We start from the raw sequence: 57671 nt of genomic DNA, 5'->3' as shown, positions 1-57671 counted from the left end.
ATAGAAGTTTCATTGTTTAAAACTCCATCAGGATAAATATATGAAAAAGAATTAAGTGTTAGGGTTTCTTTATTTGTGTACTGTCCATATATTCTTAAAAATGAACTAGATAGGTGCGTTCCATTGTTAGTTGCTGTTCCATTAATTGTTAATGTGGATCTATTGTTTAGGTAACCATTAATAGTTAGTTCTCCGTTAATGGTTAAGGTAGACGATGTTCCTAACTCACCATTAATAGTTAGTTTTCCGTTAATAGTTCCGTATAGAAGAGAGACCTCACTATCAGTAGATATTATAGCTTCATCAGTCTCACTTATTATTATTATTATTATTATTATGCCAGGGTAATTTGGTGACCAATTAGCTTCTTCTGTCTAGTTTCCTATGCCAGTATAGGTATAGATTGTCTGTGCAGAAAGAGATTTAGAAAAAATTAAAATTGTTAAAAATAAAAGTTGTTTCATGATTTTGATTTTTAAAATTTTGGGGTATTTGAAAAATAAGTTTATTTATTTTCTAACTTTTTATCAAACCTTGAGTAATTCTCTGAGAAGCAATTTTAGATGCGATAATACCTAAAGTAAAAATCGTAGCTAAAACAATAAGTACATTAAAGAAGTTAATACGAACAGGGTAAGGCAAGTCTGGAGTTAACATTACCAATTCAAAAGATAATTGTAATAAGACTACTACAAGGCCAATACTCACACCAATTAGTCCGCTAACAACAGTCATTAAACTTCCTTGTAGAAAGAAAATAGACTTAATCGTTTTGGTTTCTGTACCTAAATTAAATAAGGTGTTAAGTGATTTTTTCTTATCCAGAATCATCATAATAATAGCACCAATAACATTAAAAAGGGCAATGATAATTACTAAAGTAAATATGAGATAAACAGCAAGGTTTTCAGTATTCAACATTTTGAATAACGCATCATTTAATTGTGCTCTGTTTTTAATTACTATTTTATTTCCAAAGGTAGCTTTAAGCTGTGTTCTTATTTCTTCTTCTTTAGTGCCTGGTTTTAACTTAAGTTCAATAGCACTTAGTTGGTTGTCTTGATAGCTTAATAATTGCTTAGCAAGCGTAATATCTGAAAAAATGTAGTTATTATTAAGTTCTTCATTAATTTCAAATAAGCCAACATTATTTACATATACAGAATTATAATAGCCTTTAGCAGAACTCGCTTGGCCTTTCCCTGCTTTAGGAACATATAAGGATAAGGATTTTCGGAAATCTAAAATGCCAAAAGAGAGATTATTAGATATTCCCCAACCAGAAACGACCTCGTGACTACCGGGTTTAATCCAATACCCTTTTGTTACCATTGAATCAATATTAGTAACATTAAGGTAGTTTTTATCGACTCCTTTTAGAGTTGCAATAAGATTTTTGTTTTCAGATTTAATGATAATCCGTTCTTCAATAATCGTAGAATAGGCCGCGATACCTTCAATCTTTAAAAGAGATTTGATATCGTTTTCTGTCCATTGAAACGACTTACCTTCCGAAGGGAGTACTTTTAAATCAGGATCTACAAAAGAAGAAAAATTAAGGCTGTAGTCTTTTAAGCCTGCAAAGACAGACAATACAATAAAGAGTGCTGCTGCTGCTATAATAACACCACCAGAAGCAATTAACGTCATTATATTAATAGCATTATTACTGCTTTTAGAAAACAGATAACGTTTTGCTATATATAAAGGAAAATTCACTTATGATTTTTTACGCTTACCTAATAAATCTGGGTTTTCTAACGGATTGTCTTCACCTTTTAGAGAACGCTCAATACCATCAATATATTCTAAAGAATCATCAATAAAAAATTCTAATTGAGGCATACGTCTCAATTGGTGGCGTGTGCGTTGCGCTAATTCGTGTCTAATAAGTGGTTTATTGGATTTAATTCCTTCTAATAATGGCTCAGCTTCCTTATTTGGAAAAATACTAAGATACACCTTAGCCATAGAAAGATCTGTAGTAACATTTACTTTACTCACTGAGATAATAACACCTCGTAACCCCCCATCAGAAGCTGCTTTTTGTAAAACTTCTGCTAAATCTTGTTGGAGTATACCTCCTATTTTTTTCTGTCTCTGTGTAAATTCTTCCATAATAATCATTATAACTAATGATTTGCAAAAGTAGAGGTTATTTAAAGATAATCTTATTTTTGAATGTAAATTATTAATACGATTTCTGTTTTTAGCTGAAATTGTAATCCAATAAAGATGAAAAAAATAGAACATATAGGTATTGCAGTAAAAGACATTGAAAATTCTAATCATTTATTTAAAACCTTATTTGGTGAAGCTCATTATAAAATTGAAGATGTAGAAAGTGAAGGTGTAAAAACCTCATTTTTTAAGTGTGGACCTAATAAAATTGAATTATTGCAGGCAACAACAGAAGACAGTCCGATTGCTAAATTTATTGAGAAAAAAGGGGAGGGCATGCATCATATTGCTTTTGCTGTAGATGATATTGAAGCTGAAATAGAGCGCTTAACAAAAGAAGGCTTTACAATGATTCATAAACAACCAAAACGTGGAGCGGACAATAAATTAATCGCTTTTTTACACCCAAAATCAACCAATGGTGTACTAATTGAACTTTGCCAAGATATAAAGAGTTAAAAATTCTTTGTCAGTTTTAAAATATGTAGTAATATTGCAATCTCTTTTAAATAAGAGTAAAATTAACAGTAATGTTAATTGGTCCTATAGCTCAGTTGGTTAGAGCACCTGACTCATAATCAGGTGGTCCATGGTTCGAGTCCATGTGGGACCACAAAAGAAAAACCCTTGTAAGCACTAGTTGTTTTCAAGGGTTTATTTTTTAGCATAGTCAAAATCTAGTAACTCCGATACTAGATATAAAAAGATCCATTTTTATTTATTAGCAACCTTTACTTAGGTTTTCAAGATATTTACTTTTTTAAATTTGAAAGCATCTTCAACTTCTTTCGTCTATTTTAAGTATTAACCTGTAATCGAAGTACATATTATTTTTTTAATAACATAATATCGGGATACTTTCTTGATACTTTAAGATTAGATTGCCCACAAAATATATTGAAATGGTTCAAATTTTAGTTGTCGAAGACGACGTTCATATCGCCGAATTGGTCACTATAAACCTTGAAGACGATCAAACAAGTTTAAAAAGTTGTTATAATGGTAGCGAAGGTTTTATAGAAGCTTCTACAAATGCTTACGATCTAATTATTTTAGATGTAATGTTACCTGGTAAAAAAGGCTTAGACATTTGCAGAGAGTTAAGAGCCTCTAATATTAATACTCCAATACTCATGCTTACCAGTAAGAGTGATGAAATCGATAAGATTTTAGGCCTTGAAACAGGTGCAGACGATTATATGACAAAACCGTTTAGTGTTCGCGAATTGCAAGCTCGTGTAAAAGCTATAATTAGGCGCCAAACCTTAGATACTAAAACAGCTACATCAGAAGAAGAAAATTTGCCTCTATTAACGCATAAAGATCTTGTGGTCAATCAGGAAATGAGAAAAGTAGAATTACAAGGAGAACGCCTTAATCTTACACCTAAAGAATTTGAATTACTGTGTTTATTAGCCAATAATGTGGGTAAAACCTATAGTCGTGCACAATTGTTGCATCGTATTTGGGGGTATGAATTTGAAGGTTATGAACATACCGTAAATTCTCATATTAACCGTTTACGAGCAAAAATAGAACAAGATCCTGGCAACCCAGAATATATACTTACCACTTGGGGAGTTGGGTACCGATTTTCCGAATACTAAGACATTATGAAAACAAAAAACACTTTATTTTACAAAATTGCAGGTGTACTCACCCTATTATTTGTAGTACTTGCCTTTTTAATTACCAGAACATCCACCCAACTTTCAGAAGATTATCACGACGAAATTACACAAGGCTTAAATAGAAATGTAGCAGGATATATTGTTGAAGAAATTCAAGGACTTTACGATGGTGATTCGGTAGTCGGTTCTAAAATGAGCAGCTTAATGCACCATGTAATGGCTACAAATCCGGCAACTGAGGTCTATTTATTAGACTTAGATGGTAACATTCTAAAACATGTAGCCATGAATAAAGAGGTAAAAGCAAGGCGCATCGACTTAAAACCTATAACAGAATTTATTGCTCAAGATGGTGAAGTATTTATTAAAGGAGACGACCCAAAATTACCAGGAACAAAAAAAATATTTTCAGCAGCACCCTATCTTTATAATAACGAAAAAGTAGGCTACATCTATACTATAGTAGGTGGTAACGATTATGATTCGCTGATTAAAAAACATGAGGCTAGCTATATTCGTAAACTAAGCATGCGTAATGTCTTATATGCGCTATTTGCAGCATTATTGGTGGCGTTACTTTCCATTTATATTATCACAAGAAATTTTAATAAAATTATTGCGGCGTTTACGTCTTTTAAAAATGGTAATCACGATGCCCGTGTAGCAGGTGTACAGCATGGCGAAATGGGTTTATTGGCTAATACCTATAACGACATGGCTGATACCATTCAAAGTAATATTCAAGATTTACAAAGTGTCGACAATTTACGAAAAGAACTTATCGCAAATATTTCACACGACTTAAGAACACCTATTGCTTCTATTCAGGGTTTTATAGAAACTATTATGATTAAAGGTGATGCTTTAGATGAAAAGGAAAAGAATCGTTACATGGAAATAGTGCTTAAAAACTCGGAACGTCTTAAGAAATTGGTTAACGATTTGTTTGAATTAAGTGTTTTGGAAGCTAATCAAAAAGCCGTGCAGCCAGAAGCCTTACAAATGGCAGAAATTATTCAAGATATTGCCGATAAATACCGCATCATTGCTAAAGATAAAGGCGTTAGTATTAATACGGTATATTCTAAAGATTTACCTTTTGTATATGCAGATATCGCCTTAATCGATCGTGCTTTACAAAATATAATTGACAATGCAATTAAACATTGTGAGCAGGGAGATGTAGTAACCTTAGAGCTTTATAGAGTAAATGATCAGGTGATGGTAAAGGTTTCAGATACAGGAAGGGGTATAGAGTCTCAAGAGTTACCTTATATATTTGAACGCTACCGAAAAGGCAAGTTTTATTCTGATGCCACCAAAGGTAGTGGACTAGGGTTGGCCATTGTTAAAAAGATTATGGACCTCCATAATTCAACCATAAAAGTAAATAGTATTTTAAATCAGGGTACCGAGTTTTATTTTAACCTGCCAGTGCTTAAAAGAACGGCATCGTTATAAATTTTATATAATATTTTATACTATGGTTATATCGTTGTTATAATTTGGTGATACTCTCGGAGGATATTTGTGGATATATAATCATTAACATATTTACAAATGAAGAATTTTAAATTTATTACACTTTTATCCGTTATTACACTTTTTGCAAGTTGCGATAATGACGACGACAACACTACAGTAGATCCAAGCGAAACTACTAATTTTACAGTCAGTATTGAAAATATTGGTAGCGCCTATAGTTTTATAGATTCTGGAATATTTAATACTCCTGTTGGTGATGCTGCTCCTGGACCAGCAACTCCAGGAAAACGTTATGAGTTTACTGTTAATGCTGGGAGAAGTCAAAAATTATCTTTTGCAACTATGTTAGCTGCAACCAACGATTTATTTTTTGCTCCTGAAGGTAATGGAATTGCATTGTACGATGATAATGGAGATCCTATTTCTGGAGATGTTACAGATCAAGTTTATTTATGGGATGCCGGAACAGAAGTTAACGAAGAACCAGCAGTAGGTCCTAATACGGTAGGCATGCAATCTGGTCCAGATACTGGAGAGGTAGAAAATGGAAACGTATTAAAAATTGCAGATGTTACCAATGGCTTTATCTTTGATTATCCAGAAGTAAATGAAATAATTTCAGTAAGTATTACACATACTGAAGGTACTATGTTTACAGTGTCTATTGAAGATTTATCAACGGCAAGTTTAGATACAAGTGCAGGGATGTCTGTGGCACCTTTATCTCCTGGTGTTTATGTGATTCATGGTGATACAAATCCTTTATTTACAGAAGGTGAAGCTGATTATGGTCAAGGTGTAGAAGGTATTTCTGAAGATGGAAATGCTACACCTCTTGGTGAATACACTGCTGATAACACTGGTGTTACTTACCCGTCATCTCCAGGAATCTTTGTAGTTCACGAAGGAAATACGATGCCATTATTCACATCAGGAGTTACAGATTACGATTTAGGATTAGAGCATATTGCTGAAGATGGAAATACGGCTGTTTTAGCAGATAACCTAAGTGGATTAGAAGGCCAAATTTCAGGTGCTGTTTTTAATACTGTAGATGGAGGTAGTGGTCCTGGGCCTTTATTACCAGGAAACACTTACACGTTTAGCTTTACAGCTGAAGCTGGAAATAGCTTATCATTTGCAAGTATGTTAGCGGCTACAAACGATGTGTTGTTTGCAACTCAAGATACAGGAATTGAATTATTTAGTGCAGACGGAACGCCTTTAAGTGGAGATATCACAAATGAGGTTTATTTATGGGATGCTGGAACAGAGGTTAACGAACAGCCTGCCATTGGTCCAAATACTGTGACTAATCAATTAGCTGCAGATACTGGAATAGATGAAACAGAACAGGTTCAATTATTATCTAATATCAATGATGGCTTTGATTACCCAAGTGTGAATGCAGTTTTAAAAATTACAATTACTGCAAATTAAGATTATAAATTATTTTATATAATCCGCGTTTCACCTAATGGAGAAACGCGGATTTTTTTTGTGACTTAGGATTCTTATATATGGTTCAATGATGTAACGTCGTTTTTATGGGAAAAGTGGTTATAAAAATCTGAAAGCATTATAATTTAAACACCAAGGCTTCTTTCTAAAACATTAAATTGTTGTTTGTTTTAAATACATAAGGAATGCCAAATACATGATATTCTGGTATAAATTAGATAAGATTGCGGCGCTTACTTTTGTAATAACTCAAGTACTTCTCTTTCAGAAGCGAGTTGGCTATCAGGAAATGTTTTAATATCTAATTTTCAAAATCGAAATAGTTAACTGCATTATGATAGCAAATGTCTTGAATCATTTTTCCGAGAAATTCAATATCATTTGGTACAAGCCCGTTATTGACATCTTCTGCAATTAAGTTACATAGAATTCGTCTAAAATACTCATGTCTCGGGAAGGATAAAAAACTACGACTGTCTGTTACCATACCAATAAACCGACTTAATAAGCCCATGTATGAAAGTGTGTTTAACTGTTTTTCTATACCATCTTTTTGGTCTAAATACCACCAGCCAGAACCCCATTGCATTTTTCCAGGAATACCTGCTTCGCTATAATTTCCCATCATGGTTGCGAATACTTCGTTTTGAGATGGGTTCAAATTATAAGTAATGGTTTTTGATAATGAATTTTCAGCATCTAATTGATTAAACAATTTAGACATGGCTTGTGCCTGATTAAAATCATTAATAGAATCTCCGCCAGCATCTAAACCTATTTGGTCTAATAACTGGCTATTATTGTTTCTTAAGGCGCCTAAATGGAATTGTTGCACCCAGCCTTTTGCATGATACATTTTACACAATTCAAATAAGATACAAGAGGCAAATACATTGGCTTCGTCTTTTGAAATAGCGGTATTTGATAGACGTTTTTGAAAGATAGCATCGGCTTCGGTTTTTGTAAAATCAAAAGCATAAATTTGCTCTAATCCATAATCTGAAAGTAGGCAACCTAACGTGTTAAAAAAGTCAACTCTATGTTGAATAGCCTTTAATAATTCTGATAAGTTTGAAATTGAAAATTCAACTTCAGAAGCTAGTTTTTTAATATAATTGACATAATTACTTGCTTCAATTAAAATTAAGTTATCGGATCTAAATGTGGGTAGAACTTTAGTGAAGAATCCTTTTTTTGCAATTATTTTATGATGTTCCAAATTATCTGATGGGTCATCAGTAGTGCAAATGACTTCAACGTTCATTTGCTCTAATAATTGCGCAGGCGTTTTGCTTTCTAAAACAGTGTTTGCTTTATTATAAATTACTTCTGCTGTTGCCGGTTGCAAAAGATCATCAATATTAAAATAGCGTTTGAGTTCTAAATGCGTCCAATGAAACAGCGGGTTCCTTAATGTATAAGGAACCGTTTCTGCCCATTTTAAAAATTTTTCTTTTTGCGTTGTTTTATTTCCTGTAATAAAAGTTTCCTCAATGCCATTAGCACGCATACCACGCCATTTGTAATGATCACCATTTAACCAAGCTTCTGTAATATTTTTTATAGGTAGATCTTCTGCAATGATTTGTGGTGACAAATGATTGTGATAATCTATAATCGGTAAATCTTTAGCGTACTGATGATATAGTGTTTCTGCGACTTCAGATTGCAGTAAAAAATTAGCCTTTATAAAAGGTGATTTACTAGTCATTTTGAAAAAATTCTATGTTATAATGAACGTCTAATACCTAATTCTAAACCACGTAATTCTGCCAAGCCACGTAAGCGTCCAATACCAGAATAACCAGGGTTTGTTTTCTTTTTTAAATCATCTAACATTTTGTGTCCATGATCGGGTCTAAATGGCATTCTAAGATCTGTTCGTCCGGCTTCAATACGTTTTTGTTGCTCTTTAATTAAAGCTTTCATCACGGCATACATATCTACATCGCCATTTAAATGATCTGCTTCATGAAAATTACCTTCAGCATCTCTTTTTGTAGCCCGTAAATGAATAAAATGAATACGATCACCAAGACGTTCTACCATTCCTGCTAAATCATTATCAGCTCTTACACCGAAAGAACCTGTACAGAATGTTAGTCCGTTGTTGTGAGAAGGAACCGCTTTGTATAAATCAACAATATCTTGTTCTGTTGAAACCACTCTTGGTAAACCTAAAATTGGAAAAGGTGGATCATCTGGGTGAATACACATTAAGACTCCAGCTTGTTCTGCTGCGGGAATAATTTCGGATAAAAATGAAAATAAATTTGCTTTTAATTCCTCCGGACCAACATTTTTATAAGTGGCTAAAATGGCATTAAATTCTTCTAAAGTATAACCTTCTTCAGCACCAGGTAAACCCGCTATAATATTTCTAACTAAAGTCTTTTGTTCTTCAGCTGTTGAATTTTTTAAAAACGCTGCTGCTTTTTCTTTTTGAACATCAGAATAGTGGTGTTCTGCCCCTGGTCTTTTTAATAAATACAATTCAAAAGCTGCAAAAGCTGCTGCTTCAAAACGTAATGCGGTTGATCCATCAGAAACTTCATAATCTAAATTGGTACGTGTCCAATCTAAAACGGGCATAAAATTATAACATACGGTATCAATTCCACATTCCCCTAAATTCAATAAGGTTTGTCTGTAATTGTCAATATATAACTGATAATCCCCAAACTTTGTTTTAATGTTTTCGTGGATAGGTACCGATTCTACAACAGACCATGTAAGTCCAATATTTTCTATAACTTCTTTTCTTTTGTTGATTTCTTTAACCGTCCAAACTTCTCCATTTGGAATATGATGTAATGCCGAAACAATTCCTGTTGCTCCTGCTTGTTTTATGTCAGATAAAGAAACAGGGTCATTTGGTCCGTACCAACGCCATGTTTGTTCTAAATTTTGTATCATGTTTTTGTTTTTTAAACGCCACTATAGGCTGAAAATCCACCGTCAATTGGCACTACAACTCCTGTTACAAACTTTGCACCTTCACCACATAACCATAATGTTGTGCCTATTAAATCTTCAGGTTCTCCATAACGACCCATTGGTGTTTGGTTAATAATTTGTTGTCCTCTTTGTGTTAAACTTCCGTCTGTATTTGTTAGTAATGTTCTGTTTTGGTCGGTTAAGAAAAAGCCAGGGGCTAATGCATTAACACGGATTCCTACTTTAGAAAAGTGAACAGCTAGCCATTGTGTAAAGTTAGAGACTGCAGCTTTTGCACCACTATAAGCTGGTATTTTTGTTAAGGGTGTAAACGCATTCATAGAAGAAATATTCAATACAGAACAACCTTCTCTACCTACCATATCTGTTGCAAATACTTGTGTAGGAATTAAAGTTCCTAAGAAATTAAGGTTGAATGTAAACTCTATTCCTTTTGGATCTAAATCGAAGAAAGTTTTAAAACCTTCTGTTTTATTTGCTAAATCTTCTAATTCTAAAAAGGGATTAGAAGTTGTTCCTAAAGGGTGATTTCCACCTGCTCCATTTAATAAGATATCAACTTTTCCAAAAGCATCATTTACAGTTTTCTTGGCTGCTATTAAAGTGTCTTTCTCCAAAACATTTGCAGTAACTCCAATAGCTGTTCCGCCGTTAGAATTAATTTCATCTGCTACTTTGTCCGCAGCCTCTTTTCTTAAATCTAAAACAGCAATTTTATTTCCTTGTTTTGCAAGTGCTATAGCTAAAGTGCTACATAACACACCGCCTGCTCCTGTTAATACGATTACTTTATTCATTTAGGTTTCTTTTTGATTTGTATTTTCGTGTACGTACACAAATATAATGATACAATTTTGTGTACGCACACAAAATTGTATATTTTTGACAAAATTGTCTAGGATTGAGCAAGGTGTCGTTATACCTTTCTTAGTTTTTATTTAGCGACGATGAGGTTTATTAATTTTTAATATGATAACAATAAAGGATATAGCGAAAGAGGCGAATGTTTCGGAAGGAACTGTAGATCGCGTTATACATAGTAGAAGTGGAGTTTCTAAAAAGACAGAAGCTAAAGTTCGAAAAATTCTTGAACGTCATAGTTTTAAAGTCAACCCCGTTGCAAGTGCACTAGCAATGAAAAAAAAGCATCAAATTTCCGTATTAATTCCTGAGTATAATGATTCTGATTTATTTTGGAAATCACCATATTTAGGAGTGTTAAAAGCAGCTGAGGATGTTAAAAATTTCGGAGTTTACGTTAGTGTCTTTAGATTTAATCAATCTGATCCGGTTTCATATTTAAATGCTTTTGAAGATTTATTAGAAACAAAACCAACGGAAGTTATTATGGTTCCTAATTTTTCTGATGAAACCAAACAAATTATTAAAGAACTAGAGGCTTTAAATATTCCTTATTTATTTCTAAATATTGATATCAAAGGATTTAATAACATTGCTTATGTTGGGCAAGATTCTTATACTGCAGGTTATGTAGCAGGAAAATTGATGCATTTAAATAATCCAGAATCTTCTGAATTTTTAATTATTCAAACGCTTCAGAATATCACTAAAAACAATTCTATATCAGATAGGATTGAGGGTTTTAAAGATTATTTTTTTAAAAATGAAATTAAATCTAACCCTAGAGGCTTAAAACTTGAAAATTTAAATGATACTCTTGAAAATCAAGAAGTAATCAATTCTTTCTTAAAAAATCACCCTGAAATTAAAGGGGTTTTTGTGCCGTCTAGTAGAATTTATATGGTGGTTAATTGTTTGGAGGAACATCATTTAAAAAACTTACAACTCATAGGTTTTGATAATACACCACAAAATACAGAATGCTTAATTAACGATTCGGTTGCTTTCTTAATATCTCAAAAGCCATTTGATCAAGGCTATAAATCTGTCAGGCTTTTGGCAGATTTTTTAATACAGAATAAAACTCCTGAGCATAAAACTTACCTACCTATAGATATTCTTATGAAAGAAAATGTAAAATATAATGGAAGGGATGAATTTGTATCTGAAAATAATAATGCCGTTGAGGTCTTTTGATTTTAGTGTGTTTAGATTTTGTAACAATTATTCAGATTTATCGACAAATCTTATAAATAATAACTTTTGAGCCTCACAACAAACTCCATTACAACAGAAGATAAAGAAATCTTATTGCAAGCAAAGTCTAGCATGCAGAATTTAGGTTGGGCTATACGCAACGTTAATAAAATTGGTAATACGGTTGAAACTGGAATTAACTATGTGCCAGAAAAGGCATTAGTTAAGGTGCAGAAAATTACAGAAAAGGTATTACTGAAAGTTGTTAAGGCTAATTTATTAACGATAAAAAAGAATCAAACGTTTAAGAAGCCTTCAATAAATACGTACAAAAGTATTGTAACAAGTACAGGGGCACTAAGTGGCTTCTTTGGATCTTCTACAGGTTTAGGTACAGCTATTTTTGCATCGGAAGTGACGCTGACTACAAAATTTTTAATGCGAACTATTATGGATATAGCGCGTAGTGAGGGTGAAGATATTTACACGCTTGAAGGGCAAATGGCATGTTTGCAAGTTTTTGCTCTTGGAGGAGATGCTAAAGATGATGATGGAATGGAAACTAGTTATTATACCACACGTATGGCATTAAATTCGGCTTTAAAAAATGTATCGACAGCAAGTATAAAAATGAGCTTAGATAATTTGGTTAAAGGTGTTGGTGTTTTAGGTTCTAATGTGGTTGGTAATTTCTTATCTAAAATAGCCACTAGATTAAGTCTTTTAATTAGTGAGAAGTTTTTAGCACAAGCTGTTCCTGTTGTTGGTGCAATTGGAGGAGGTGGATTAAATTATGTTTTTGTAGATCATTTTCAGAGAATGGCAACGGCTCATTTTAGGGTGAGACGCTTAGAACGAAAATATGGTGAAGACGTTATAAAATCTATTTACCAAGATTTAAAAGTATAGGATAGTTTTATATTTTGGTGTAAATTAATAAAAAGGTTTCGTTCCGGAATTGGTGTATATACTTGGAATTTATCCAATATAAATAACTATTATAGAATTAATTTAGCTGGTAATGCGCAGAAGTTTTCTAGATATTCATTAGGAATTACAACAAATGCAGTTTTGCGTATTTATTTTTATAAAAGCATAGAAATTAGATGCGTTTTTTAGGTTTTGAGCGTTTTGTTATATTGTTTTAAATAGCTTCAATATTATATTTGCGTTAAATGATAGGTTGAAAATTAGGTGTTTTCTCTATTATAACCCATATTTTTACGTTTTAACGGTGAAATATGCTTTTTATAGATGTTTTTGATTAATTTGATTTTGTTAGTTCGATTTTTTTTATACTTTTACGCCATATTTAAATAGAATGCAAAAGAAAAATATATTTGCCTTAATCTTGGTTTTTTTAACGGGTTTTGTTGCTTTAGCTCAAGTGGATAATTTGCCTCAGCCTCAGACGTTAGAAGCACCTGGGCCTCCGGGTATGCCTATAGATGGTGGTATCATAGTTCTATTTGTACTAGCGTTAACTTATGGTATTTATAAATCTTATAAATTATCTAAGCGAACAGTTTAATTACGTAAGTCGTTTAATCGTGCTACATATTTTCCAATAACATCAAATTCTAAATTTATAGTATCTCCGTCTTTTATGTGTTTAAATGTAGTGTGGTTATAAGTATAAGGTATAATAGCTACAGAGAAACTATTAAGTTTAGAATTAACAACAGTTAAGCTTACCCCATTTACAGTAATAGAACCTTTTTCTATAGTTATGTTATTTAGGTTTTTATCATAATCAAAAGTAAAAAACCAACTTCCTTCTTTTTCTAATATACTAATACATTTAGCCGTTTGATCTACGTGGCCTTGTACAATATGTCCGTCAAGTCGGTCGCCTAGTTTCATAGCGCGTTCTATATTTACAGTATCATTTTCCTTTAGTAGCCCTAAGTTAGTTTTATCTAAAGTTTCTTGGATAGCAGTTACAGTGTAAGTATCTCCGGCTATATTTACAACAGTTAAGCATACGCCGTTATGAGCAACGCTTTGGTCAATTTTTAATTCATTTGTTATAGAACTATGAACCGTAATATGAAGATTACCACCTTCTTTTTTTAATTTCTCAATTTTTCCTAGATCTTCTATAATACCTGTGAACATAATTTGTGCTTTATTTAGTTAAATTTGCAATTACAAAGTTAAATACAAAAAATGAAAAAAGACGAAAAGATAATTGTAGGGATTTCAATTGGTGATCTCAATGGTATTGGTGCAGAAATAGTCATTAAGACATACGAAGATCCAAGGTCTTTAGAATTAAATACTCCTGTTATTTTCGCTTCAGCTAAAACTATGCAGTTTTTTAAAAATCATTTTAATAGTAAAATTAATTTTTATGGTATAGAATCGCCAGAAAAAGCCGTTCACGGTAAAGTGAATGTGGTCAATGTTTGGAAGGAGCCTGTGAAAATTGAATTTGGAACAGAAGATAAAAAAATAGGTGAATATGCTATAAAATCTCTAGAGGCAGCAACCAATGCTTTAAAGGAAGGAACAATAGATGTATTGGTAACGGCACCGATTAATAAACATAATATTCAATCAGAAACCTTTAATTTTCCTGGTCATACAGACTATTTAGCAAAAGCTTTAAATGGAAAAAGTTTAATGTTTATGGTTTCAGATGAATTAAGAGTCGGACTTTTAACCGATCATGTTCCCCTAAAAGACGCGAGTGAAACCATAACAGAAGATCTTATAAAGGAAAAAATTGCAACCGTAACAAAATCCTTAAAACAAGATTTTGGAATTAGAAAACCAAAGATTGCTGTGTTAGCCATTAATCCTCATGCGGGAGATAATGGGGTTATTGGTAATGAAGATGATGTTGTTTTAAAACCAGCTTTAGAAAAAATTAAGAAAGATGGCAGTCTTGTTTACGGTCCTTATTCTGCCGATAGTTTTTTTGGGTCCAATACTTACCGTAATTTTGATGCGATTATAGCATCCTATCACGATCAGGGTTTAATACCTTTTAAAACGATAGCTTTTGGTAAAGGTGTTAACTATACAGCAGGTTTAGATAAAGTTAGAACGTCACCTGATCACGGTACGGCTTATGAAATAGCAGGAAAAGGTATTGCTGATGAAAGCTCTATGAAACAAGCTATTGTAACTGCAATAGAGATCTTTAGAAAAAGAGAAGAGTACAATATTTATAGTAAAAACCCGTTAAAAAGGTTGTCTAGATAGTTATAAACAAAATTTGTTGATATCTAGGCTTGAAGTAAATAAAAATTTATATATTTGCACGCTCAAAATGAATGTGATAATGAAGGCATTAAAATCTTATACTATCCCTTTTGTAGGATTAAAAATAGGAGAGCATCATTTTGATTATCAAATTGGTAACGCGTTCTTTGAACATTTTGAATACGATGAATTTAACGCAGTTGACGTGAAAATTGACCTGAAATTCGATAAAAAATCAACCTTTTTTGAGTTGTTTTTTTCAGCGAAAGGGTCTGTAAATGTTAATTGTGATATAACGAATGAGCCATATGACCAAGCTATTGACGACAATTTTAAATTGGTAGTAAAGTTTGGTGATGAGTACAATGACGAGAATGAAGATATCTTAATTGTAGCGCATGGCGAGTATGAAATTAATATAGCTCAATATATATATGAGTTAATTATTTTAGCAGTTCCTATAAAAAGAGTTCATCCAGGTATAGAAGACGGTACATTACAGTCCGATATACTTTCAAAACTAGAAGAATTGAGTCCAAGTGAGGATCAAAAAACAAAATCACCAGAGGATAATGATCCTCGTTGGGATAATTTAAAAAAACTATTAACGGATAAATAACATTTAAAATGGCACATCCAAAGCGTAAAATTTCGAAAACAAGAAGAGATAAAAGAAGAACACATTATAAAGCTTCTGTACCTCAAATAGCAACTTGCCCTACAACTGGTGAGCCACATTTATACCATAGAGCTCATTGGCATGATGGTAAATTATACTACAGAGGTCAAGTCTTAATTGACAACTCTGTTGAAGAAGAAAATGTAGCATAAGTACTATGCATGCATACAAGAAAACGCTCCTTTGTGAGCGTTTTTTTTGTTATTATTTTTTCAATACCGCAAAAACCACTTACTTTGCGTTTCTATTTTTTGCTAAAATCAAGGAGAATTGAATATAGTATATCAATTTTTCATATTTTTAATTAATCTAAAAGCTAATAATGAGTAAAATCACAGCGGCAATTACAGCTGTCGGAGGCTATGTACCTGATTTTGTTTTAACTAACAAGATTCTTGAAACAATGGTTGAGACAAATGATGAATGGATCACTTCTAGAACAGGTATTAAGGAGCGACGAATTCTTAAAGAAGAAGGTAAAGGTACATCGTACCTCGCTATAAAAGCAGCTGAAAATCTTATTCAGAAAAAAGGCTTAGACCCAAAAGAAATTGATTTGGTGATTGTTTGTACTGCATCACCAGATATGAAAGCAGCTTCAACAGCTGCGTATACAGCGACAGAAATTGGAGCTGTAAATGCATTCTCTTTCGATTTAGAAGCAGCGTGTTCTAGTTTCTTATTCGGGATGTCTACTGCAACAGCCTACATCGAATCCGGTCGATACAAAAAAATTCTTTTAATAGGCGCAGATAAAAATTCTTCATTTATAGATTATAAAGACAGAGCTACATGTATTATTTTTGGAGATGGAGCAGGTGCTGTGCTTTTTGAACCCAATGAAGAAGGTTTAGGTTTACAAGATGAATTGTTAAGAAGTAATGGTGAAGGAAGAGATTTTCTACAAGCTACCTATGGTGGTTCTTCTTACCCTATTACTAAAGAAACTTTCGACGAAGGTAAACACTATGTATTCCAAGATGGGAAAACGGTATTTAAAAATGCGGTTTTTAACATGGCAGATGTGGCCGAAAAGATTATGAAGAGAAATGATCTTACCAATGATGATATTTCATGGCTAGCAGCACACCAAGCTAATAAGCGTATTATTGATGCTACAGCTAATAGAATCAATTTAGAAGAAGATAAAGTCTTAATGAATATAGAGAAGTATGGTAATACAACTTCTGCAACACTACCTTTATTATTATTTGATTTCGAATCAAAACTTAAAAAAGGTGATAAAATAATATTTGCTGCCTTTGGTGGTGGATTTACTTGGGGTTCAATTTATTTTAAATGGGCCTATAACTCCTAAAAAAAAACTAACTAACAAAATATCTTATATTATGGATATAAAAGAAATTCAAAACTTAATAAAATTTGTGGCTAAATCTGGTGCAAGTGAAGTTAAGTTAGAAATGGACGATATTAAAATTACGATCAGAACAGGTTCTGAGAATGAGACTACAATTGTTCAGCAAATCCCGATGCAATCAGCTATGCCTCAACAACAAATGCCACAACAATCAGTTGTACCTGCGGCAGAAGTTGTTCCCGCAACCCCGGCTACTGAGGATTCAAAATATATTACTATAAAATCACCAATTATTGGTACATTTTATCGTAAACCATCTCCAGACAAACCTGTCTTTGTTGAAGTGGGTACAGATATAAAAGAAGGAGATGTACTTTGTGTTATTGAAGCAATGAAATTGTTCAACGAGATTGAGTCAGAAATTTCAGGAAAAATCGTAAAAGTACTTGTTGACGATTCAACACCTGTTGAATTTGATCAACCCTTATTTTTAGTTGATCCATCATAACCAAATTTAAAATTCCAAAACATAATTCCTATTACATCGGAATTTGGAATTTGAGATTTTAAATATTAAAAAGTTATGTTTAAAAAAATATTAATTGCCAATAGAGGTGAAATAGCTCTTAGAGTTATTAGAACCTGTAAAGAAATGGGCATTAAAACGGTAGCGGTTTACTCTACTGCAGATGCAGAGAGTCTTCACGTTAAGTTTGCAGACGAAGCAGTATGTATTGGCCCACCTTCAAGTAGTGAGTCTTATCTTAAAATGTCTAACATTATTGCTGCTGCAGAAATTACAAATGCAGACGCTATACATCCTGGATATGGTTTTTTATCTGAGAATGCTAAATTTTCTAAAATTTGTGAAGAGCATGGCGTAAAATTCATTGGTGCGTCAGAAGAGATGATAAACCGTATGGGTGATAAAGCCAATGCTAAAGCTACAATGAAGGCTGCAGGTGTGCCTTGTGTACCTGGTAGTGAAGGAGTCATTGAAACTTTTGAAGAATGTATAAAAGTAGCTAAAGAAACAGGTTATCCTGTTATGCTTAAAGCTTCAGCCGGTGGTGGTGGAAAAGGCATGCGTGCCGTTTGGAAACCAGAAGATCTACAGAATGCATGGGAATCAGCAAGATCTGAATCTAAAGCAGCTTTTGGAAATGATGATATGTATATGGAGAAGCTTATAGAAGAGCCTCGCCATATCGAAATACAAATTGTAGGTGATTCTCGTGGAAAAGCTTGTCATTTATCAGAACGTGATTGTTCTATACAAAGACGTCACCAAAAATTAACAGAAGAAGTGCCTTCTCCGTTTATGACAGATAAATTGAGAACTAAAATGGGTAAAGCTGCTGTAAAAGCCGCTGAGTACATTAAGTATGAAGGTGCTGGTACTGTAGAATTTCTAGTAGATAAACATAGAAATTTCTATTTTATGGAGATGAATACACGTATTCAGGTAGAGCATCCAATAACGGAACAAGTTATTGATTTCGATTTAATCCGTGAACAAATATTAGTCGCAGCAGGAGTTCCAATTTCTGGTAAAAACTATACGCCAAATCTGCATTCAATAGAATGTAGAATAAATGCTGAAGATCCATTTAACGATTTTAGACCTTCACCAGGAAAAATCACAACGCTACACGCACCGGGAGGTCATGGAGTAAGATTAGATACGCATGTTTATGCAGGTTATAGTATTCCTCCAAATTACGATTCTATGATAGCAAAGTTGATTACAACAGCTCAAACTAGAGAAGAAGCTATTAATAAAATGAAACGTGCTTTAGATGAATTTGTAATCGAAGGTATTAAAACAACAATACCTTTCCATAGGCAATTGATGGATCATCCAGATTATTTAGCTGGTAATTATACCACGAAGTTTATGGAAGACTTTGTATTAGAAAAAGAGATTGAAGAATAAATTAAAACCCAAACGTAAAAGTTTGGGTTTTTTGCTTTTATGCGTTATAAGCCCCTGTATTAACAGGGGCTTTTTTAGGCTTCTGACTATTTTTAAAATAAATAGCTTAACTTTATGCGCTATCAAAAAAGAAAAATATATGTTAAAAAATTATTTTATTAAAATCACATTTGTCTTAACTGTGATTTTTTCATTATCTGCTACGGCACAAAATACAAGTAAATTATGGACAAGTATTAGTGAGCAAAAGGCAGAACAAACAGAACAAGTTATAAGAAGAGTAGAGCTCAAGTCTGAAAAGTTTTTTCAACTGAATCTCGAAGCTTTAAAGCATACTTTAGAAAATGTTGGAGATAGAAACAATATAGGAAATACAATTATTTCTTTTCCAAATTCAGAAGGCGTATTAAGTGAATTTAAAGTATTTGAAGCTTCTATTATGGAGCCAGAACTTCAAGAAAAATATCCGAACACCAGAAGTTATGCTGGCCAGGGTATAGATAACCCTACAGAAATTGTTAGGTTTAGTATAACTTCAAAAGGACTTCATGCAATGTTTTTAGGAACAGCGAGAGGAACTCAATTTATTGATCCTTTTTCAAAAGAAGGAAATATTTATACCGTATATTCTAAGAAGGATTTATTAGCAAGAAATTTTGAATTTGAATGTGGTGTTATAGATGATGATACACTTTCAAATAGAGCTACTTTTGAAGAGCCTGTAGAAAGAAATGCAAATGATGGTACGTTAAGAAATTATCGTATTGCAATTGCTTGTACTGGTGAGTATACACAATTTCATGGTGGTACAGTTGCAGATGCTATGGCTGCAATAGCCGTAACATTAACAAGAGTTAATGGTATTTACGAAAGAGATTTATCGATAACAATGACTTTAGTTGCCAATAATGAAAATATAATATATACTGATGGAGATAATGACCAATTTAATAATGATAATCCAAATATTTTAATAAATCAAAGTCAAAGTGTTATAACAAGCACAATTGGTTCTGCTAATTTTGATGTAGGTCATACATTTAGCACAGGAGGTGGCGGATTAGCTGGTTTAGGTGTTACTTGTAATACAAACAGTAAGGCTAGTGGTATAACAGGATCTTCTCAGCCAGTAGGTGATACTTATGATATAGATTTTGTAGCACATGAGCTAGGACATCAATTTGGAGGTCCACATACGTTTAATGGAACAGTGGGTAATTGTTCTGGATCTAATAGATCAGCAGCAAATGCTTATGAACCAGGTAGTGGAACAACAATCATGGCCTATGCAGGTATTTGTGGATCTGATAATATACAAGGTAGTAGTGATGCTTATTTTCATCAAGCTAGTATAAACCGTATTTGGTCACACGTTACAAGTACGGGTTCTTGTCCTGTAAGTAGAACATCTACAGGTAATACAGAGCCAGTAGCCAATGCAGGTATTAACTATACAATACCTCAGGGAACACCTTATAAGTTAGATGGAAGTAACTCTACAGATGGAGATGGTACCGAAACTTTAACTTACACTTGGGAGCAATACGATTTAGGATCAGCCGGCTTACCAACAGAAACAATTACTACAGGACCTTTAGTTAGATCTTTTGAAGGTACTGAAAGCCCTGTAAGATATGTTCCACAACTTTCAGAGGTATTAATAAATGGAGGTACTTCTACAACATGGGAAAAATTATCTAGTGTAAGCAGAAGTATAGATTTTATGCTAACCGTTAGAGATAATGATGCTAGAGGAGGGCAGACTGATTCTGATGAAATGACTATTACTAATGTTGCTGCAGCGGGTCCGTTTATAGTTACGTCTCAAAATACATCTGGTCAGAGCTGGAGTGTCGGTAGTACGGAAACAGTAACATGGGATGTTGCTGGCACAACCGGAAATGGTGTAAATGAAGCTAGTGTTAATATTTTACTAGCAACAGATGGAGAAAACTTTGATACCATTTTGGCTTCTAATGTAGCAAATAATGGTTCTTATGATATTGTAGTTCCTAATGTTTCTTCTGTTAATTGCAGAATTATGGTAGAAGCTGCTAATGGAATATTTTTCAATTTAAATACTGAAAGCATTGAAATAGGGGTAGATTGTACAGAATATTCTACAGGAGCTATTAGTATCGCAATACCCGATGGTGCAGGTGCCGACCAAGCAGGAGATCCAGTATTTATTCCTGTAACGGTTAATAATAATGCTATAATTAATGGTAATTTAAAAATCAATGTGGATGTAACACACTCTTATGTTGGTGATTTAGTAATGCAGTTGCAATCCCCAAGTGGTTCTTTTGCTAATATTTGGGCTAGAAATTGTAACACTGGTGTTAGTGATATAGATTTAACTTTTCAAGATGGAAGTCCAGATATTATATGTGCAAGCCCTACAACCGGAACTTATGCTCCAGATAGCCCATTAAGTGTATTTGATGGTGAAAGTATAAATGGAGATTGGAATCTTGCATTTGTAGATTATTACACGGGAGACACGGGTGTTGTTAATAGCTGGTCTATTGAAATATGTGAAGAAGCTAGTTTATCTGTACAAGATAATGAGTTAGAAGCTTTAAGTATTTTTCCTAATCCAAATAATGGCGAATTTAATGTTCAGTTTAACTCAACATCAGGTGAAGCTATAGCGATTAATGTTTACGATATTAGAGGACGTTCAATTTATTCTCAAAATTTTGATAATGTTGGTACTTTTAACGAGGCAATTAAGCTTAATAATGCACAGTCAGGTGTATATTTATTAACTATAATTGACGGAACTAAAAAAGTGACTAAGAAAATTATAGTAGATTAATAACTTAATTTATAACTTTAAAAGCTCCTATATTTAGGAGCTTTTTTTGTGTTAATAATTTATGGTATTGAAAAACAATTAGAGATTTATTTGATGAAACGATGAAGATATTTTTTCGATTTATAGCGAAACTATTTATATGGAGTGTGTTGTTTTCCATAGGTTTGGTCGTATTATTTAAATACGTTCCCGTCCCTGTAACACCACTTATGGTTATTCGATATTTTGAAAATACTGAAGAAACTGATCTTTGGAATCACGACTGGGTTCCGATAGAAGATATTTCAAAAAACATGCAATTGGCTGTGATTTGTAGTGAAGATCAGAAATTTGTAAACCACAATGGTTTTGATTTAGAAGCGATTGAAAAAGCATATGAATATAATAAAAAAGGAAAACGTATTAAAGGCGGAAGTACCATTAGTCAGCAAACGGCAAAGAATGTGTTTTTGTGGCCAGAACGGAGCTGGTTGCGTAAAGGTTTAGAAGCTTATTTTACTTTTTTAATTGAAATAATTTGGAGTAAAGAGCGCATTTTAGAAGTGTATTTAAATAGTATTGAAATGGGAAAAGGTGTTTACGGCGTAGAAGCTGCGGCACAACATTGGTTTCGTAAATCGGCTTCTAATTTAAGTACTTATGAAGCTGCTGCAATAGTTGCAGTGTTACCCAATCCTAGAAGTTATAAAGCAAATCCGGCATCAGCTTATATTCAAAAACGAAAACAATGGATTGTAAAACAGATGCGATTTTACGGAACATTAAATCTAAAGCCAAAAGAATGAATATAAAAGAAGAACTCTATAAGGAATGCTTAAGGTTTATTGATAACCGATTGTTAACGGTGAATAAAGCAATTTCAGACATTCAATACTCATTAGAGTCTGAAACTAAAAGTAGCGCAGGTGATAAGCACGAAACAGGAAGAGCAATGCTGCAGTTAGAGCGTGAAAAAGCAGGTAATCAATTATCTGAAATTGAAAATCAGAAACAAATTCTTCATAAAATAAATACAGACTCAAAACACAATAAAGTGGCTTTTGGTAGTGTTGTACAAACAACGAAATCTAATTATTTTATAGCAATAAGCGCTGGTGAAATTAAGATAGACAATACATCATATTATGCAATTTCTGCAGTAACACCAATAGCACAGTTGTTATTATCTAAGAGTGTTGGTGATGAGGTTGTGTTTAGAGATCAGAAATATGTTATAGAAACTGTTTTATGATATTTCATGAAAATCATTTCAAGCTGATAATTTAAAAAAAAGCAAATAAAAAATCCGAACATTTAAATGTTCGGATTTTCTATATATAAGCCTAAATAAATTAAACTCAAATTATTTTGCTTCAGCGTAACGACGCTCAACTTCATTCCAGTTAATTACATTAAAGAAAGCTTCAATATAATCTGGTCTTCTGTTTTGGTAGTTTAAGTAGTAAGCATGTTCCCATACATCTAAACCTAAAATTGGAGTTCCTTCACAACCAATTCCTGGCATTAATGGATTGTCTTGGTTTCCTGTAGAGCAAACTTCAACTTTTCCACCTTCATGTACACATAACCAGGCCCAACCAGAACCAAAACGTGTTGCTGCTGCGCTAGAAAATGCATCTTTAAACGCTTCAAAAGAACCAAATTCTGCTTCAATAGCATCTTTTAAGTCTCCAGATAAACGTCCTTTTCCTTCAGGATTCATTACGTCCCAAAATAATGAGTGATTGTAAAATCCACCACCATTGTTTCTAACCGCTTTGTTTTCTGTATCTAAATTAATAAGGATATTCTCTATAGTTTTTCCTTCTAAATCAGTTCCTTCAATTGCTGCGTTTAATTTATTTGTGTAGCCTTGATGATGTTTAGTATGATGAATCTCCATTGTGCGAGCATCAATATTTGGTTCTAAAGCATCGTAAGCATATTTTAATTTCGGTAATTCGAAAGCCATAATGTTTTTCTTTTATTGGTTAATAAATAATCTTTATGGTCAAATTTACAATATTGTCCTTAATTTTCTCTTAATAAACTATTAAGATTCCCTATTTTGGTATAAAAATTATCTCTTTTGCAAAATTCAGCCTTTAAAATATATAACGCTTCTGCCGGTAGTGGTAAGACATTTACACTCGCTAAAGCCTATTTAAAAATACTAATTCAGTCTAATAGTTATGATCAATTCAAGTCTATTTTAGCAATCACTTTTACTAATAAAGCGGTTGGTGAGATGAAGGAAAGGATTGTAGAGATGCTTAAAGTTTTTTCTGAAGAAGAAAGTTTAACGCAACCTAACCCAATGTTTCAGGCTATTTGTGAGGAATTAAAAATTCAACCCGAAGCCCTTCAAACTAAATCAAAGAATGTTCTAAAACATATTATTCATAATTATGGTGCGTTCGATATTTCTACCATTGATGGTTTTACACATCGTGTTATTAGAACTTTTGCGCACGATTTAAAGTTACCTATGAATTTTGAAGTTGAACTAGATCAAGGTCGACTTTTAAATGAGGCAGTAGATAGTCTTATTGCAAAAGCAGGAAGTGATAAAGGATTGACTAAAATATTGGTCGATTTTGCCATTGAAAAAGCTGATGACGATAAGAGTTGGGATATCAGTTATGACTTTAATAATATTTCAAAATTATTAGTTAATGAGAATGACCTTTTTGGAATACAGACGCTAAAAGAAAAAACACTTGATGATTTTAAGACTTTAAAACAAGAATTGTCTAAAGAGGTCATTCAACTTGAAGAAAGTTTAATTGCTACAGCAGATAAAGCTTTAACTTTAATTGACGAGAGTGGTTTACAATACAATGATTTTAGTGGAAGTTATCTTCCTAAATATTTTAAAAAAATAAGCTCAAAACAGTTTAATGTTACATTTGATGCTGCTTGGCAGAATACTTTGGTTGAAGGTAATGTTTTGTATCCTAAGCGTGTTAAAGACGATATAGCATCTGTTATAGATAGTATTCAACCTCAATTAGCCGAAGCTTTTTTAGATATAAAAGCATCTATTTTTAATGTAAAACTCAAAAAAGGGTTTTATAGAAATATCACACCGCTTTCAGTTTTAAATGCGATAAAGAATGAATTAGATGCATTAAAAGCGGATCAGAATAAAATGTTGATTTCAGAATTTAATACCATTATTAGTAATGAAATTAAAAATCAGCCAACACCTTTTATTTATGAGCGTTTAGGAGAAAAATTCAAACATTATTTTATTGATGAGTTTCAGGATACGTCTAATATGCAATGGGAAAATTTAGTTCCGTTGTTAGAAAATGCACTTTCTGGAGCTAAAGGAACATCCATGTTAGTTGGTGATGCCAAACAGGCTATTTACAGATGGCGTGGTGGTGAAGCAGAACAGTTTATAAAACTATATAATAAGATTGATAATCCGTTTCAGCTCGAAGCGGAAGTCTTAGCTTTAGAAACCAATTACAGAAGTGCCAAGGCTGTTATTGAATTTAATAACACATTTTTTGAGTTTTTAAGTGAACATACTTTTAGTGAAGCTGCGTATGCTGATCTGTATAAAAAGGCAAAACAAAACACACATAATACATCAGAAGGTTTTGTGAATCTTAATTTTTTAGATCCTGAAAAAGATGATGATATACACCAAATGTATGCCGCAGAAGTTTTAGAAACGATAAAGAACTGTCAAGAAAAGGGGTATCCACTTCGTGATATTTGTGTTTTGGTCCGTAAAAGAAAAGAAGGTGTTGCTATTGCTAATTATTTAAACGAAAATGGCATTAATATTACGTCATCTGAAACGTTACTTATAAAAAACTCGGATAAGGTTAATTTTATTAATTCGTTTTTAAAATTATTAATTCAACCCAATAATGATGGTCTTAAAATTAAGGTGCTTTCATTTTTAGCAGATCGTGATCAAATTGAAGATAAACATCAGTTTTTTGTTAATTATCTAAAAGATAATTTAGATGAGATGTTATTGGGATTAGCCGAATTGAATATATATATAGATAAAAATCAATGTCTTCAGTTGCCTTTATACGATCTTGTAGAGCATTGTATAAGAGCATTCAATCTAAATGAAGCATCAGATGCATACCTTCAGTTTTATTTAGATATTGTGTTAGAGTTTACTCAAAAACGAAATTCTGATGTTACTGATTTTGTCAATTATTTTGAAACAAATGAAGAAAAGCTCAGTGTTGTAACACCTGAAAACAGGAATGCCGTACAGATTATGACTATTCATAAATCTAAAGGTTTAGAGTTTCCGATAGTAATATTCCCTTATGCAGATCTTAATATTTATAGAGAAATAGAACCTAAAGTTTGGTTTCCTGTAAAAGCTGAAGACTATAATGGATTTAATACGCTTCTACTTAATTACACTAAAGAAGTAGAGAATTATGGTGAAACCGGAGAGCTCATTTACAAAACACACAATGCGCAATTAGAATTAGATAGTATTAACCTAATGTATGTAGTTTTAACAAGAGCCGTTGAGCAGTTGTATATTATCACTAAGAAAGATATTAATGCAAAAGGTGTCGTTAATAAGGATACGTATGCGGGTATGTTTGTTAATTTCCTGATTAAAGAAAATAAATGGACAGACAGCCAGCTTAATTATAGTTTTGGGACTATGGTTCCGAATCAAAAAGTGGTTGAGGTTGAAACTCCTGTAGAGCAATTTAAAATGATTTCAGTTCCTAAAGAAGTTCACAATTTAAATATTGTTACTAAATCGGGATTATTATGGGATACCGAGCAAGAAGCTGCTATAGAACGTGGTAATTTAGTTCACCTTATTTTATCAAAAATTAAAACAATAGAAGATATTGATTCAGCCTTTAATGAGTTATTGATTTCTGGAGATATTACGACTAAAAACACAGATGAATTAAGAACGTTAGTCTTAAGTGTTATGGAACATGTTGAGTTAAGTAAATATTTTCAGAATGATTTTCAGATCTATAACGAACGCGATATTATTCCATTATCGGGTAAGATTTTAAGACCAGATCGTTTAAATATTAATTCTAATAATGAAGTGACTATTATTGATTATAAAACCGGAGAGCAAAAATCCTTTCATGCAGCACAGCTTAATGATTACGAGTCGGTTTTAAATGAGATGAATTTAAAAGTAACACATAAAATATTGGTTTATTTAAATGATACTATTGAAGTTATTGAAGTCTAAATTTTCATAGTATCTTTGATCGCGTTAAACAAAAAATTAAAACATGTACGGAGATATAAAGAATCATTTACAACAAGAAATAGAATCTATAAAGGAAGCTGGTCTTTTTAAGGAAGAGCGTATTATTACCTCACCACAAGGTGCCGAAATAACCTTAAATACAGGACAAAAAGTTTTAAACTTTTGTGCTAATAATTACTTAGGTTTATCTTCTCATCCCGATGTTATACAAGCAGCAAAAGACGCTATGGATACACATGGTTTTGGGATGTCTTCAGTACGTTTTATTTGTGGAACTCAAGATATTCATAAAGAACTAGAACAAAAAATAGCTGATTTTTATGGTACAGAAGATACCATATTATATGCAGCGGCTTTTGATGCCAATGGTGGTGTTTTTGAGCCTTTATTAACAAAGGAAGATGCTATTATATCAGATTCTCTAAATCACGCCTCAATTATTGATGGAGTAAGATTGTGTAAAGCGGCCAGATATCGTTATCAAAATAGTGATATGGCTGATTTAGAAACACAATTAATAGAAGCAAATGCAAACGGAGCTCGTTATAAAATTATAGTAACGGATGGTGTGTTTTCTATGGATGGTTTAGTTGCGCCTTTAGATAAAATTTGTGATTTAGCAGATAAGTACGATGCCATGGTTATGATTGACGAATGCCATGCAACAGGTTTTATAGGTGAAACAGGAATTGGTACTTTAGAAGAAAAAGGAGTACTTGGTAGAATTGATATTATTACAGGAACTTTAGGTAAGGCATTAGGTGGTGCTATGGGAGGTTATACGACTGCAAAAAAAGAAATTGTAGAACTTCTTCGTCAACGTTCTAGACCTTATTTATTTTCAAACTCTTTAGCACCTGCAATTGTTGGTGCATCTATTAAGGTGTTTGATATGCTTAAAAATGACACGACACTTAGAGATAAAGTAGATTGGAATGCTAAATACTTTAAAAAAGGAATGAAAGAGGCTGGTTTTGATATTGTAGATGGAGATTCTGCAATTGTTCCAGTAATGTTATACGATGCTAAATTGTCTCAAAATATGGCAAATATGCTTTTAGAAGAAGGTGTTTATGTTATCGGTTTCTTTTACCCTGTTGTGCCTAGAGATAAAGCAAGAATTAGAGTGCAACTATCTGCTGCTCATGATAAAGAGCAACTAGATAAAACAATAAATGCATTCATAAAAGTTGGCAAAGAATTAAAAGTTATCTAGAATGATTAAAATCTTAGCTCAAACGCTTTGAAATCGCGTTTAATGGCATAAATTTTATATCTTTGTCTTTGTTAATAAATTTTAACATCTTATTTTTGCATTAATTAACACTTAAAATTAAAATTAATTAAAATATGAAAAATCTTAGCAGATTATTTTTTGTCGCAGTGCTTATAGCGAGCTTTAGCACATCAAATGCACAAGACAAGAACAATCCATGGGCTGTTGCTTTTGGAGCCAATGCAGTTGACTTTTATCCAGTAGGAGAAGAAGCACCACAAGGAGACTATTTTGATCAATACTTTCAAGTAGGTGATCACTGGAACATTATTCCTTCTATCTCAACACTTTCTGTATCTAGATACCTTAGTGATGGCTTTACAGTTACAGCAAAAGGATCTATAAACACAATTGATAAATTTGGAGATAGCTCTGTAGATGATTTAACATATTACGGTTTAGACGGTAATGTATCTTATAGCTTTATGGATCTTCTTAACTCAAAAACTATTGAGCCTTATTTAGGAGTTGGTGGTGGTTACACTTGGGTTGATGAAATCGGAGCTGGTACTTTAAACGGAACTTTAGGTTTTAAATTTTGGTTCTCAGAAAAATTAGGTGTAGATATTCAATCTGCATATAAGCATTCTTTTGAAGATTATTTACCTTCACATTTCCAACATTCAGTTGGTGTTATATTTAAATTTGGTGGTACTGATACTGATGGTGATGGTATTTACGATCAAGATGATGCTTGTCCAGAAGAAGCTGGTTTAGAGATCTTCAACGGTTGTCCAGATTCTGATAACGATGGTATCCAAGATTCTAAAGATGATTGTCCTTACACTGCAGGTTTACCAGAATTTAATGGTTGTCCTGATACTGATGGTGACGGTGTAGTTGATAAAGATGATAAGTGTCCAGAAGTTGCTGGTCTTAAAACTTTAGCTGGTTGTCCAGATGCTGATAGTGACGGTGTTGCTGATGCTGATGATAAATGTCCAGATACTGCAGGTCCTGCTGCAAATAACGGATGTCCTTGGCCTGATACTGACGGTGATGGTGTTTTAGATAAAGATGATAAATGTCCAAACGAAGCTGGTACTGTGGCAAACAATGGTTGTCCTGAAATTGCACCAACTGAAGAAGTAATGGATACTTTAAATGAATATTCAAGATCTATCTTGTTTAACTCAGGTAGAGCTACTTTCCAAAAGCAAACTAACCAAGTATTACAGTCAATGGTAGCGATCTTTAAAGAATACCCAAAAGCTTCTTTCTCATTAGAAGGTCATACTGATAGTGATGGTTCTAAATCAAGTAACCAAGCTTTATCTGAAAGACGTGCAAATGCAGTAAGAGATTACTTAATTGCTAATGGTATTAGTGCTGATAGATTAACTGCAGCTGGTTTTGGTGAGTCAACTCCTATTGCAAGTAACAGTACAAGAGCTGGTAAAAAAGAAAACAGACGTGTAGAGGTGAAGTTGAAAAACTAATCACATCTAAAATATATTAAAAAAACGCTCCGTAATCCGGGGCGTTTTTTATTTTTATAGAATGATAAGTTTTATAAAATCAGTACTCATTGATCTTCAAAATAAAAATGTTAATTTTCAAGAGTTAACATTTGTACTTCCAAGTAAAAGGGCTGGTGTGTTTCTTAAGCATCACCTTTCTTCTTTATTAGATCAACCTATTTTCACCCCCCAAATAATCAGTAGCGAAGAGTTTGTAGAGGAGTTATCCGGATTACAAAATCTACCTAACACCGATTTATTATTTCGATTCTACGAAACCTATAAAGCCTTAACAAAGGAAGAAGAGCAAGAGCCTTTTGAATCTTTTTCAAAATGGGCACAAATCTTATTACAGGATTTTAATGAGATAGATCGTTATCTTATTCCACAAGATCATATATTCGATTATTTAAATGCTATAAAAGAGCTTGATCATTGGTCTTTAGAAAGTAATAGTACCGATTTGGTTACAAATTATTTAAAGTTTTGGAAATCTCTTAAAAATCACTATGCTGCATATACAGAAAACCTTTTAGCGTCAAAGCAAGGTTATCAAGGTTTAATCTATAGAAAAGCTGTAGATAATTTAGAGCCTTATATGAAGAGTTGTAGTGGTAAAAACCATGTGTTTTTAGGATTTAATGCCTTAAACTCTGCTGAGTCTAAAATTATTCAAGGTTTATTAAAAAATGATTTAGCTCACATTTACTGGGATATTGATAAAGCCTTTATTGATGATAATGTGCACGATGCTGGTTGGTTTACAAGACAACATAGAGCGCAATGGGATTATTTTAAAACAAAACCTTTCAATTGGGTTACAGAAACTTATAGTACACCTAAAAATATTCAAGCGATTGGTATTCCTAAACTTGTTGGCCAGGCTAAATATATCGGTCAATTATTAACAGATTTAACGCAAAAAGAAACTAAGTTATCAAGTATAGCAGTTGTTTTGGGTGAAGAGCATTTATTGCTTCCTGTATTAAACTCAATACCAAGTACCATAAGTAAGCTTAATGTAACAATGGGGTTACCATTACAGTTTGTGCCTTTAGCATCTGTTTTTGAGCAGTTATTTGTGCTTCATAAAAACAACCCAAAAGAGTTTTATTACAAAGATGTTGTTAGTGTATTGTCTCACCCTTCTATTTACCCGTTGTTTGAAACCGAATCTGGTAATGTATCTGTGAATTTAGTTGCTCACATTACTAAAAATAATTTGGTTTATATGGGCTTGAGCGATCTTAAGAAGCTTGTGACTGAGCATATAGATCTTATAGAATTCTTATTTCAATCTTGGCAAGACAAGCCGTTAATAGCGCTCAAAAACTGTTCTACACTTATTTCTAGAATGAAAACAAATTTAGATGGAGATAAAAAAAATCACAGTTTAGAATTAGAATACCTCTATCGTTTTAATACGTTATTTAATCAACTTTCAGAATTAAATACAGCCTATAAATACCTTAATTCGGTGTCGGCATTGCAAACGATTTATAAAGAATTACTAAGTTCTGAAACCTTAGATTTTAAAGGCGAACCGTTAGAAGGACTTCAGATTATGGGAATGTTAGAATCGCGAGTTTTAGATTTTGATACCGTAATAATAAGTTCAGTAAATGAAGGTATTTTACCTTCCGGAAAAACAAATAATTCGTTTATTCCGTTCGATGTAAAAATTGAAAGGGGCCTACCAACCTTCAAAGAAAAGGACGCCGTTTATACCTATCACTTTTATAGACTTTTACAACGTGCAAAAAATGTCTATATTTTATATAATACAGAAATTGATGCTTTAAAAGGAGGAGAGAAGAGTAGATTTTTAACGCAATTAGAGATTGAAGGTCAGCACGAAATAGTGAATAGTGTTATTGCTCCCGAAGTACCTATAATTGAACAAAAATTACAAGAGATTGTAAAGTCTGATGCTGTTATTGAACAGTTAAAAGTATTTTCGGCTAAAGGATTTTCACCTTCATCACTATCTAATTATATTAGAAATCCAATGGACTTTTATTTTGAAAAAGTTTTAGGAATTAAAGAATTTGATGATGTTGAAGAAAACATTGCGGCCAATACTTTAGGTTCTGTAATTCACAATTCACTTGAAGATTTTTACAAACCATTAGAAGGTGAATTGTTAACTTTAGAGCACCTTAAAACTTTTAAAGAACAAATTAAAATCACCGTTACAAAGCATTTTAAAGATTTATATAAAGACGGCGATTTTACAAAAGGAAAAAATTTAATCATTTTTGAAATTGCGCAACGTTATATTTCTAATTTTTTAAACCTTGAGCGCGATAGTTTAAAAGCGGGTAATGAAATAAAAATAATTGCGATTGAATCTGATGAGTCCATTAATATTGAAATAGACGGCTTAGATTTTCCTATTCGATTAAAGGGTAAAGTAGATAGAGTAGATCAGTTTAATGGTGTTATTAGGGTTGTAGATTATAAATCGGGCAAGGTAGAACAGAATAAAGTAGAGATTGTAGATTGGGAAGATTTAACGACGGATTACACAAAGTATAGTAAGTCTTTTCAGATTTTGTGTTATGCTTATATGATGCGTCAAAATAAACGTGTAGAATTGCCTATTGAAGCCGGGATTATTTCGTTTAAAAACTTAAACGGTGGCTTTTTAAAATTTGGTAAAAAAGAATCTTCTGGCTCAAGAAAAAAAGATCAATTAATTACTAATGAAACTTTAGATGATTTTGAAGTTGAACTTAAAAAATTAATAACTGAAATCTGTAGCCCAGAGCTCAATTTTATTGAAAAAGACTTAACGAAATGAAAATAGATAAAAACATAGTTCTAACAAGAGAAGGAAAAAAGTCAATTCTTATTGATACGTTTTATTCTGAAGAAAAAATCAATCAGCCTATTGTAATTTTCTGTCACGGTTATAAAGGTTTTAAAGATTGGGGCGCTTGGAATTTAATGGCAAAACATATTGCAGATGAAGGATTTTGTTTTATAAAATTCAATTTTTCACACAATGGAGGTACTGTTAATGACCCTATAGATTTCCCGGATTTGGAAGCCTTTGGAAATAATAATTACACTAAAGAACTCGAAGATTTAAACGATGTGATTGATTGGTCACAAGAGCATTTCAAAAATAATTCAGCTATAAATACAACTGAAATAAGTTTAATTGGTCACAGTCGTGGTGGCGGTATTGCAATAATAAAAGCATCAGAAGATTCTAGAATTACCAAGCTTATAACTTTAGCTAGCGTAAGTAATTTTGAAAATAGATTTGGTTCTGAAACAGAAATTGAAAATTGGAAAGAAAAAGGTGTTAAGTATGTAAAAAACGGTAGAACAAAACAAGAAATGCCACACTATGTTCAGTTTTTAGAAGATTTTGAAGCCAATAAAGAAAGGCTTCATATAGAATCTGCAACTAAAAGTTTAGAGCTTCCTGTTTTAATAATTCATGGAGATAAAGATACCTCTGTAAACATTGATGAAGCTTACAATATTTACGAATGGAGTAAAAACAACCAATTAGAAATTGTAGAAAATGCAGACCATGTCTTTAATACAAAACATCCATGGGAAAAAGATATTCTTTCGGTAGAGCTAAATCACGTTTCTGAAACTATAAGTAAGTTTCTAAAATAGATTGAGGAGAATTATGCGACGCTTAAGTTGTTGTCAAAACAATATTTTATTTTTTCGAAAAGTAAATCTCTTTTAACAGGTTTAGTCATGTAATCATTCATGCCGATATCTAAAACACGTTGTCTTGTTTCTTCCATAGCATCGGCAGTTACGGCTATTATAGGAATGTTTACAATTGAAGAACCTAGTTCTCCACTTCTAATAAACCTAGTGGCCTCGTAGCCATCCATTACAGGCATTTGTAGATCCATTAAGATTAAGTCATAGACATCATTTTTTAGTGCCTTTAAAGCTTCTCTGCCATTTTCTACCACAGAGAAACTAACACTCGTAAAGCTGCCTAGTAGTTTACGCATCACTAATTGATTTAGTTTATTGTCTTCAACAACTAAAATATGTAACGGTTTTTCGAATATTACAGTACTTTTATTATCAATCGGTGCGCTTTCATTTTTTAATTTCTTAAGCGGTATTTTAATAAAAACATCTGTTCCTTTATCAATTTTGCTTTCAATTTTAATGGAGCCATTATAGAGTTCAATTAAATGTTTAGCAATGGTTAAGCCAAGTCCCATACCTCCAAATTGCCTTTTGTGGTTGAGTTGCATTTGATTAAAACTAACAAATACATTGTCTTTACTGATCTTACTCATACCGACACCAGAATCTGATATTTGAAAGCAGAAACTAGATATATCATTAGGTTGTGGTAAGCATTTTAGTTTTAGAATTATTTGACCATTTTTTGTGAATTTAACAGCATTGGCTAATACATTATTTATAATTTGAACAAATCTATCAGAGTCACCTATGACTTTGGTGGGGATTTCAGAATCCATTTCAAAGGCATATTTAAGTCCTTTTTTATTCGCTTCTGTTTTCCAATTATTACTAATTTGGTTTAATACAATTGAAGGATTAAACTCTTCTTCTCTTAATTTTAGTTCTTTCTTTTCAATTTTTTCAAAATCTAAAACATCATTCACATTACTTAATAAGCTTATGGATGCATTCTTAATTATTTGATATTTTTTTCTGCTTTCTACATCGTTGTCTGCACTTGCTAATTCAATATCTACCATGCCCATTATGGCATTGATAGGTGTGCGTAATTCATGACTTATATTAGACATAAAGTAACTCTTAATCTCACTAATTTCTTCCGATTTTTTTAATGCTAGTTCTTGTGAATGTTCATTATCTAATCTTAATTTTTTTATAAGTTTGGTCATCGAAAGTGAAAGTAGAATGACTTCTATACCTGTTCCAAATTTAGAGCTGTTTTGCGTGTAAAAATTTGTTGGAAGTAAACCCAAATTATTCATTACAAAACCTGTTAAACCGATAACCAAAAATAGAATACCTAAAGAAAAGAAAGGATCGACATAAATACGTTTAAAGCGCATTTTAAAAACTGTAGTAACAATTAAGATAAGACTCAATAACCCATTTAAATTACTTAAGGGGTATGCTAGTTCTAACGTTTTAGAATTGATAAATAACATTAAAAATAAAGTACATATAACACCGTAAATAATATTATAAGCTATTTTAAAGTGTTTTAAGTTTAAATTTACTTTTAAAAAATATTCACAATATTTGAGTAAAAATAGATTCGAAAATAGTGCCGTAATTAAAACAACTCGACTATTTAAATAACCACCATTAGGTAAAATATATTGATGTATAAAGCCGTCTAAAGACATTTGCATTAAAGCAATCGAAAAAGCATACAAACAATAATACAAAAATGTTTTATTGCTTAAACTGGTATAAAAAAACAAATAGATTAAACTCGTTAATAATAAAACACCATAAAACAAGCCTAAAAATAATTGTTGGGTGTAATTTTTATTTATAAAAGAGTCTTCATCATATAAATTAAGTAGAAGGTTTAGGGTTTCTCCATCACTAGATAGGTTGATGTAAAAGAGTTGCTTACTTTGAGCTTTTAGTTTTATTTTGAAAACATTTTCTCTGTGATTAATATCTTTTTTATCAAAAGAAACTTGATCTCCATTTTTAGAAATTTCAATTTCAGATTTAATAGTATATAAATCAACGACGTCTGTTATTGGTCTAGCAGTGACCAAATAATAAGTTTTATCTGTATTTAGAGTGTTTTCTAATCGAAATTTAACCCAATAATTGTTGGTGGTAAAACCAAGGTCGTGATTTTCAGATTGTAAAGTTTGGAACTTTAAATCAGTATTTTGTAATACATCTTCAATAGCAAATTTAGCACGCTCCGTATTTGTGTATTCAGAGTATTCAAATAATTCTCCAGAAGAGCTTTCTGGATTAAATGCAGGTTTTTGCGCATACAAAGTACATGCTAAAAGATAGATAATTAGTATGGTAGGTTTCATGTTAGGGGCATTAAACGGCTGCTAACTTACGCAAAAAATGTTAATATGGTTCTAATTGATAGAAAAGCGCACCCCAAGATGTTTTGGTGGAGAAGATGGGATTCGAACCCACGACCTCTTGACTGCCAGTCAAGCGCTCTAGCCAACTGAGCTACATCCCCATTACAGTTGTAAATATATACTTATTTTTGTTCACTTTTTAAAACTAATTTTTAAGTCAAATTAATGAGTTATAAAATTGAAAAAGCAATAATAGATGATGTTAAATCACTCTTGGTTATTACCAAAGCATGTGCTGAAACAATGATACCTAAAGGTATTTATCAATGGAACGAACATTACCCAAATGCAGCTGCCTTTGCTAAAGATGTTGAACGCGAAGAACTTTATGTGTTGAAAATTAATAATAACATTTTAGGCTGTATTGTAATTTCAAAGCTAATGGACTCTGAGTACGTTCCTGTAAAATGGTTAACTAACAATGTTCATAATGTTTATATTCACAGGTTAGCGGTTCATCCAAAACATCAAGGATTAGGTTATGCCCAAAACCTTATGGATTTCGCTGAGGAATTTGCTACTGAAAACAATTGTAGTTCAATTAGATTAGATACCTTTTCACAGAACAAAAGAAACCAAAAGTTTTACGAACTTCGCGGTTATAAAAAATTAGAGGATATTTATTTTCCAAAGCAAAGTGAATTTCCTTTTCATTGTTATGAATTAGTTCTGTGAGCACACAAATAACTTTAAAACAAATAAATAAACTCGCTATTCCAGCATTAATATCTGGAGTATCCGAGCCTATTCTGTCTTTAACTGATGCCGCTATTATTGGTAATATGGATTATGAGGCCACAACTTCGTTGGCTGCTGTTGGTATTGTTGGAACGTTTTTTTCTATGCTTATTTGGGTTTTAGGTCAAACCCGTAGTGCTATTTCTTCTATCGTGTCTCAATATGTTGGTGCAGACCGTTTAGATGCTGTAAAGAATTTACCAGCTCAGGCAATTTTTATTATTACCGCGTTAAGCTTGATTATTATAGGTGTTACTTATCCTTTTGCTGCACAGATTTTTAAACTTTACAATGCTTCTGGAGAGATCTTAAATTATAGTGTAGCGTATTATCAAATCCGTGTTTTTGGTTTTCCATTTACGTTATTTACTATTGCTGTTTTTGGAACTTTTAGAGGTTTACAAAACACATATTATCCTATGCTTATTGCGATAGTCGGAGCGGCTTCAAACATTGTTTTAGATTTTACTTTTGTTTATGGTATTGAAGGCTTTATTCCTGCAATGCATATAAAAGGTGCGGCTTATGCAAGTGTATTAGCGCAAGTTATTATGGCATTACTTTCTGCATTTTATCTCCTTAAAAAAACAGATATTCCTTTATTAATAAAACTGCCTTTTAATGTTGAAATGAAGCGCTTTGTTGTAATGATAGCGCATTTATTTATTAGAACATTAGCTCTAAACTTAGCTTTATATCTAGCAACGAGTTTTGCTACTAAATATGGAGAAAACTACATTGCAGCTTACACTATTGGGATTAATTTATGGTTTTTAGGCGCCTTTCTTATCGATGGTTATGCTAGTGCAGGTAATATTTTATCTGGTAAATTGTATGGTGCTAAAGATTATAAGAATTTAATTGAGTTGAGTAATAAACTTATTAAATACGGTATTCTAGTCGGTTTGATAATTAGTGTAATAGGTGCGATTTTCTATTACCCAATAGGGCGTATTTTCAGTAATGATGAAGACGTACTCAACCAGTTTTATAATGTTTTTTGGATCATTTTAGCGATGCAACCCTTGTGTGCATTGGCTTTTATTTTCGATGGAGTTTTTAAAGGCTTAGGTAGAATGAAATATCTTAGAAACGTTTTACTATTTTCTACATTGGTTGTTTTTGTACCTATTATATTTTGGACCGATAGTTTAGATTATAAACTTTATGGCATTTTTATTGCTTTTACATTTTGGATGATAGCGCGTGGTTTACCATTGATAATAAAATTCCGTAAAACATTTAAATCACTTGCCGAAAACGCTTAAATTTGATTTATAAATGAATCACTTTAAATGAATCTGTTAATTACATTATTTCAAGAGCTCAACATAGACGAGAAGCTAAAAGAAGCACCCGATGATTATTATAGCATCGGTATTCTAATAGGTAATTTGGTGCCTTTTCTAGTGTTGGTAGCTATTGCCTATATCATTTATAGATATAATAAAAACAGATATAAAGAAGAATAAAATGGATGTACTTAGTTTTTTAGGTGGAAATGGCCTATTTCTTATATTAGGATTAGCACTTGTAATTATATATTTCTACAACAAATACAAAAAACGCTAATACAAATTTACCGTGTTTTTAACCAACCTGTAATACTCAATCTTTGTGTATTTACGGGTTTTACTTCGTGCTCTAATTCCTGACTTTCAAAAATGACAACTTTACCAGGAAAAGGATAGATTACTTTATCTTCACCGTCTAAATAAAGTACCAATTCGCCTCCGTTTTCGGGTTTCCAGTCTTCACTATTTAAATAACATACGAAAGATAACTTACGTCTATCATCATTCTGAAACGTATCTAAATGACGTTTGTAGTAGGTGTCTTTTGGGTAAATAGCGTAATGAAATTCCTTCTGATTTATTCCTAAAAAACAAGTACGGTTTAGGTAATCTTTTAAATCGTTAATTTTATTGAAGAATAATTCTTCCGCAGAATTAATAATATTCTCATTGATCCAAAGAATAATATCACCACGGACTGCTTTTTTTATGAATTTATGGGTTTTATTTCCAATAGCTGCTTTTTTAAACGCATCTTCTTCATACTTTAAAAGCAACGAGTGTCTTAAGGCAATAACTTCATCTTCTGAAAAGAAATCATCAACAATACTATATTTTTGTGATGAAATGTCTGAAATAATACGCTCATAAAGCGGGTTTTCAACAAACGGAATAGCTTCAAAAAGACTACTCAACGTGACTTTTGTAAGAATTTAATCTTTTCATATTATCTTAATAAAATTAAAAAAAGTGAGCAAATGTAATCTAAAAAGCCATTCCTTTTACATTTATAATATCTTTGCATCCTAATTAAAAATAGCATGAGTAAAATACGCATTACAAAACAGTTTTCTTTTGAAGCAGGTCACGCATTATACGGTTACGACGGGAAGTGTAAAAATGTACACGGCCACAGTTACCAACTTTATGTAACCGTAATAGGAACTCCAATTTCTGATACCACAAACGTGAAATACGGAATGGTGATTGATTTTGGGGATTTAAAGAAAATTGTAAAGGAAGAAATTGTGGATGTTTTTGACCATGCTACTGTTTTTAATAAAAATACGCCGCATGTTGAGTTAGCTAGAGAATTACAAATTAGAGATCATAACGTGTTGTTGGTAGATTATCAGCCAACAAGTGAAATGATGGTGATTGATTTTGCTGAAAAAATAAAACAACGTTTACCCAAAACTATAAAATTACATTCATTAAGGCTTTCAGAAACTACATCGTCTTTTGCAGAATGGTACGCATCAGATAATGAATAAATCCAATCATATTACTTTAGCTGAAGGAAAGAAAATTTACTTCGCATCCGATAATCATTTAGGCGCACCAACTAGTGACGCTTCTAAACCACGTGAGAAAAAATTTGTAGCTTGGTTAGATGAAATTAAACACGATGCGGCAGCCATTTTTCTGTTAGGTGATTTATTCGATTTTTGGTTCGAGTATAAAACCGTTGTCCCAAAAGGATTTACAAGAACGCTTGGTAAGCTTGCCGAAATTAGTGATTCCGGAATTCCGATTCACTATTTTGTGGGGAATCACGACTTGTGGATGCATGGTTATTTTGAAGAAGAACTCGGTATTCCTGTATATCATGAACCTAAAGAATTCATGTTTAATGATACTTCTGTTTTTATTGGTCATGGTGATGGTTTAGGGCCAAATGATAAAGGTTACAAACGCATGAAAAAAGTGTTTACCAATCCTGTTTTTAAATGGTTATTTAAATGGATGCATCCTGATATTGGATTGCGTATTGGGCAATATCTATCGGTGAAAAATAAAATGATTTCTGGTGATGATGATGCTACTTTTTTAGGTGAAGAAAATGAATGGTTAGCCGTTTATTGTAAACGTAAATTAGAAGATAAACATAGAGACTATTTTGTATTTGGGCATAGACACTTGCCTTTAGAAATTGATTTGAATGAAAAGTCTAAGTACGTTAACCTGGGCGATTGGATACAATATTATACTTACGGTGTTTTTGATGGTGAAAATTTTGATTTGAAGAAATACTAAGCGATTTCTTCCTCTTTCTCATGTGCTTCGATATCTTTAGTTAAATCGAGATTTCGTAACGTTTTATTTTTAATACCAATGGTGGTTACTGTAATTAAAGTCATGGTGCCACCAAATATAACAGCAACTGCTGGTCCCATTATTTTAGCGGCTAAACCACTTTCAAACGCCCCAAGTTCGTTAGAAGATCCTACAAACATAGAATTTACCGAAGCCACACGCCCTCGCATATGATCGGGTGTTTTTAGTTGTAAAATGGTTTGTCTAATTACCATAGATACACCGTCTGCAACGCCAGATAAAAATAAAGCAACAATACTTACCCAGAAAATTTTAGACATACCAAAGGCTATAATACACAACCCAAAGGCAAAAATAGAAATTAGTAGTTTCTTCCCTGCTTTTCTAGAGATAGGTATATAAGTAGTTAAAAACATAGAGAGAATACTTCCAACCGATATAGAGGCATTTAAAATCCCAAATCCTTTAGAGCCCACATGTAAAACATCTTGTGCAAATACAGAAAGTAAAGCCACAGTTCCGCCAAATAAAACAGCAACCATATCTAAAGATAAAGCGCCTAAAATAGATTTATCACTGTATACAAAACGCAATCCTACTTTTAAACTTTCCTTTACTGATTCGCCAATATTTGGATTTAAAATAGGCTTTTTCTTAATTTGAAATGTAATAATTAAAGACAGGGTTACCATAACAAAAACAATGCATAACGTATAGTCAACACCAATCCAATCTATAGAAAAACCAGCAAAAAGCGCACCTAAAACACTAGCTGCTTTCCAAGTACTACTACTCCAAGTAGCTGCATTAGGATATACTTTTTTAGGTACAATAAGTGCAATTAATGAAAATATGGTCGGTCCAAAAAACGAACGTAAAAACCCACCAAAAAAGACTAAGGCATAGATGCAATATAAAACGGTTGTTGTTTCCCAATGTCCTACCGCTTGCTCCAAAGTTAATAGAAATAAACCTAAGCTAATTAAAGAAAATGCTGCAATGCATAAGGCTAGCAAATTTCGTTTCTCACTTTGGTCTACAATATGGCCAGCAAATAGCGCCATTGTAAATGCAGGTATAATTTCCATTAAACCTATTAATCCTAAATAGAGAGGGTCTTTGGTTAAAGTATAAACTTCCCATTCTATAACAATAAATTGCATAGACCAACCAAAGATTAATAAAAAGCGTAATAATAAAAAGGTATTAAATTCTCTAATCCTTAATGCTGCGTATGGATCGTTTTTTGCCAATGTAATTAAGAGTTGCCAGACCTATCAGATCTGAAATTTATGTCATACAAATGTAGAATAAAGCTTTGATATTTTTTTAGCTTTGAATTAACTTAAAAGTAACACGTCTGTTTTGTAGCCTACCTTCTTCCGTTTCATTGCTTGAAATAGCTTGGGTACTTCCAAAACCAAAAGACTTAATTTTAGTTGCACTTAGACCTTTTGAAATTAAATAACCTTCAACAGCTTTTGCGCGTTGTTCTGATAATTCTTGGTTTCTAGTCGTTAGACCAACGTTATCTGTATGACCGTAAATTTCAATTTTTAAATTTGAATTCTCACTCAAATGTTTATAAAGTTGATTGAGTTCTGCTTTTGAAACTTCTAATAATTCCGCTTTATCAAAGTCGAATAATACATTTTTGAAGGTGTAAACTTTGTTGGCTTTAAGATTTGGTTCTGCTTTAATTTTTGTCTCTTCTTCCTTTTCTAATGGTTCTATGGAAACATCATCTATGTAGTAATAGGAAAATGATTCATAATCCGTTTGTCTTGCTTTACTTTTTTTAGTGTCGGAATTGTTATTGAAATTACCAATAGTAAAATAGTTTTCAAAGCCATCTGCAGTATAAGTAAATGAAATTTCAATCCATTCTTGGTCGTTATTATAAAATTCTTTACTAAATGTTGGACGGTATTTTAAATTAGGAATTCGTTTGGCAAAGTGTTTGGCATTAATATTAACCTTGCTTTTTGAAGCATTAAATTTTTCGGATGTCATCATCATCCCAAATTCTTTTAAAGCAAATCTTGAATTTTCAGCTAAACTGATACAAAATTTCACCTGATACTTTTTACCTCTTTTTAAAGTAGATTTTAAAGATCCTTGAATGTATTCTCTATAATCTTTTTTGAAATAAGTATAGATTCCAGCATAACCTTTTCCTGTTCTGGCTTTTTGATATCCGTTAAAATTTTTGAAGCCCATGTCTTCACTACATGAGTTAAAATAATCCGTTGTTCCATTATTTGGAATTGTCCAATGCTTTACATTTTTATGAAACAACCCCATTGCTCTTGGGCAATCATAGTAATCTTCAAAACTTGGGTTAAGCACAAGATTTTGACTATTAGATATCAAACTGCTAAAAATGAAGAGAATTAATAAGAATTGTTTCATAAGTAATCAACGGAAATTTGATGAGTTATATTTTATACTTACAAGATTTTGAAAACCTATAGGATTTATTATTCTTTTATATCCTTCAACTTTAATTGTAAACTTACATTGCCATTCCAATGGTTTTCATCAATAGCATAAGCAGCACTAAATAGTTTTTTATCTCTAATGATATCTATTTTATCACCTAAACCAAAACCAATACACACAATCTTATTACTTCGAATTTGCTCAGCACAGGCGTTAAAAGATTGCGTTGCTGTAAGTCTAATGTGTTTATCATCTTCCCCTACACATTTTCCCCAACCTGTATCTTTTAAGTTTTGCGACATAAAAGTTGGCGACATATTTCCGGGGCCAAAAGGGGCGAATTGCTTTAGAATTCGCATTAATTTATCATCGATTTCCCCGAGTTCAATATCTAAATCTATTTTTAACTCTTCCATTAATAATTTAGGATCAATGGTTTCTTTTACCACACTTTCAAACTTGGCTTTAAAAGCATCATAATTTTCTGGTAGCAAGGTTAAACCTGCCGCATATTTATGACCACCAAATTGTTCAATATGTTCCGAACAAGCTTCGAGTGCATTATACACATCAAATCCTTTTACAGAACGTGCCGAAGCGGCTAATTTATCACCACTTTTTGTAAAGACTAAAGTGGGTCTATAATACGTTTCTATTAAACGTGAAGCCACAATCCCAATAACACCTTTGTGCCAAGATTCATCATAAACAACGGTTGTAAAGCCTTCTTGTTCTTTGTTGTCTTCAATTTGAACTAAAGCTTCTTCGGTAATACGTTTATCAGTTTCTCTTCGGTCAGAATTATAATCTTCAATTTCCAAAGCATAAGTTTCTGCAAGATTAAAATCGGTTTCAGATAATAGTCTAACCGCATAATTACCATGTTTCATTCGTCCTGCCGCATTAATACGTGGTGCGATGGTAAATACAACATCTGTAATGGTAAGAATATCTTTTTTAACCAGGTTGATAATAGCTTTCATTCCTGGTCTAGGATTGGTGTTAATAACCTGTAATCCTAAATAGGCTAAAGCTCTATTTTCATCTACAATAGGTACAATATCTGCTCCGACAGCAGTAGCGACCAAATCGAGATACTCGGTTAAATCTTCAGCAGTTTGTCCTTGGTTTGCAGCTAAAGCGGTAATCAGTTTAAAGCCCACACCACAACCACATAATTCTTTAAATGGATATTCGCAATCTTCCCGTTTTGGGTCTAAAACGGCAACAGCATCCGGAATTTCAGCTCCTGGTCTATGGTGATCACAAATTATAAAATCAATCCCTTTTTCATTGGCATAGGCTACTTTATCAATGGCTTTAATTCCACAATCGAGCGCGATTATTAAAGAAAATCCATTATCGTCTGCAAAGTCAATTCCTTTATACGATACGCCGTAACCTTCGTCATAGCGGTCTGGAATATAAGTTGCAATACTATCTATTCGTGTTTTTAAATAGGTAGACATTAAGGCTACAGATGTTGTTCCGTCTACATCATAATCGCCATAAACCATCACGTTCTCACCTGCTGTTATGGCGCGTTCAATACGTACAACAGCTTTATCCATATCTTTCATTAAGTAAGGATCGTGAAGATCTTTAAAACTTGGTCTAAAGAATTTTTTAGCCGCATCGTAAGTATCAATATTGCGTTGTAATAACAAGGTTGCAACGGTATCATCTACTTTGAGTGCTGCTTTTAGTTCTTCAACTTTTGAAGCTTGTGGTTTTGGTTTTAATGTCCAACGCATATTTAGCTAAAATAAATTGATGTTTAATGTCTGGTCGAGCGCAGTAGAGACCTAATGTTAATAGGTTCATAAATCCTTCGACGGCGCTCAAAATGACTTGTTTTTTAATGAAAATGAATATTGGTTTCAACAGTTGCAAAACGACGAAACATTTCCATAACGCCACAGTATTTTTCTACAGATAAATTAACGGCGCGTTCACATTTTTTTTCGTTTGAATCTGCTCCGTAAAAATGATAATCCACAGTAACGGTATGGTAATACTTAGGATGTTCGTCTGTTAATTCACCTGAAACATCCATTTTAAAATCTTTAATTTCAACTTTCATTTTATCTAAAGTAGAAATAACATCCAAGCCAGAACAGCCTGCTAAAGAAGATAGCATCATGGCTTTTGGAGACAGGCCATTTCTTTGATCGGTACCTTCAATATTTGTATCCATAAGGACTGTTTTTCCACTTGGATTATCAGATTCAAAAGTTAATCCACCTTTCCAATTTGTCGTGATTTTATGTTGCATAATTTCTGATTTTAAAAGTTATATATAGTTGAAGTGTTTAAGGCTGTATTTTTGTTAAATCTTAAAATACTATCTTAGTTACCTCAAAAATACTACTAAAAAAATAACTATGGCATTAGTAACACCTTTGTCTGCTGAGCACGATTTAGAAACCAAAGCATTAGCAGAATTCTTTAATGAAACTCTTGGATTTTGTCCTAATTCGGTTTTAACCATGCAACGCAGACCCGCAATAAGTAAAGCGTTTATCAATTTGAATAAAGCCGTTATGGCTAATGAAGGTCGAGTGACCTCAGCTTTAAAACGTATGATTGCTTGGGTAAGTAGTAATGCAACGGGTTGTCGTTATTGCCAAGCGCACGCCATTAGAGCTGCGGAACGTTATGGTGCGGAACAAGAGCAGTTAGATAATATTTGGGAATATAGGACGCACGCTGCTTTTAACGATGCAGAACGTGCTGCTTTAGATTTTAGTTTGGCAGCAAGCCAAGTGCCAAATGCCGTAAATGCTGAAATAAAAGCCCGTTTATACGAACATTGGGATGAAGGTGAAATTGTAGAAATGTTAGGGGTAATTTCACTTTTTGGTTATTTAAACCGTTGGAATGATTCTATGGGAACTTCGATTGAAGAAGGTGCTGTTGAAAGTGGTGAAAAATATTTAGGAAAACATGGTTACGAAGTTGGTAAACATGATGGATCGGAATATTAGATTTTAAACACTTTATTTTTTAAATAAATAAGAAAAAAACCTTACTGGAAACAGTGAGGTTTTTCTGTGTTATTTTAAATATAAAGCATTAAGAAAGTAGTGATTTTACCTTCTTTTGTAATTCAGGAACAACCAATTCCTCAAACCAAGGATTTTTACTTCTCCAAAACCTATTGGTTGGTGATGGATGTGGAATTGGAAAATATTCGGGTAGATATTCCTTATAATCGCCAACGGTTTCTGTTAATGTGCATTTTGCTTTCTCTTTTAAATAATATTTTTGGGCATAAGCACCAATTAAAATAATCAATTCCACATTTGGCATTTTATTTAATAATGCATTGTGCCATTTTGGTGCACACTCTGGTCGTGGAGGTAAATCTCCTGTTTTTGCTTTTCCTGGATAACAAAACCCCATAGGTATAATGGCGAAGTTTTTAACATTGTAAAATTGTGCTTCTGTAACCTTAAGCCATTCTCTTAATCTTTTACCGCTTTGGTCGTCCCAAGGAATTCCGGATTTATGAACCTTAGTTCCCGGTGCCTGCCCAATAATTACAATTTTAGAATTGCTATTTGCGGTTACTATAGGTCTTGGATCTAATGGTAAATGTGCTTTACAGATAGTACATTGGCTTATGTTGTGCAGTAAGTCTTTCATAATTTATTACTCATCCTTCAGCATGCTTTTTAAATCATTAGCGTAGGATGGATATGTAAAGATCTGTTTTTTAAATTCATTTGTAGTTAAACCTTCATTTATAGCAACCGTTAAAATATTAATAGTTTCATTGGCTTGTGCGCTTAATAAATGAGCACCCACAATTTTATTTGTACGTTCGTTAACTATTATTTTATAGGCATAAGCTTCTGCATTTTCCTTTTTGGCATTGTACCATTTTGAGGCATCACCTTTATAAATTTTTACATTTTTATAGCGACTTTTAGCTTCTTCTTCAGAGTAACCAACCGTAGCCAATTGTGGATGTGTAAAAACGACAGAGGGTACTAAAGGGTTTTCAAATTCCTTAGTATTACCATTTATAATATTGTGGCCAGCAATGTAGCCTTGCAGGCCCGATAATGGTGTTAAAGGTAAAGATTTATTAGAAACATCACCACAAGCATATACGTTTTCATTACTTGTGCTTTGCATAAAGTCGTTTACTAAAATACCCGAATCGTCTGCCTTAACGTTGGCTTGTTCTAAATCTAGTTTATCAATAGCAGGGACACGTCCAGCAGTATTAAAAACCTTTTTAGCTTTTATAGTTTTAGATTTGCCTCCTTTTTGAAATGTTAATTTTAAGTTTTTCTTACCTTTTTTAATGTTTTCAGGTTGTACATCGTATATAAATTGAACACCTCTTTTTTCTAAAACCTTCGTTAGTTTTTCGACTAAAAACGAATCAAATTGCGATAATACTTGTTGTCCAATTTCAATCATTGTCACTTTGCACCCCATTGTAGAAAGCATGTAGCAAAATTCCATACCAACATAACCTGAACCAATGAATATGGCTGATTCAGGAATTTTTTTCAACTTTAAAATAGCATCACTTGTTTGTAGAAATTCAGCACCTTTAAACTCAAGAGTTCTTGGTACAAAACCTGTTGCAATTACAAACTTATCAGCAGAAATAGTTTTGCCTTCTACAGTAATTTCGTTTTTACTGATGAATTTTGGGGATTGATGGTATAAGTCAATCCCAAGATCTACCAAGTTATTTTCAGTAGATAAAGGAACAGGTTTTGTGAAAGTAGATTTGAATTTCTGAACGGCTTTCCATTTAATTTTGGGTCCATTTTTAATCCCTAAACTTTCAAGTTGCTTAGCTTTTTGCTCTAAATCGGCAAATTGCATTAATACTTTTTTAGGATCGCAACCTCTTGTGGCGCAAGTACCGCCAAATTCTCGTTTATCTGAAATAGCAACTGTTTTTCCGGCTGCAATACAAGCTTTTGCTGCGGTTTGTCCGGCAATACCACTTCCAATTACAAATACGTCGTAATGTATAGTTTCCATAGTTTTATTTTGAAATAGAAAATTATGGAAACTAAGCGGAAAAGACTGATGCTGATGAGGTAAAGATTAACCCAATTACGAAAAATGGGTTATTTCTTTTTTAAAGGAAAGATTTCAAAATGTAAACCCGTAAAACCTGTTGTTATAAAATTTCTAATATTTTGATGTCCTGCTCCTGTTGGGTTTATTAAAACATCTTCAAAATAATAAGTTCCAAAACAAGCTAAGGTTTCTTCTTTTGTTAAATTTTGATCTACAGCAAAGGCAAATAATTTACAAGATCCTGAATTTTGATCTACTACATTTTTTAAAGTTCCATTTGTAAAAGTGGTTGGTGTAAATTGGTAATAGGTTTCTATTACGGCCATTGTTTCAGAAAAATCAATCTGTTTTGGATTCGATTTAAGTTTGGCTAAAAAATCTTCTAAAGTCATATTTCTATTTATGTTTTCCGTCTACAACAATTACAATTTCGCCTTTAGGTGGTTTGTTGGTATAATGCTCTAAGACTTCTTTTGCGGTTCCTCTTATGGTTTCTTCGTAAAGTTTAGTAATTTCTCTAGAAACAGAAACCAATCGGTCTTCACCAAAATATTCGCAAAAATGGCCTAAGGTTTTAATTAACTTGTGTGGACTTTCGTAAAAAATAATAGTTCTTGTTTCTTCTGCTAAAAGTAACAGTCTTGTTTGCCTTCCTTTTTTAACAGGAAGAAAACCTTCAAAAACAAACTTATCGTTTGGTAATCCGCTATTAACCAAAGCGGGTACAAATGCGGTTGCGCCAGGTAGGCAATCCACTTCTATATGATGTTCTACACAAGCTCTTACTAGTAGAAACCCTGGGTCGGAAATAGCAGGTGTTCCTGCATCACTAATTACAGCTATTGTTAATCCTGCTTTAAGTTTTTCTATTAAATGGTCAACCGTTTTATGCTCGTTATGCATATGGTGACTTTGCATATGTGTGGTAATTTCAAAATGCTTTAAAAGTTTACCTGAAGTTCTAGTGTCTTCGGCTAAAATTAAATCTACTTCTTTTAAAACCTCGACAGCTCTAAAAGTGATATCTTTTAAATTTCCAATTGGTGTCGGTACTAAGTAAAGTTTACTCATATTTATTTCTCGCGAAATCGAGAATATTTTATAATTATTATCTAGTCTCTTAAATATTTACCTAAAAAGTAGGACGGAAAAAGGACTACTAATCCGTAAAATGAAAAGCCAAAAATACCATGACCAGCATAATGGTGTGCTGCAGTTGCTAAAACTAAATCAAAGAAGAAGCCAGCATAAGCCCATTCTGTAAGCCACTTACTTTTTCGCCATAAAACCATTGCAATACCAAGAAGTTTTAAAATAGCGAGTGGAATAACAAAATAACTAGGATAGTTTAGACTTTCAAAATAACCTTTTGTCATTTCTGTGTTTAACAGATACATCTGTGCTGAATACAGAAAAATTAAGCATAATAATACTGTACAAAACCAATAAATAATTTGTTTGATTCTCATTAATTAAATTTTCCTTCAATTAGTTGAAGAAAACGTTCTTCATATTCTTCTTTTCCTTTCCAATTATTATAGTCTGGTTTTACCATTTCTATAATTAAAGATTTAGCTTCTGGTAAAGTTGCTGTGGTATTAATTTGAGAAATTACACGATCATAATCTTCACTTTCTCCTTCAAATAAATGTTTAATAAAAGCTAATTTGTCGTTAAGTCCTACTTTTAAGTTTTGCCCTTTCAGTTTATCGTTTAATGATTTGTTTGCTGATTCTACTTCGTTTATTTCAACTTCACGCTTTTGTGCTTCTTCAATAGGTTCAAATTCTGGCATTTTATCAAAACCAGAAGTAATGGTTTCAAACTCAATTGAAGATTGTTGTGTTTCGGTTTCTTCTGGTAAGACTTTTTCTGGTGTTGGTATTTTTTCAACTACAGGTTTTTCTTTAACCTCTTCATCGGGCATATGAGATACTAAGTCTTTAATCTTAGTCATCACAGGTTCCATTATAGCCTCATCTTCGGTTTCATCTAAATGAACATAAGTCTTATCTTCAATTTCTATGTTGTCACTATATTTATTGTTGAAAGCGGTTTCTAACATGTCGAAAAAAGAAGAATCATGACCAATTGTTGGAAGTCTGTCTTCAAAGTTATCTTTTGCAAATTTTAAAACCGTCAGTTTCTCATAGAGCACAGCAACTTCTTCGTGAAGTTTATTGATGTCTTCTCTGCCTGTTAATTTTAGAATCCTATGGGCAATACTTACTAATTCTGATTCTAATTTCTTTTTCATAGTTCTAAATTTTTATAATGAAGCACTTTAGCATTTTTTAGTTTTGAAAATCAATTCTTACACCAAATAAAAGAGGAATATAGTCTCTTTATTTTCTTTTCGTAAGTTTTGCTTTCTATTTTTTAATAAATTTGTCTCACCTTTATAAAATCGAAGATCGATCTTTGATTTAGTGCTAAAATTACAAAATGTTTCTCGAAAATACAGTAAATCAGAAAGAACAATTTGGGTGGATTGAAGTCATCTGCGGATCTATGTTTTCCGGTAAAACGGAAGAATTAATTCGTCGGTTAAAACGTGCCCAATTTGCAAAACAAAAAGTTGAAATTTTCAAACCCGCTGTAGATGTGCGTTACGACGAAGAAATGGTTGTTTCTCACGATGCTAATGAAATTCGCTCTACACCAGTTCCTGCTGCTGCAAATATTCCAATATTAGCAGACGGTTGTGATGTGGTTGGTATTGATGAAGCGCAATTCTTTGATGATGAAATTGTACGTGTTTGTAATGATTTAGCAAACAAAGGAATCCGAGTTATTGTTGCGGGTTTAGATATGGATTTTAAAGGTAACCCTTTTGGACCTATGCCTAATCTTATGGCAACAGCAGAATACGTTACTAAGGTGCATGCGGTTTGTACAAAAACAGGAAATTTAGCACAATATAGTCATAGAAAAACGCTAAGTGATGAGTTAGTTTTACTTGGTGAAGTTGATGAATATGAACCCTTAAGTAGAGCAGCGTATTATAAAAGTATTCAAAGAGATAAATTAAGGCAGCTTAATGTAAATGATGCAAAGGAAATGGACTCTAAAGAAGACGATAATGCCTAAAGCGCAGGAAACAGTTCTCGAAATTGATTTAAGTGCATTAACTCAAAATTACAACTACTTAAAATCTAAATTACAGCCAGAAACTAAGTTTTTAGCGGTAGTAAAAGCCTATGCCTACGGAAGTGATTCTGTAGAATTGGCAAAGCATCTTCAGAAATTAGGTGCCGATTATTTTGCTGTTGCATACACCCAAGAAGGTATTGCTTTAAGAGATGCAGGAGTTACAACACCTATTTTGGTTTTGCATCCGCAGTCTTTAAATGCAGAAACTTTAATTGATAGATGTTTAGAGCCTAGTATTTATAGCGCTAGACTATTAAACGATTTTATAGCTGTAGCAGAACAACGTGGTCAGAAAAATTACCCTGTTCATATTAAATTCAATACAGGTTTAAATCGTTTAGGGTTTGACGAGAAGGATGTCGAGTCTATTGTGTCTCAATTAAAAGCGACTACAGCCGTACAAGCAAAATCATTATTTTCTCATTTGGCAGCGAGTGAAGATCTTGAAGAAAAAGATTTTACAGAGCAACAAATAAAAACCTTCAAATCTATAACTGAAAATTTTAAAACAAAATCAGGAACGGAGCCTTGGTTACATTTATGTAATACTTCAGGAATTATTAATTATCCTGAAGCACATTTCAATATGGTGCGAAGTGGAATTGGACTCTATGGTTTTGGGAATTCGGAAGAAGAAGATAAAAATTTTAAGCCTATTGCTAGTTTGAAATCGGTTGTTTCTCAAATTCATAACGTTGAAAAAGGGAAATCTGTCGGTTATAATAGGGCTTATACTTCAAATAATAACGAAAGAATTGCTACAATCCCAATTGGTCATGCTGATGGTATCAGTCGTATTTATGGCAACAAAAAAGGATTTGTATTTATAAATGGAGAAAAAGCATATATCATTGGTAATGTGTGTATGGACATGATTATGGTAGATGTTACTGACATTAACTGTAAAGAAGGTGATGAGGTAATTGTCTTCGATGCCACTCATAAAGTTAATGATCTTGCGGAATCTGCAGGTACAATTTCTTATGAAATTCTAACAGCATTATCGCAACGTATCAAACGCGTTTTTCTACCGTAATAATCTTTTTGTTAACTTCTTGTGACTTTTTTATTAACTTGGTGTCTTAATTAATAGCCTAACTAAAAATTAAAAACTAAATTATGTTAAAAGAATTCAAAGAATTTGCAATGAAGGGCAACCTTATAGACATTGCTGTTGGTTTTGTAATGGGTGCTGCTTTTAAAGAAGTAGTTACTGCATTTACCGGAGGTATTGTATCTCCATTAATTGGTATGATTTTCGACTCAGACTTTAAAGCGTTGAGATACCAATTAAAAGAAGGAACATTAAATGACGCTGGCGAAATGGTTGGTGATGTTTTCTTAGAATATGGTACATTCTTAACTAACGTTATTGACTTTATCATTGTAGCATTTGTTATGTTCCTTGTTGTAAAAGGAGTTAATAATATGAAAAAGAAAGAAGAGCCTGCACCAGCTGCGCCTGCAGGACCAACTGAACTTGATTTATTAAAAGAAATCAGAGATTCATTAAAAAAATAAAATACGTATAGCTTCATCGCTACACTATTATTTTAATCAAACCCAGACTGTAAAAGTCTGGGTTTTCTTTGTTGTAATATTTTGTAATGCATATCCGATAAATAGTACCCTTTATTTTTATCAGATTTTTAAGACTAAATTACTCTAATTAGTAAAAGAAATATTCTAATTTTGATATCTTAGCTTTGTGTTTTGTGAAGCATTTAGAGCTAAAAATTAGTCACTTATAAAAAATAAGTGGTAGATGTAACATTAGATTTTTAAGAAATATTAAATTGAAACGTATGAAAGTAGCAATTGTAGGTGCAACAGGTATGGTTGGCAACGTAATGCTTAAAGTATTAGAGGAACGTAATTTCCCTTTAGATGAATTATTATTGGTAGCTTCAGAGCGTTCTGCAGGTAAGATATTAAAATATAAAGGAAAGGATATTAAGGTAATTAGTATTCCTACAGCTATTGAAGCACGTCCCGATATTGCTTTGTTTTCTGCTGGAGGTGGTACATCTCTAGAATGGGCACCAAAATTTGCTGAGGTTGGGACAACGGTTATCGATAATTCTTCGGCATGGAGAATGGATGGTTCTAAAAAATTAATAGTTCCGGAAATTAATGCAGGTGAATTATCTAAAACAGATAAAATTATAGCGAACCCAAATTGCTCTACCATTCAAATGGTAATGGCATTAGCACCACTTCATAAAAAATATAAAATTAAACGTCTTGTTATTTCTACATATCAGTCTGTATCTGGTACAGGTGTAAAAGCGGTAGAACAAATGGAGAATGAAATAGCAGGTAAAGAAGGTGATATGGCTTATCCTTACCCAATTCATAAAAACGCAATTCCACAATGTGATGTTTTTGAAGAAAATGGATATACCAAAGAAGAAATGAAATTGGTAAATGAAACGCGCAAAATTCTTTGTGACGACTCTATTGCTGTAACGGCAACAGCAGTTAGAATTCCAACTGCTGGTGGACACAGTGAATCTATTAATGTAGAGTTTGAATCTGATTTTGATGTTAACGATGTTAAAACATTACTTAGTGAAACAGATGGTGTTACGTTACAAGATAATTTAGATGAAAACCTTTATCCTATGCCAATGTATGCACATGGTAAAGATGATGTTTTTGTGGGACGTATTAGACGAGATGCTTCTCAACCTAACACTTTAAATCTTTGGGTTGTAAGTGATAATCTTAGAAAAGGAGCGGCAACTAACACTGTTCAAATAGCAGAATATCTTATTAAAAATGATTTAGTGTAGCGAATCATAGTACATCTTTTAATAGCAAGAAATTTAGATATTTCAACTTTATTCATTTTAAAGTTGGTCTAAATTTTTTGCTATTTTTTTTACAACAAGTTTTAGTTTTTTATAATTATCAAATCACTAAAACCTTATATTTGAGGAGATGATATTTTATTTCAAAAAACTAAATTATGAAAAAAATAATCTTTACAATTTTAGCATTTAATATGCTTGTGTCTTGTGAAAATGAAAACAAAGCCGTGAAAACAAAAGCAATAGATTACCCTCAAACCCATAAAGCAGACACTGTAGATACTTATTTTGGTGAAGCAGTTGCAGATCCTTACCGTTGGTTAGAAGATGATAGAAGTGAAGAGACTGAGGCTTGGGTTAAGGCGCAAAACAAAACTACTTTTGGGTATTTAGATAGTATTCCTTATCGAGAAGAATTAAAAAAACGATTAACGAAACTTTGGAATTACGAAAAAATAGGGTCTCCATTCGTAGAAGGAGATTATACCTACTATCAAAAAAACGACGGCTTACAAAATCAATATGTCATTTATAGATATCAAACAGGTGATGATCCAAGTACCGCAGAGGTATTTTTAGATCCAAATACGTTTAAGGAAGATGGTACTATTTCTTTAGGAGGTACAAGTTTTTCAAAAGATGGTAAAACCTTAGCTTATGCGATTTCTGAAGGAGGAAGTGATTGGAGAAAAATTCTAATCATGAATACTGAAACTAAAGAAATTATTGAAGATACTTTGGTTGATATCAAATTTAGTGGCATGTCTTGGTATAAAAATGAAGGGTTTTATTATTCTAGTTATGATAAACCCGTGGGGAGTGAATTATCTGCAAAAACTGATCAACATAAAGTTTATTACCACAAATTAGGAACAAAACAATCGGAAGATCAATTAATTTATGGCGGTACGGCTGAAGAAAAACACCGTTACATTTATGGTATGGTTACAGATGATGATCATTATTTAGTAATTACGCCTCGTGTTTCAACTTCAGGAAACAAACTTTATATAAAAGATTTAACCATTCCTAATGCGCCTTTAGTAGAAATATTAGGTCATACGGATTCGGATTCTAATATCATAGAAAATGTAGGGTCTAAACTCTACATCATGACAAATTTAGATGCTCCAAATCAAAAGATAGTAACCGTTGATGTTTCAGATCCTAGTCCAGAAAATTGGATTGATTTTATTCCAGAAACAGAAAACGTATTAACGCCTTCAACAGGTGGTGGTTACTTTTTTGCTAATTATATGGTAGATGCTGTTTCAAAAGTATTACAATATGATTACGATGGTAAGTTAATAAGAGAAGTTGGGTTACCAGGAATAGGAACTGTAGGAGGTTTTACAGCAAAGAAAGATGAAAAAGAGCTTTACTATTCATTTACTAATTATGTTACTCCTGGAAGTATCTATAATTATGATATAGAAAAAGGAACATCAGCGTTATATACAAAACCAAGTATTGATTTTAATCCAGAAGATTACGAAAGCAAACAAGTTTTTTATGAATCTAAGGATGGGACTAAAGTTCCGATGATTATTACTTGTAAAAAAGGATTAGAGCTTAATGGCAAAAACCCAACTATTTTATATGGATATGGTGGTTTTAATATTAGCTTAACGCCTAGTTTTAGTATTGCAAATGCTGTTTGGATGGAACAAGGTGGTGTTTATGCTGTTGCTAATTTAAGAGGTGGTGGAGAATACGGAAAATCATGGCATAATGCAGGGACAAAGCTTCAAAAACAAAATGTGTTTGATGATTTTATTGCCGCTGCAGAATATCTTATTTCAGAAAAGTATACATCATCAGATTTCTTAGCGATTAGAGGGGGGTCTAACGGAGGTTTATTGGTTGGGGCAACAATGACGCAACGACCAGAATTAATGAAAGTAGCTTTACCTGCAGTTGGTGTTTTAGATATGTTACGTTACCACACATTTACTGCTGGTGCTGGTTGGGCTTATGATTACGGAACTGCAGAAGATAATAAAGAAATGTTTGAATATTTAAAAGGATATTCTCCAGTTCATAATGTAAAAGAAGGAGCACAATATCCTGCAACACTTGTTACTACTGGTGATCATGACGATAGAGTGGTACCTGCACACAGCTTTAAATTTGCTGCTGAATTACAGAGTAAACAGACAGGAGATAATCCAACTTTAATAAGAATTGAGACCGATGCTGGTCATGGTGCTGGTACTCCTGTTAGTAAGACAATAGAGCAGTATGCTGATATTTATGGTTTTACACTTTATAACATGGGTTTTAAAGTTTTGCCAGTAAAAATGAATTAAAAGTTAGATTGTAAATTTATCAAGGGCTCAAGTTTAAATTACAATTGCCTTTAATAATAATATTAAAAACCGTTTGAGAAATCAAGCGGTTTTTTTATGCTGATTCTTTAATGATATAGTATTTTTGTAAAATGCTTAAAGTAAAAAACATCACTTTCGGATATTCTAAAACTAAGGTTTTAAATGCAATTGACTTTAATGTTAAAGCTGGAGAAAATCTCGCTATTATAGGTGAAAGTGGCTCGGGAAAGAGTACGCTTATAAAACTTATTTATGGGGAGTATGATTTAGATAAAGGTCAGATTTTTTGGAAAGATGAAGAAATCTTAGGTCCAAAATATAATTTGGTTGTTGGTTATGAGTTTATGAAGTCAGTTAGCCAAGAATTTGATTTAATGCCAGTAACGACAGTTGCAGAGAATATTGGAAAATTTCTTTCTAATTTTTACCCCGAAGAAAAGCAGAGACGTACCAAAGAACTTATAGAGGTTGTAGAGCTTGAAGCTTTTGCGAATACTAAAGTTAGAATGTTAAGTGGTGGTCAAAAACAACGGGTTGCGATTGCTAGAGCATTAGCTAAACAACCAGAAATTTTATTGTTAGACGAGCCTTTTAGTCATATCGATAATTTTCAAAAACAGGGACTTAGACGTAATGTGTTTAACTATCTAAAAGCGAATAGTATTGCATGTATTGTTGCCACACACGACAGAAATGATGTTCTTGGATTCGCAGATGAAATTATAGTGTTAGATGAGTCTAAGATTATAGTTAAAGACACACCTCAAAATTTATTTAAAAATCCACAACTACCTTTGATTGCTTCCTTTTTTGGAGAGTTTAATGTTATTGAGCCTTATGGGATTGTTTACGAACATCAAATTAAAATTGTAGAAAAATCAGATTTAAAAGCGATTGTAAAAAGAGCTTATTTTAAAGGGAATTCTTGGTTAATTGAAGCAATTTACAAATCTGAATCACTATTTATTGAGCACGGTGTTGAATTAGAAAAAGGATTAGAAATTCAATTTTCAATTTCTTCATAATTCTTTACCGAAGTCTTTAATTTTTTAAGCATTCTATTACGCAATTTTAGAGGTTTTAAAACTTCAATAGTATCACCAAACCCTAAAATGAGACGCTCTAATTCAAAATTAATCTGAACAAAAATGTTAAAAATCACACCATTATTTGTTTTTTCAATGATGCGTTGCGATGCATGGAAGGGCTTTGTAATTACATAAGGTGCATTTTTGTTGTCTATTTTAAACTGAATGCGTTCTGCTCTAGAGTTTGAAACCGTAACACCAACAACATCTTTGTAATAGTCGTCACCATCAATTTTAAAATCTTCATAATTCTCATTTTCAAGTATTACAATTTCGTTCATTCGGTCTAATGCGAAAGTGATAAATTTTCCGTTTTGACTTGCTAATAAAAACCAGCGATTATTAAATTCTTTTAGTAATTGTGGGTGCGCTTTCTGCACACTAGCCTCACGGGCTTTAAAAGATTGATAAGATATTTCAATCACCTTTTTTGTTTGAATAGCCTCGTATAAAGTATCAATAAATTCAAGACCTTTTAGCTGTTCGTTTTTATCTAAATGAATGATCGCTCGTTTATCTTTTTGCGATGAATTTACGGAGTCTTCTAAACGCTGTAAAACACCATCCATTTCTTTAAATAGCGAAAAATCTTTAAACTGCCTCAGTAACTGAATGGCTTCATTCATTACTTTGATATCTTTATCCGTTACAGGAATATTAATAATACTATAGTCCGCATCTTCATACTTATAAAACTTACGATCGTAAACCACAATT

General features: G+C 32.6%; 54 protein-coding genes and 2 tRNA genes (2 of these 56 cut by a window edge). 34 read left to right on the top strand and 22 right to left on the bottom strand.

Annotation, left to right across the window (positions count from 1 at the left end; translation table 11 throughout):
* The 3 genes from H0I32_RS07990 to rbfA all read right to left on the bottom strand — a co-directional run.
* A protein-coding gene (locus tag H0I32_RS07990) for a T9SS type A sorting domain-containing protein (RefSeq protein WP_179314188.1) crosses the window boundary here: on the bottom strand, positions 1-2 show a 2-nt sliver of it. It extends 658 nt beyond the left edge of the window; only 2 of the gene's 660 nt are visible here; the start codon is cut by the window's left edge — 2 of its three bases fall inside, at positions 1-2; its stop codon lies beyond the left edge, outside the window.
* A gap of 514 nt (positions 3-516) precedes the next feature.
* A complete protein-coding gene (locus H0I32_RS07985) occupies positions 517-1719 on the bottom strand; it encodes an ABC transporter permease (RefSeq protein WP_179314189.1) in 1203 nt (400 codons plus the stop codon).
* On the bottom strand, positions 1720-2118 hold the full coding sequence (gene rbfA / locus H0I32_RS07980) for a 30S ribosome-binding factor RbfA (RefSeq protein ID WP_173587602.1): 399 nt from the start codon (positions 2116-2118) through the stop codon (positions 1720-1722). It lies immediately after the preceding gene.
* Between the two features lie 117 nt (positions 2119-2235).
* Here rbfA and mce point away from each other — a divergent pair, with 117 nt between their 5' ends.
* From mce to H0I32_RS07955, 5 genes are all read left to right on the top strand, one after another.
* Entirely contained in the window at positions 2236-2640 is a 405-nt protein-coding gene (gene mce, locus H0I32_RS07975; protein ID WP_173587601.1) for a methylmalonyl-CoA epimerase, read from the top strand.
* An 80-nt stretch (positions 2641-2720) separates the two neighbouring features.
* Positions 2721-2794, top strand: a tRNA-Ile gene (locus H0I32_RS07970).
* 289 nt (positions 2795-3083) lie between these two features.
* Positions 3084-3788 (top strand): response regulator transcription factor, encoded by a 705-nt coding sequence (locus tag H0I32_RS07965; protein WP_179314190.1) that lies wholly within the window; start codon positions 3084-3086, stop codon positions 3786-3788.
* Positions 3789-3794: 6 nt separating this feature from the next.
* Complete coding sequence (locus tag H0I32_RS07960) at positions 3795-5273, top strand: sensor histidine kinase (RefSeq protein ID WP_179314191.1); 1479 nt, start codon at positions 3795-3797, stop codon at positions 5271-5273.
* A 99-nt stretch (positions 5274-5372) separates the two neighbouring features.
* A complete protein-coding gene (locus tag H0I32_RS07955; protein WP_179314192.1) occupies positions 5373-6737 on the top strand; it encodes a spondin domain-containing protein in 1365 nt (454 codons plus the stop codon).
* Positions 6738-7059: 322 nt separating this feature from the next.
* Here H0I32_RS07955 and uxaC read toward each other — a convergent pair whose 3' ends face one another.
* Genes uxaC through H0I32_RS07940 form a run of 3 tightly spaced genes read right to left on the bottom strand, consistent with a single transcriptional unit; the run spans position 7060 to position 10513 of the window.
* The gene (gene uxaC / locus H0I32_RS07950; RefSeq protein ID WP_179314193.1) at positions 7060-8469 is read right to left on the bottom strand and encodes a glucuronate isomerase; all 1410 of its coding nucleotides are present in this window, start codon (positions 8467-8469) and stop codon (positions 7060-7062) included.
* Positions 8470-8486: 17 nt separating this feature from the next.
* Positions 8487-9674, bottom strand: a complete 1188-nt coding sequence (gene uxuA, locus H0I32_RS07945) for a mannonate dehydratase (RefSeq protein WP_179314194.1) — start codon at positions 9672-9674, stop codon at positions 8487-8489.
* An 11-nt stretch (positions 9675-9685) separates the two neighbouring features.
* Entirely contained in the window at positions 9686-10513 is an 828-nt protein-coding gene (locus H0I32_RS07940; protein WP_179314195.1) for an SDR family oxidoreductase, read from the bottom strand.
* A gap of 172 nt (positions 10514-10685) precedes the next feature.
* Here H0I32_RS07940 and H0I32_RS07935 point away from each other — a divergent pair, with 172 nt between their 5' ends.
* The 3 genes from H0I32_RS07935 (at position 10686) to H0I32_RS07925 (ending at position 13305) form a co-directional block, all read left to right on the top strand.
* Complete coding sequence (locus H0I32_RS07935; protein WP_179314196.1) at positions 10686-11774, top strand: substrate-binding domain-containing protein; 1089 nt, start codon at positions 10686-10688, stop codon at positions 11772-11774.
* A 66-nt stretch (positions 11775-11840) separates the two neighbouring features.
* Positions 11841-12683, top strand: a complete 843-nt coding sequence (locus tag H0I32_RS07930; RefSeq protein ID WP_173587546.1) for an EcsC family protein — start codon at positions 11841-11843, stop codon at positions 12681-12683.
* 412 nt (positions 12684-13095) lie between these two features.
* Positions 13096-13305 (top strand): PID-CTERM protein-sorting domain-containing protein, encoded by a 210-nt coding sequence (locus H0I32_RS07925; RefSeq protein WP_217363248.1) that lies wholly within the window; start codon positions 13096-13098, stop codon positions 13303-13305.
* Here H0I32_RS07925 and H0I32_RS07920 read toward each other — a convergent pair.
* Positions 13302-13892: a riboflavin synthase gene (locus H0I32_RS07920; RefSeq protein ID WP_179314197.1), complete on the bottom strand. Its 591-nt coding sequence runs from the start codon at positions 13890-13892 to the stop codon at positions 13302-13304. The genes H0I32_RS07925 and H0I32_RS07920 overlap by 4 nt on opposite strands.
* Positions 13893-13943: 51 nt before the next feature.
* Between H0I32_RS07920 and pdxA the strand changes: the two genes are divergently transcribed.
* The 9 genes from pdxA (at position 13944) to H0I32_RS07875 (ending at position 22969) form a co-directional block, all read left to right on the top strand.
* Positions 13944-14984 (top strand): 4-hydroxythreonine-4-phosphate dehydrogenase PdxA, encoded by a 1041-nt coding sequence (pdxA, locus tag H0I32_RS07915; RefSeq protein ID WP_179314198.1) that lies wholly within the window; start codon positions 13944-13946, stop codon positions 14982-14984.
* 79 nt (positions 14985-15063) lie between these two features.
* On the top strand, positions 15064-15603 hold the full coding sequence (locus tag H0I32_RS07910; RefSeq protein ID WP_173587543.1) for a YceD family protein: 540 nt from the start codon (positions 15064-15066) through the stop codon (positions 15601-15603).
* A gap of 8 nt (positions 15604-15611) precedes the next feature.
* Complete coding sequence (gene rpmF / locus H0I32_RS07905) at positions 15612-15815, top strand: 50S ribosomal protein L32 (RefSeq protein ID WP_114308164.1); 204 nt, start codon at positions 15612-15614, stop codon at positions 15813-15815.
* A gap of 170 nt (positions 15816-15985) precedes the next feature.
* Positions 15986-16981, top strand: a complete 996-nt coding sequence (locus tag H0I32_RS07900; protein WP_173587542.1) for a beta-ketoacyl-ACP synthase III — start codon at positions 15986-15988, stop codon at positions 16979-16981.
* A gap of 31 nt (positions 16982-17012) precedes the next feature.
* Positions 17013-17489 (top strand): acetyl-CoA carboxylase biotin carboxyl carrier protein, encoded by a 477-nt coding sequence (gene accB, locus H0I32_RS07895; RefSeq protein ID WP_173587541.1) that lies wholly within the window; start codon positions 17013-17015, stop codon positions 17487-17489.
* A 75-nt stretch (positions 17490-17564) separates the two neighbouring features.
* Positions 17565-18917, top strand: a complete 1353-nt coding sequence (accC, locus tag H0I32_RS07890; protein ID WP_179314199.1) for an acetyl-CoA carboxylase biotin carboxylase subunit — start codon at positions 17565-17567, stop codon at positions 18915-18917.
* A gap of 139 nt (positions 18918-19056) precedes the next feature.
* A complete protein-coding gene (locus tag H0I32_RS07885) occupies positions 19057-21738 on the top strand; it encodes a reprolysin-like metallopeptidase (RefSeq protein ID WP_179314200.1) in 2682 nt (893 codons plus the stop codon).
* A 101-nt stretch (positions 21739-21839) separates the two neighbouring features.
* Positions 21840-22523: a monofunctional biosynthetic peptidoglycan transglycosylase gene (mtgA, locus tag H0I32_RS07880; protein ID WP_179314201.1), complete on the top strand. Its 684-nt coding sequence runs from the start codon at positions 21840-21842 to the stop codon at positions 22521-22523.
* Positions 22520-22969 carry a 3-oxoacyl-ACP synthase gene (locus tag H0I32_RS07875; protein ID WP_173587537.1) on the top strand — a complete coding sequence of 150 codons (450 nt, stop codon included), beginning with the start codon at positions 22520-22522 and terminating at the stop codon, positions 22967-22969. Before mtgA ends, H0I32_RS07875 begins: the two co-directional genes overlap by 4 nt.
* A gap of 111 nt (positions 22970-23080) precedes the next feature.
* On the opposite strand, the gene H0I32_RS07870 is transcribed toward H0I32_RS07875, so the two are convergent.
* Positions 23081-23689: a superoxide dismutase gene (locus tag H0I32_RS07870; RefSeq protein WP_217363247.1), complete on the bottom strand. Its 609-nt coding sequence runs from the start codon at positions 23687-23689 to the stop codon at positions 23081-23083.
* A 117-nt stretch (positions 23690-23806) separates the two neighbouring features.
* Here H0I32_RS07870 and H0I32_RS07865 point away from each other — a divergent pair, with 117 nt between their 5' ends.
* The 5 genes from H0I32_RS07865 (at position 23807) to H0I32_RS07845 (ending at position 33334) form a co-directional block, all read left to right on the top strand.
* Positions 23807-26938 (top strand): UvrD-helicase domain-containing protein, encoded by a 3132-nt coding sequence (locus tag H0I32_RS07865; RefSeq protein ID WP_179314202.1) that lies wholly within the window; start codon positions 23807-23809, stop codon positions 26936-26938.
* Positions 26939-26981: 43 nt separating this feature from the next.
* Positions 26982-28175 (top strand): glycine C-acetyltransferase, encoded by a 1194-nt coding sequence (gene kbl / locus H0I32_RS07860; protein ID WP_173587535.1) that lies wholly within the window; start codon positions 26982-26984, stop codon positions 28173-28175.
* Between the two features lie 134 nt (positions 28176-28309).
* Positions 28310-29674 (top strand): OmpA family protein, encoded by a 1365-nt coding sequence (locus tag H0I32_RS07855; protein WP_179314203.1) that lies wholly within the window; start codon positions 28310-28312, stop codon positions 29672-29674.
* A 61-nt stretch (positions 29675-29735) separates the two neighbouring features.
* A complete protein-coding gene (locus H0I32_RS07850) occupies positions 29736-32498 on the top strand; it encodes a PD-(D/E)XK nuclease family protein (RefSeq protein ID WP_179314204.1) in 2763 nt (920 codons plus the stop codon).
* Positions 32495-33334 (top strand): alpha/beta hydrolase family protein, encoded by an 840-nt coding sequence (locus H0I32_RS07845; RefSeq protein WP_179314205.1) that lies wholly within the window; start codon positions 32495-32497, stop codon positions 33332-33334. The genes H0I32_RS07850 and H0I32_RS07845 overlap by 4 nt, the downstream gene beginning before the upstream one ends.
* An 11-nt stretch (positions 33335-33345) precedes the next feature.
* Here the strand turns inward: H0I32_RS07845 and H0I32_RS07840 are convergent, their stop codons facing one another.
* Complete coding sequence (locus H0I32_RS07840; protein WP_179314206.1) at positions 33346-35703, bottom strand: hybrid sensor histidine kinase/response regulator; 2358 nt, start codon at positions 35701-35703, stop codon at positions 33346-33348.
* An 84-nt stretch (positions 35704-35787) separates the two neighbouring features.
* Positions 35788-35864: transfer RNA gene (locus H0I32_RS07835), tRNA-Ala, on the bottom strand.
* A gap of 64 nt (positions 35865-35928) precedes the next feature.
* Here H0I32_RS07835 and H0I32_RS07830 point away from each other — a divergent pair.
* From H0I32_RS07830 to H0I32_RS07820, 3 genes are read left to right on the top strand one after another with little or no spacing between them, the layout of a single operon-like run.
* Positions 35929-36438, top strand: a complete 510-nt coding sequence (locus tag H0I32_RS07830; RefSeq protein WP_179314207.1) for a GNAT family N-acetyltransferase — start codon at positions 35929-35931, stop codon at positions 36436-36438.
* Entirely contained in the window at positions 36435-37769 is a 1335-nt protein-coding gene (locus H0I32_RS07825) for an MATE family efflux transporter (RefSeq protein WP_179314208.1), read from the top strand. Before H0I32_RS07830 ends, H0I32_RS07825 begins: the two co-directional genes overlap by 4 nt.
* Positions 37770-37796: 27 nt before the next feature.
* On the top strand, positions 37797-37973 hold the full coding sequence (locus tag H0I32_RS07820; protein WP_179314209.1) for a hypothetical protein: 177 nt from the start codon (positions 37797-37799) through the stop codon (positions 37971-37973).
* Positions 37974-38080: 107 nt separating this feature from the next.
* On the opposite strand, the gene H0I32_RS07815 is transcribed toward H0I32_RS07820, so the two are convergent.
* Positions 38081-38710, bottom strand: coding sequence for a 2OG-Fe(II) oxygenase (locus H0I32_RS07815; protein ID WP_179314210.1), 630 nt, complete (start codon positions 38708-38710; stop codon positions 38081-38083).
* Positions 38711-38836: 126 nt separating this feature from the next.
* Here H0I32_RS07815 and H0I32_RS07810 point away from each other — a divergent pair, with 126 nt between their 5' ends.
* Entirely contained in the window at positions 38837-39289 is a 453-nt protein-coding gene (locus H0I32_RS07810) for a 6-pyruvoyl trahydropterin synthase family protein (RefSeq protein WP_179314211.1), read from the top strand.
* Positions 39282-40052 carry a UDP-2,3-diacylglucosamine diphosphatase gene (locus H0I32_RS07805; protein WP_218841356.1) on the top strand — a complete coding sequence of 257 codons (771 nt, stop codon included), beginning with the start codon at positions 39282-39284 and terminating at the stop codon, positions 40050-40052. Before H0I32_RS07810 ends, H0I32_RS07805 begins: the two co-directional genes overlap by 8 nt.
* Here the strand turns inward: H0I32_RS07805 and H0I32_RS07800 are convergent.
* The 4 genes from H0I32_RS07800 to H0I32_RS07785 form a co-directional block, all read right to left on the bottom strand.
* Positions 40049-41326: an MFS transporter gene (locus H0I32_RS07800; RefSeq protein WP_179314212.1), complete on the bottom strand. Its 1278-nt coding sequence runs from the start codon at positions 41324-41326 to the stop codon at positions 40049-40051. The two genes, H0I32_RS07805 and H0I32_RS07800, sit on opposite strands and share 4 nt — an antisense overlap.
* A gap of 76 nt (positions 41327-41402) precedes the next feature.
* Positions 41403-42485, bottom strand: a complete 1083-nt coding sequence (locus H0I32_RS07795; protein WP_179314213.1) for an OmpA family protein — start codon at positions 42483-42485, stop codon at positions 41403-41405.
* Positions 42486-42553: 68 nt separating this feature from the next.
* Positions 42554-44269 (bottom strand): single-stranded-DNA-specific exonuclease RecJ, encoded by a 1716-nt coding sequence (gene recJ / locus H0I32_RS07790; RefSeq protein WP_179314214.1) that lies wholly within the window; start codon positions 44267-44269, stop codon positions 42554-42556.
* A gap of 104 nt (positions 44270-44373) precedes the next feature.
* A complete protein-coding gene (locus H0I32_RS07785) occupies positions 44374-44790 on the bottom strand; it encodes an OsmC family protein (RefSeq protein ID WP_179314215.1) in 417 nt (138 codons plus the stop codon).
* Positions 44791-44899: 109 nt separating this feature from the next.
* Between H0I32_RS07785 and H0I32_RS07780 the strand changes: the two genes are divergently transcribed.
* The gene (locus tag H0I32_RS07780) at positions 44900-45502 is read left to right on the top strand and encodes a carboxymuconolactone decarboxylase family protein (protein WP_179314216.1); all 603 of its coding nucleotides are present in this window, start codon (positions 44900-44902) and stop codon (positions 45500-45502) included.
* Positions 45503-45590: 88 nt separating this feature from the next.
* On the opposite strand, the gene H0I32_RS07775 is transcribed toward H0I32_RS07780, so the two are convergent.
* From H0I32_RS07775 to H0I32_RS07750, 6 genes are all read right to left on the bottom strand, one after another.
* Positions 45591-46163, bottom strand: a complete 573-nt coding sequence (locus H0I32_RS07775) for a uracil-DNA glycosylase family protein (protein ID WP_179314217.1) — start codon at positions 46161-46163, stop codon at positions 45591-45593.
* A gap of 6 nt (positions 46164-46169) precedes the next feature.
* Positions 46170-47528 (bottom strand): dihydrolipoyl dehydrogenase family protein, encoded by a 1359-nt coding sequence (locus H0I32_RS07770; RefSeq protein WP_179314218.1) that lies wholly within the window; start codon positions 47526-47528, stop codon positions 46170-46172.
* 89 nt (positions 47529-47617) lie between these two features.
* Positions 47618-47962: a HopJ type III effector protein gene (locus H0I32_RS07765; RefSeq protein ID WP_179314219.1), complete on the bottom strand. Its 345-nt coding sequence runs from the start codon at positions 47960-47962 to the stop codon at positions 47618-47620.
* Between the two features lie 4 nt (positions 47963-47966).
* Positions 47967-48641: a 16S rRNA (cytidine(1402)-2'-O)-methyltransferase gene (gene rsmI, locus H0I32_RS07760; RefSeq protein ID WP_173587517.1), complete on the bottom strand. Its 675-nt coding sequence runs from the start codon at positions 48639-48641 to the stop codon at positions 47967-47969.
* A 41-nt stretch (positions 48642-48682) separates the two neighbouring features.
* A complete protein-coding gene (locus H0I32_RS07755) occupies positions 48683-49039 on the bottom strand; it encodes a DoxX family protein (RefSeq protein WP_173587516.1) in 357 nt (118 codons plus the stop codon).
* Positions 49039-49827: a hypothetical protein gene (locus H0I32_RS07750; protein WP_179314220.1), complete on the bottom strand. Its 789-nt coding sequence runs from the start codon at positions 49825-49827 to the stop codon at positions 49039-49041. The genes H0I32_RS07755 and H0I32_RS07750 overlap by 1 nt, the downstream gene beginning before the upstream one ends.
* Before the next feature lie 188 nt (positions 49828-50015).
* On the opposite strand from H0I32_RS07750, the gene H0I32_RS07745 reads away from it, so the two are divergent.
* The 6 genes from H0I32_RS07745 (at position 50016) to H0I32_RS07720 (ending at position 56891) form a co-directional block, all read left to right on the top strand.
* Positions 50016-50660 carry a thymidine kinase gene (locus tag H0I32_RS07745; RefSeq protein ID WP_173587514.1) on the top strand — a complete coding sequence of 215 codons (645 nt, stop codon included), beginning with the start codon at positions 50016-50018 and terminating at the stop codon, positions 50658-50660.
* Entirely contained in the window at positions 50653-51759 is a 1107-nt protein-coding gene (gene alr / locus H0I32_RS07740; protein WP_179314221.1) for an alanine racemase, read from the top strand. The genes H0I32_RS07745 and alr overlap by 8 nt, the downstream gene beginning before the upstream one ends.
* An 83-nt stretch (positions 51760-51842) precedes the next feature.
* Positions 51843-52244: a large conductance mechanosensitive channel protein MscL gene (gene mscL, locus H0I32_RS07735; protein WP_173587512.1), complete on the top strand. Its 402-nt coding sequence runs from the start codon at positions 51843-51845 to the stop codon at positions 52242-52244.
* A gap of 284 nt (positions 52245-52528) precedes the next feature.
* Complete coding sequence (locus H0I32_RS07730) at positions 52529-53518, top strand: aspartate-semialdehyde dehydrogenase (RefSeq protein WP_173587511.1); 990 nt, start codon at positions 52529-52531, stop codon at positions 53516-53518.
* Positions 53519-53694: 176 nt separating this feature from the next.
* Complete coding sequence (locus H0I32_RS07725; RefSeq protein ID WP_179314222.1) at positions 53695-55845, top strand: prolyl oligopeptidase family serine peptidase; 2151 nt, start codon at positions 53695-53697, stop codon at positions 55843-55845.
* Positions 55846-55976: 131 nt separating this feature from the next.
* On the top strand, positions 55977-56891 hold the full coding sequence (locus H0I32_RS07720) for an ABC transporter ATP-binding protein (RefSeq protein ID WP_179314223.1): 915 nt from the start codon (positions 55977-55979) through the stop codon (positions 56889-56891).
* On the opposite strand, the gene H0I32_RS07715 is transcribed toward H0I32_RS07720, so the two are convergent.
* Positions 56870-57671, bottom strand: partial view of a helix-turn-helix transcriptional regulator gene (locus tag H0I32_RS07715; protein WP_179314224.1) — the 3' portion only. The gene runs 209 nt beyond the window's last position; the window shows 802 of its 1011 coding nt (coding positions 210-1011); the start codon falls outside the window, past its right edge; its stop codon occupies positions 56870-56872. The genes H0I32_RS07720 and H0I32_RS07715 overlap by 22 nt on opposite strands.

Source organism: Winogradskyella sp. HaHa_3_26, from assembly GCF_019278425.1.
Classification (GTDB): Bacteria; Bacteroidota; Bacteroidia; order Flavobacteriales; family Flavobacteriaceae; genus Winogradskyella; species Winogradskyella undariae.
This window is presented reverse-complemented; position numbering and strand designations above follow the sequence as displayed.

Coding starts and splice junctions, on each gene's coding strand:
- rbfA (WP_173587602.1), bottom strand. CDS start 2,118: ATGGAAGAATTTACACAGAGACAGAAAAAAATAGGAGGTATACTCCAA.
- mce (WP_173587601.1), top strand. CDS start 2,236: ATGAAAAAAATAGAACATATAGGTATTGCAGTAAAAGACATTGAAAAT.
- H0I32_RS07965 (WP_179314190.1), top strand. CDS start 3,084: ATGGTTCAAATTTTAGTTGTCGAAGACGACGTTCATATCGCCGAATTG.
- H0I32_RS07960 (WP_179314191.1), top strand. CDS start 3,795: ATGAAAACAAAAAACACTTTATTTTACAAAATTGCAGGTGTACTCACC.
- H0I32_RS07955 (WP_179314192.1), top strand. CDS start 5,373: ATGAAGAATTTTAAATTTATTACACTTTTATCCGTTATTACACTTTTT.
- uxaC (WP_179314193.1), bottom strand. CDS start 8,469: ATGACTAGTAAATCACCTTTTATAAAGGCTAATTTTTTACTGCAATCT.
- uxuA (WP_179314194.1), bottom strand. CDS start 9,674: ATGATACAAAATTTAGAACAAACATGGCGTTGGTACGGACCAAATGAC.
- H0I32_RS07940 (WP_179314195.1), bottom strand. CDS start 10,513: ATGAATAAAGTAATCGTATTAACAGGAGCAGGCGGTGTGTTATGTAGC.
- H0I32_RS07935 (WP_179314196.1), top strand. CDS start 10,686: ATGATAACAATAAAGGATATAGCGAAAGAGGCGAATGTTTCGGAAGGA.
- H0I32_RS07925 (WP_217363248.1), top strand. CDS start 13,096: ATGCAAAAGAAAAATATATTTGCCTTAATCTTGGTTTTTTTAACGGGT.
- H0I32_RS07920 (WP_179314197.1), bottom strand. CDS start 13,892: ATGTTCACAGGTATTATAGAAGATCTAGGAAAAATTGAGAAATTAAAA.
- pdxA (WP_179314198.1), top strand. CDS start 13,944: ATGAAAAAAGACGAAAAGATAATTGTAGGGATTTCAATTGGTGATCTC.
- H0I32_RS07910 (WP_173587543.1), top strand. CDS start 15,064: ATGAAGGCATTAAAATCTTATACTATCCCTTTTGTAGGATTAAAAATA.
- rpmF (WP_114308164.1), top strand. CDS start 15,612: ATGGCACATCCAAAGCGTAAAATTTCGAAAACAAGAAGAGATAAAAGA.
- H0I32_RS07900 (WP_173587542.1), top strand. CDS start 15,986: ATGAGTAAAATCACAGCGGCAATTACAGCTGTCGGAGGCTATGTACCT.
- accB (WP_173587541.1), top strand. CDS start 17,013: ATGGATATAAAAGAAATTCAAAACTTAATAAAATTTGTGGCTAAATCT.
- accC (WP_179314199.1), top strand. CDS start 17,565: ATGTTTAAAAAAATATTAATTGCCAATAGAGGTGAAATAGCTCTTAGA.
- H0I32_RS07885 (WP_179314200.1), top strand. CDS start 19,057: ATGTTAAAAAATTATTTTATTAAAATCACATTTGTCTTAACTGTGATT.
- mtgA (WP_179314201.1), top strand. CDS start 21,840: ATGAAGATATTTTTTCGATTTATAGCGAAACTATTTATATGGAGTGTG.
- H0I32_RS07875 (WP_173587537.1), top strand. CDS start 22,520: ATGAATATAAAAGAAGAACTCTATAAGGAATGCTTAAGGTTTATTGAT.
- H0I32_RS07870 (WP_217363247.1), bottom strand. CDS start 23,689: ATGGCTTTCGAATTACCGAAATTAAAATATGCTTACGATGCTTTAGAA.
- kbl (WP_173587535.1), top strand. CDS start 26,982: ATGTACGGAGATATAAAGAATCATTTACAACAAGAAATAGAATCTATA.
- H0I32_RS07855 (WP_179314203.1), top strand. CDS start 28,310: ATGAAAAATCTTAGCAGATTATTTTTTGTCGCAGTGCTTATAGCGAGC.
- H0I32_RS07850 (WP_179314204.1), top strand. CDS start 29,736: ATGATAAGTTTTATAAAATCAGTACTCATTGATCTTCAAAATAAAAAT.
- H0I32_RS07845 (WP_179314205.1), top strand. CDS start 32,495: ATGAAAATAGATAAAAACATAGTTCTAACAAGAGAAGGAAAAAAGTCA.
- H0I32_RS07840 (WP_179314206.1), bottom strand. CDS start 35,703: ATGAAACCTACCATACTAATTATCTATCTTTTAGCATGTACTTTGTAT.
- H0I32_RS07830 (WP_179314207.1), top strand. CDS start 35,929: ATGAGTTATAAAATTGAAAAAGCAATAATAGATGATGTTAAATCACTC.
- H0I32_RS07820 (WP_179314209.1), top strand. CDS start 37,797: ATGAATCTGTTAATTACATTATTTCAAGAGCTCAACATAGACGAGAAG.
- H0I32_RS07810 (WP_179314211.1), top strand. CDS start 38,837: ATGAGTAAAATACGCATTACAAAACAGTTTTCTTTTGAAGCAGGTCAC.
- H0I32_RS07805 (WP_218841356.1), top strand. CDS start 39,282: ATGAATAAATCCAATCATATTACTTTAGCTGAAGGAAAGAAAATTTAC.
- H0I32_RS07795 (WP_179314213.1), bottom strand. CDS start 42,485: ATGAAACAATTCTTATTAATTCTCTTCATTTTTAGCAGTTTGATATCT.
- recJ (WP_179314214.1), bottom strand. CDS start 44,269: ATGCGTTGGACATTAAAACCAAAACCACAAGCTTCAAAAGTTGAAGAA.
- H0I32_RS07785 (WP_179314215.1), bottom strand. CDS start 44,790: ATGCAACATAAAATCACGACAAATTGGAAAGGTGGATTAACTTTTGAA.
- H0I32_RS07780 (WP_179314216.1), top strand. CDS start 44,900: ATGGCATTAGTAACACCTTTGTCTGCTGAGCACGATTTAGAAACCAAA.
- H0I32_RS07775 (WP_179314217.1), bottom strand. CDS start 46,163: ATGAAAGACTTACTGCACAACATAAGCCAATGTACTATCTGTAAAGCA.
- H0I32_RS07770 (WP_179314218.1), bottom strand. CDS start 47,528: ATGGAAACTATACATTACGACGTATTTGTAATTGGAAGTGGTATTGCC.
- H0I32_RS07765 (WP_179314219.1), bottom strand. CDS start 47,962: ATGACTTTAGAAGATTTTTTAGCCAAACTTAAATCGAATCCAAAACAG.
- rsmI (WP_173587517.1), bottom strand. CDS start 48,641: ATGAGTAAACTTTACTTAGTACCGACACCAATTGGAAATTTAAAAGAT.
- H0I32_RS07755 (WP_173587516.1), bottom strand. CDS start 49,039: ATGAGAATCAAACAAATTATTTATTGGTTTTGTACAGTATTATTATGC.
- H0I32_RS07750 (WP_179314220.1), bottom strand. CDS start 49,827: ATGAAAAAGAAATTAGAATCAGAATTAGTAAGTATTGCCCATAGGATT.
- H0I32_RS07745 (WP_173587514.1), top strand. CDS start 50,016: ATGTTTCTCGAAAATACAGTAAATCAGAAAGAACAATTTGGGTGGATT.
- alr (WP_179314221.1), top strand. CDS start 50,653: ATGCCTAAAGCGCAGGAAACAGTTCTCGAAATTGATTTAAGTGCATTA.
- mscL (WP_173587512.1), top strand. CDS start 51,843: ATGTTAAAAGAATTCAAAGAATTTGCAATGAAGGGCAACCTTATAGAC.
- H0I32_RS07730 (WP_173587511.1), top strand. CDS start 52,529: ATGAAAGTAGCAATTGTAGGTGCAACAGGTATGGTTGGCAACGTAATG.
- H0I32_RS07725 (WP_179314222.1), top strand. CDS start 53,695: ATGAAAAAAATAATCTTTACAATTTTAGCATTTAATATGCTTGTGTCT.
- H0I32_RS07720 (WP_179314223.1), top strand. CDS start 55,977: ATGCTTAAAGTAAAAAACATCACTTTCGGATATTCTAAAACTAAGGTT.